The organism is Methylobacterium sp. CM6247 (assembly GCF_054817925.1).
This window is the reverse complement of record NZ_JBTXKX010000003.1, coordinates 5,072,635-5,129,410: the sequence shown is the minus strand read 5'-3', so window position 1 is coordinate 5,129,410 and position 56,776 is coordinate 5,072,635. Positions and strand designations below refer to the sequence as shown.

Genomic DNA, 56,776 nt, shown 5'->3' with positions numbered 1-56,776 from the left:
CAGGACCGATGCCTTCTCGATACCGGCCTCACCCAGGCGACGGGCGATGAAGCCCGGCAGATCGAACTGGGCATGCCCCTCGCGCGCGCCTTCCGAGAAGTGGACATCGGAACCCGGAACCTCCGCGGAAAAGCGGCTGCGGAAATCGTCCCCGACTTCATAGGCGGATTGAGAGATCGTCGGGCCGAGCACGGCGACGATGTCGCTCCGCTCCGATCCGAGGCGCACCATGGCATCGACGGTGGCGGCGATCACGCCGGTCAGCGCCCCTTTCCATCCCGCATGGGCGGCGCCGACGACACGACCGACCGGATCGGCGAAGAGGATCGGGCCGCAATCGGCCGTGGCGATGCCGAGGGCCAAGTTCGGCACCCGCGTCACCATGGCGTCGGCGCGGGGACGTTCGGCGAGGGCCATCGGGCCTTCGATCACGGCGACCTCGGCCGAATGGACCTGATACAGGCTGACGAGGTGGCTCGCCGGGACCCCGAGATGCTCGGCCATGCGGCGGCGGTTCTCGACGACGAGGGACGGCTCGTCATGGGAGCCGAGGCCGCCATTGAGGCTGGCATAGAATCCGTCCGAGACGCCGCCAAGACGGGTGAAGAAGGCGTGCCTGATCCCGGGCTGGCCCGCGAGGCTGGGGGCTTCGATATGCATGCGCCGTGTCCGTCCTTCGGAGAATGTCGGCCACCCTATAACACCGGCTCACGCCGGAGAGGGGAGTCGCTTGGCGGTACTGGCGGATTGCGCCCGGTCAGGGCCAGTCGCCGGGGGCCCGATGACGCAGGTTCCATCCCGGGCGATCCACGCCGTGCAAAGACGACCCGAGGACGTCCGCCTCAATGTGAAAGCCTCGGATTTTCCGCGTTTCGGGACAGCTAATTTTCCTTAACTTTTACGGTTCGTTAAGCATGGTTTGATCCAATGCTCCTCACACATGAGGACGCGAGCGATGTCGGAACCAGCCCGTCACAACCAGGCACAGGAAGTAAATGGGCGTCCGGCACCCGGACCCCTGCGGGATTGGCTGGCGGCCATGAAGGCCGCTACCACCGCACAGGAACAGGCGGCGGTCGCGTCGCAGCATGCCGAGCCGCACAGGCCGGCGGCTGACAAGGTCGCGCTGTTCGAGAGGCCGGCCGCGGTCGAGAAGCCTGAGCCGCAGGCTCAGTCCTGGTCGCCCCGGGTCGTCCCGCCGCCCGCTCAAGCCGAACCGGCAGAGGACGACCTCTCGGAACTCATGGCCGAGAATCTCATGCTCAAGGCCAAGCTCCAGGTCGAGGGCGACCGGTACGACCAGCTCCAAGGCGTTCTCGCCCAGGAACTACGCCGCCTGCGCTCCCATGTGGAGAAGGAGATGGCCGAACTTCATGAGTTGCGCGCCGAGCGCGACCGTCTCAGCGAATTGCAAGCCCTTTTGATCGAGGAACTCGACGAGGCGCGCATGCGCTCCGAGAGAGAGGCCGCTGAACTCGCCGAGGCCTGCTCCGACCGCGATCTCTGGATGGCCCGTGCGGAGGCGCTGGCGCAGCCTCTCTTCCAGAAGCGCTGAACGATCCAACCGCCAACACCCAAACGACGAAGGGCCGCCCCATGAGGGCGGCCCTTCCATTGCCGAACCACTTATCCGTTCGGCCGAACCCGATGAGGGGTCCTCTAACGCGCTAGGCGTGCGCGCCGGAGGCGACGTTCCAGGTCCGGTTAGCCGAGGTAAGCGGCTGATTTAGGCAATGAGACACTGGATCACCTCCTTTCGTTCGTTGCGAGAACCCCAAGCTAATCACGGATCCGCGGCTTGAAAAGCCCCGATGCGGTGGGCGCGGCGCCTCGCCGCTGGGGGGCACCGAAGACGCGCGAAAAAGGGCGCGGCGCGGAGCCGAGCATGCGGGTGTCCGAACGCGGCCGGTCCTTCCCGCTCATGGTCACCGCCGCTTATGGTCACCGCCGCCACCGAAGCGTAAGACGGGGCGCTCTTCGCCACGCATCGGCCGATATCCGAACGGATCGGGCGTCGCCGGAGGCGAGACCGATACAGGACAATCGCAGCCCGTCATGCTCTCATCCCTGCCGACCCAGGCAAAGGCCGATACGGCGACGCATTCGGCGACCGACGACGCGGCCCTCGACCCGGACGCCATGCGCCAGCCGCTGCCCGACGCCTTCTACTGCGTCGGTCGCTCCGACACGCTGAAAGTCGGCACCTTGCGGGCGGTCGAACTCAACGGCGAGCAGATCGTGCTCGGCCGCGACAAGGCTGGAACTGCCTTCGCCATGCGCGACCGCTGCCCGCACCGGGGCATGGCCCTGTCGAAGGGACGTTTCGACGGCGAAGCTGTGACCTGCCCGTTCCATGGCTGGCGCTTCGGCATGGATGGACGCTGCCGCGACGTACCGACCCTCTCCTCCGCCGATGCGGCGGATTTCACGCGGATCACGGTCCAGCGCTTCCCCATTCGCGAGAGCGCCGGCTTCGTCTGGGTGAATCCCTTCCTGGGTGCGCCGGGCGGTGACCTGCCGCCCCTACCGGAGCTCGGCTTCGAGGCGGCGGGCTCCCTCGTGGTCGAACTCGTGGTCGAGGCCTCGTTCGACCTCACCACATTGAGCCTCGTCGACCCCGGCCACGTGGCCTTCGTCCACGATTCCTGGTGGTTCCGGCCGTCGAAGGAATTACGGGAGAAGGTGAAGACGTTCACGCCGACGCCGCACGGCTTCACCATGTCGAGCCATTCCACGACGACGAGCTCGCCGGTCTACAAGTTGCTGGGCGGTGTACCGGAGGTCGAAATCGAGTTCCGCCTGCCGGGCGTGCGGCTGGAGCGGATCGAGGCCGGAGCCAAGCGGGTGGCCAACTACACCTTCGCGACACCGCTCACGCACAATCGCACCCTGCTGACGAACGCCCTCTATTGGAACATGCCGCTCCTCAACCTGCTGAAGCCGCTTGCGCGGCCGCTCATGCGGCAGTTCCTGACGCAGGACCAGCAGGTGCTCCAGCACGCCCAGGCCGGCCTCGACCGGAAGCCGACCATGGTGCTGTTCGGCCAGAGCGATCTCCCGTCGCAATGGTACTTCCGTCTCAAGCGGGAAGCCCTTCAGGCGGCGCGCGAGACGCGGCCCTTCCGCAACCCGCTGGTTCAGCAGGAATTGCGCTGGCGGTCCTGAAACTTTTCCGTCAGTCGCGCCGTAGCTGCTCCTTTCAGGCCGATGCCTTCTGGAAGGGACGGAACCGTTGCCGCATTACGTCGTTCGCCGCAGCCGCATGGGACGATTCAATTTCACGCTCATCGGCGCGCATGGGCGGATCACCGGCGTGGTCGCCATTCCCACCGAGAACAAGACCCGCGAGGAGGTCGAGGTCGAGGCTCATCGCAAGATCCGCGCGCTCGCTGGTGAACTGGTCGCCGTGATGCCGAAGGAGTGCGAAGCCTGACGCACGCGTCTTGATTGCCCGGCGGCCACCGCCATCTCGGAACGATGAAACGGCAAAGCCTTCTCGCGACCCTGTCCGCGGTCACCGTCATGACGCTAGGCGGCGTCGGCTACGCGGCGCACCGGCGCAGCAAGGGCCGAAACCCCTATTACAACGGCCCCGTCACCGATAATTTCGACGGGCTTCAATTCCACGGCGTCGATCAGCCGCCCGACAAGGTGCTGGGCGACATCCTGCGCTGGAAGCGGGAGCGGGCCGGGATCGCCTGGCCGACGTCGTTTCCGAGCCCCTTCAGCGATACGCCGCCCGAGCGCGTCGACGGGTTGCGCGTCTCGTTCATCGGCCATGCGAGCTACCTGTTCCAGGTCGCGCGCCGCAACATCCTCGTCGATCCGGTTTTCGCCCCCCGCGCCAGCCCGTTTTCCCTGGCAGGTCCGAAGCGAGTCAATCCTCCGGGCATCGCCTTCGACGCTCTTCCGCCCATCGACGTCGTGCTCATCACCCACAACCATTACGACCATCTCGACGGGCCGACCGTGGCGCGGCTCTGGCAAAGCTATCAGCCCCTGATCGTCGCGCCGCTGGGCAATGACAGCATCCTTCGGTCCTACGACGATACGATGCATGTGGAGACGCGTGACTGGGGTCAGTCCATCGATCTCGGCGGCGACCTGACCGTGCATATGACACCGGCCAACCACTGGTCGGCGCGAGGGCTGAACGACAAGCGCATGGCGCTGTGGTGCTCCTACGTCCTGACCAGCCCGTCCGGTGTCGTCTATCATTCCGGCGATACCGGTCTCGCCGATGGCGCGATCTTCCGCGATGCCCGCGAGCGCTTCGGTCCTCCTCGCCTCGCGACCCTGCCGATCGGGGCTTACGAGCCACGGTGGTTCATGAAAGCCCAGCACATGAACCCGGCCGACGCCGTCGTCGCGGCCGGATTGCTCGGGGCGGACCAGGTACTCGGGCACCATTGGGGCACGTTCCGCCTCACCGATGAGGGCATCGAACAGCCGGCGGAGGCTTTGGCGGTGGCATGCGCGGCGGGCGGAATTCCGCCGGAGCGGTTCGTTGCCCTGCGTCCGGGACAAGTCTGGGAAACCCGGTGAGACGGATAGCGGTTCGGCGCCCGGCAGTTCCATAGGGGCGACTATCAACAGCACAATTCATCTCCTTATCTGCCGCGGATCGAGTAGAAATCAGAAATATAATTGTAGATAAAAAATTAGACTGCTTTGTCAAATCAACGGGCACTATTAATAGGCCGATAAATATATCGTGCTTCACTACATGCCTCGACCATATTTCTGTGCTTGGATTGTGGCATGATGTTGTATCTTCGATCATTGACCGGGAGAGTCATCCTCCTCACGGCGGCAATGATTATTCTGGTATCCGTGACTCTTCTCATGGCAACGAACTGGGAGATCGATCACCAGCTCAAGGAGAAGCAGGCTGCCGATGGGAACCGTCATCTGCGAACGCTGAGTTTGGTCTATCGAGATGCGGTCCCCGGAGCAGAGATCGGATTCGACGGGGATCGGGTAACCTTGGCCAGATCGCCGGACCTCGGCGCATTAAGCGATCAATCCATCGTCGACCGCACCGTCGCCTATGTCGGGGGAACCGCTACGGTCTTCGCCTACGATTCGGCGGGCGACCGTTTCGTGCGGCGCGTCACGACGGTGAAGAAGGAGAATGGCGAGCGGGCAGTGGGCACCGACCTCGCCGTCGACCACCCCGCTCAGGCACTGATCCGCAGCGGAAAACCCTATCTCGGGCCCGCGACCCTGTTCGGCCGCCGGTACCACACCGTTTATCAACCGACGCAAGATGCGAAGGGTCGGGTCAACGGCATCCTGTTCGTAGGCGTGTCCCTCGAAGCCTACGACGTGGTCCAGGCCCAGACCATCTCGACGGTGCGCTGGACGATTTTGTCCGTGGCGCTCCTGGCCTGTCTCGTCCTGGGCTTTGCCGCGTTCCGCATGTTTCGACCCATTCGCGTGGTCGCGGAGCGGACCTCCCGTCTCGTTTCAGGGGATCTCGAGGGTGCGATCCCCTATCGCGACGCACGAGACGAAGTCGGTGCCGTGGCCCGTGCCCTCGAGGCTTTGCGGCAAACCAGCCTGAAGGCCCGCGAACTGGAAGCCGAGCGGATGGCGAGTGCCAAGGACATTCAGGACCGCCGTGCGTTCATCGAGGCCGAGATCGCCCGTTTCCGAGCGCAAGTCGCAGAATCCGTCCGGTTGGTCGGCGCGCAGACGGGCGAGCTTCGGACCCGCGCCGCCGCCATGTCGGACGCGTCTTCGGATGCCACCCGTGCGGTGGAAGGCGCCTCGGCAGGCTCGCGCGAGGCTTCCGCCAACGTGCAGACCGTCGCAAGCGCCGCGGAAGAACTCTCCGCTTCGATCGTGGAGATCGGCGCCCGCCTCGATGTCGCCAAGGCCGAGATCGACGCAGCCTTTAGCGAAGCGTCCGCCACCAACCAGCAGATGGGGCAGCTCGCCGATACCGCGCAACGCATCGGCACCGTCGTGGGTCTCATCCGGGCCATCGCGGAACAGACCAACCTCCTCGCCCTGAACGCCACGATCGAGGCCGCGCGGGCCGGCGAATCCGGCCGTGGTTTCGCGGTCGTGGCGGCGGAGGTGAAAGCCCTGGCGAGCCAGACCGCGAAGGCGACGGACGAGATCGCCAGTCAGGTCGCATCCGTCCAGACTTCGACGGATCAGGCCGCCCATGCCATCGGTCGCGTGACGGATCGGATGGGTGCGATCAGCGCGATGACCACCGAGCTCGCGACAGCCGTCGCCGCACAAGGTGCGGCGACGGGCGAGATCTCACGCAATGCCGGGAACACCGCCGCCACCTCAGTGGAGATCGCACGCGATCTCGGCACCGTCACGGGGGCAGCCCGCAGCACAGCCACGATGGCCGAAAGTGTCCAGGGCAGCGCCGCCCAGGTGGAAAACGTCGCGGCCGAACTCGAAGCCGAGATCGGACGCTTCCTCACGGCCGTCGCGGCCTGAATCCTCGCCGGGACGAGGACTACAGGATGAACCGGCTGAGATCGGCGTTCGCGGCGAGGCTTTCGACACGCTCGCGAACATAGGCGGCGTCGATCGCCACGGTCTCCCCCGACCGGTCGGTGGCAGTGAAGGAGATGTCGTCGATCACCCGCTCCAGCACGGTCTGGAGCCGGCGCGCGCCGATATTCTCCACCGAATTATTCACCTCCACGGCGACCCGTGCGAGGGCGTCCACGGCATCGTCCGTGAAATCCAGGGTCACGCCTTCCGTGGCCATCAGCGCCACGGTCTGCTTCAGCAGGCTCGCCTCCGTGGTGGTGAGGATCTGCTTGAAATCCTCCACCGTGAGAGGCTGCAGCTCGACGCGGATCGGCAGGCGCCCCTGTAGCTCGGGCAGAAGATCGGACGGCTTGGAGACGTGGAAAGCGCCGCTGGCGATGAACAGCACGTGGTCGGTCTTCACCGGACCGTGCTTCGTCGCCACCGTGGTTCCCTCGATCAGCGGCAGCAAGTCGCGCTGTACGCCTTCCCGCGAGACATCCGCCGACGAACGACCTTCCTTCGCGCAGATTTTGTCGATCTCGTCGAGGAACACGATGCCGTTGTTCTCGACCTCGCGGATCGCTTCCTGAGTCAGCGATTCCGAATCGACCAGTTTGTCGGATTCCTCGGCGAGCAGGGGCGCGTAAGCCTCGCGCACGGTCATGCGCCTCGGCTTGCCCTTCTGGCCACCGAGCGCCTTGCCGAGCATGTCGCCGATATTGACCGCCCCCATGGAGGCTCCGGGCATTCCGGGAATCTCGAACATCGGCAGACCGGTGGGCGATCCGCCCGACAATTCGATCTCGACCTCCTTGTCGTCGAGCTCGCTGTTCCGCAGCTTCTTACGGAAGCTCTCGCGGGTGGCCTGGCCCGATGTCGGTCCGACCAGGGCATCGAGGATGCGCGATTCCGCCGCCGCCTCGGCCTTCGCCTTGACAGAACGGCGCTTCTCCTCGCGCTTGAGGCCGATACCGACCTCCACGAGGTCGCGCACGATCTGCTCGACGTCGCGGCCGACATAGCCAACCTCGGTGAATTTCGTTGCCTCGATCTTGAGGAACGGCGCTCCGGCGAGCTTGGCCAGCCGACGGGCGATCTCGGTCTTGCCGCAGCCAGTGGGGCCGATCATCAGGATGTTCTTCGGCGCGACTTCCTCGCGCAATGGCCCCACGAGCTGCTGACGGCGCCAGCGGTTCCGCAAGGCAATGGCGACCGCACGCTTGGCGTCATGCTGGCCGACGATGAACCGGTCGAGTTCCGAGACGATTTCGCGGGGGGAGAAAGTTGTCATCACGCTCCGGTCGAATGCGGCAGTTGAGCTGCCCGAGATGAGGGGAGGGCGCCGAGCCGATCCGTCAGCGAATGATACCTGACGCGGCCTGCAGCGGGCGAGCACCGGGACAGGCCAGCGATGAGACGAGACGCCGACTTGTCGGAAGAGCCAGCCCATTCATGCAGGAACGCCGCCGGCCCGGCCAGATGCGGCGAGCCTGCGGCGGGATCGTTGCGGTGGGTCAGGAGAAGCACGCGGTCTTGCACGACCCCGATCTAAGCGTCGGCACCCGCCCTTTCCAGATGGTCGGGCAAGACGGTCAGGCTGCTCGGATGCCGCCGACGAAATCCTCGACCTCGTTACCCAGGCTGTTGGATTGCTGCGTCAATTGCTCGGCGGCGGCCAGAACCTGGGACGCGCCGGCCCCGGTCTGAACGGCGGCCAGCTGCACGTCCGCGATCGTATCGGTGACGGCCTGGGTTCCGCGCGCGGCATCGTTGACGCTCCGGGCGATCTCCTGCGTGGCCACCTGCTGCTGCTCTACCGCCGCCGCGACACCCATCGCGATCGTATGGACGGTGCCGATGGTGCAGCCGATCTCCTCGATGGCGCCCACCGTGTCGCGGGTCGCCTCCTGGATCGTGGCGATCTGAACCGTGATCTCGTCCGTCGCCTTCGCGGTCTGGGCGGCGAGCCCTTTCACCTCGGCTGCGACCACGGCGAAGCCGCGACCGGCTTCACCGGCGCGCGCCGCCTCGATGGTGGCGTTCAGGGCGAGCAGATTGGTCTGGCTGGCGATGTTGGAGATCAAGGCGACCACGTCGCCGATGCGGGACGCACTGTCGGCGAGAACACGGACACGCTCCGAAGTTCGGCGTGCACTTTCCACTGCGCCGGCAGCGGCGGCGGATGTCTGGGAGACCTGCGCGCCGATCTCGTTGGCCGTCGCCGCGAGTTCCTCGGTCGCCGCCGCGACGGCCTGAACGTTCATGGCGGTCTCGTTGGCCGCATTCATCACGGCGGTGGATTGCCGGTTAGTCTGGTCGGCGGTGGCGGCCATGGTCCGGGCGGTGAGTTCCATCTCGGCGGCCGAGCCAGCCAGGGTGCCCACCATCTGGCCGACGCTTCCCTGGAAGCGATCCGCCAGGGCGCCCATCTCGGCATGGCGACGTTGGCCCGCGATACCGGCGGCCTCGTTCTGTTGGATCCGCAGCTCCGCTGCCTCTTTCATCGTTGCCGAGAAGACCCGCATGCTGGTCCAGATCTCGCCGATCTCGTCGCGTCGGGCCTTCGTCTCGGGAAGGGTGAGATCACCCTCGGAGAGGCGGCGGATCGCGGCGGAGACGCCGGCCAGGGGCCGGGCGATCCCCCGCGCTCCGACGAAGCCACCGATGAGAAGACTGCCCAGGGTTCCGCCGATCGCCAAGGCCAGGAGCAGGTTCAGGCGCTCGGCGTAGAGCGTGTCCGTCCAGCGGTCGATAGCCTCGACCTCGGCCGAGCTATGAGCCACGAGCGTCTCGATACTGTCCTGGAAAGCCTGACGGTTGGCGCGGTTGGCCTCGTTGAAGCCCTGTTCGGCGGCGGCCTTCGGCGAAACCTGCGTGCCGAGACGTGCGGTTTCCGTACGCAGAGTAGTGAAGCCGGCGGCTTCGGCGGTGATCTTCTCGAAGAGCGCCCGCTCGCTCGCTGGCACTTTCGGAGCCCATGCGGTCAGGAGAACGTTCATCGCCTCGAGGTTCTTCTTCAGCCGGGCCGCGTATTTCTCGGCATCCTGCGTATCCTTGGCCGCGTAGATGCCGCGCGACTCGACCACGACGCTGGTGACGAGCCGGTTCATGTTCGCGGCGTCGAGGGCCCGCTGGGAGGCGAGTTTCGCATCCGTGAGCGCAGTGTTGAAGGTCTGGAGCGACATGATGCTAATCGTGGCGACGACGAGCGTCACCATCGAGCAGAGACCGACGAAACCTAGAATTTTAGCTTTGATGCGCATCGCCGTCGGCCAGCTTTCCAAGAAAGACAGCCGATAGCGCTAGGGGAACATCCGCAAGTTTACGTTAATCGGAGCTGCAATCCGGCACTAAGATGCAGAAAACTCCAGCTGCTCGATGACGAGATTGCCGTTCGTGTAGACGCAGATTTCCGCCGCGATGCCGAGTGCTCGCCGGACGATCGCCTCTGCATCGTGCTCGCCATCTTCCAGGGCGCGGGCAGCGGCGAGGGCGTAATTTCCCCCCGATCCGATCGCCATGACGCCGCCTTCCGGCTCGAGCACGTCGCCCGCGCCCGACAGAAGCAGGCTCACATCCTTGTCCGCCACCAACATCATCGCTTCGAGACGACGCAGGTAGCGGTCGGTGCGCCAATCCTTCGTGAGTTCGACGCAGGCGCGGGTCAGTTGACCGGGATACTGATCGAGCTTGGCTTCGAGCCGCTCGAACAGGGTGAAAGCGTCGGCTGTCGCCCCGGCGAACCCGCCAATGACGGAGCCCTTGGCGAGGCGGCGCACCTTTCGGGCATTGCCCTTCACGATGGTCTGGCCGAGGCTGACCTGCCCGTCGCCGCCGATGACCACCTTGCCGCCCTTGCGGACCATCAGGATCGTGGTTGCGTGCATTTGCGGCGGGCCGCCGGATGCGGAATGGGACAAGGCTGACTCCGGTCTGGTTCTGACCGGTGTCAGGTAGTCTTTCAGAACGCGGACTCCAACCTCCGCCGGAGCGTTACCGCGCTATTCCGGGTAGCGTTGGAAGGCCGGCAGGGTCTCGAACCGAGCGAACCACGAGGCGGCCTCGGCGATCTGAATCCTGACCTGGGGCGGCAGCGCCTCGGGATCGTCCAGGGTCGCGGTATGGATGTCGATTTGGCCAGGAAAGACCGCCTCGTTACGGTAGAACAGCCCCGTGCCGCAGGTGCCGCAGAACTGCCGGATAACGCCGGGCGAGGATTCGTAATCGGTCGGGTGACCCGAGATCGTCACCCGCTCGGCCGGGAACAGGGCAAAGGCCACCACCGGAGCACCGGACGAGCGCCGGCAATCGGCGCAATGACACAGGGCGCTATGGCTCGGCTCGCCCTCGGCGCTGTAATGGATCGCTCCGCAGCGGCACCGTCCCGTCAAGACCATGCAAGTTCCCCCTTCGTTCTCGCCGTTGTCTCAGAGGACGATGACGCGGGCAAGACGGCATCGCCCTCGCTCACACAACCACGGTGATGGCGCGGGCGGCACGGGTCAGCCCGGTATAGAGCCAGCGGGCCCGGTGCTCGCGAAAGGCGAAGGATTCGTCGAAGAGCACGACATTGTCCCATTGCGAGCCCTGCGCCTTATGGACGGTGAGGGCGTAGCCGTAGGTGAACTCGTCGGTTTCACGCTTGAGGAAGGCCGGGATCTCCTCCTCCGAGCCCGACATCACCGCCCGCAGCACCTTGATGTCGATGGGCCGCCGCCTCAGGGCCGGGTCGTCGTCGGGCACGACATCGAGGCGGATCGTGTCGGCGCGTGGCGCGGCCCGGAGGGCATGAACCGTCCAGGTCGAGCCGTTGAGCAGGCCCTTGGTGCGGTCGTTGCGCAAGCAGACCAGTTTCTCGCCCACCGCCGGCATCGGATCGGTATGGCCCGCGAGCTCCCGCAGGCGGTTGTTGTAGAGCCGCCGCGTCTTGTTCATGCCGACGAGGACCTGGTCGCATTCGAGCACGCTCGACGGGTCGAGGGAGCGGCGCGAGACGACGCGGCTCTCGCCATACTCGCCAATGCTGAGCCGGCCGCCCTCACGGATCGTCATGGCCATACGCACGATCGGGTCGTCGGCGGCCTGCCGGTGGACGTCGGTCAACATCACGTCGGGCTCGGCCTCGGTGAAGAAGCCGCCGCCGCGCACAGGCGGCAATTGGGCGGGGTCGCCGAGAACCAGGACCGGCCTGTCGAAGGAGAGCAGGTCGTTGCCGAGATCCGAATCGACCATGGAGCACTCGTCGATGACGACGAGCTCCGCCTTCGAGACCGGGCCGGTGCGGTTGAGGGTGAAGGCCGGCCCTCCCTCCTCGGTCTCCTTGCTGCGATAGATCAGGCTGTGGATCGTCGCGGCGTCGTGGCAGCCCTTCGACCGCATCACCGAAGCCGCTTTTCCGGTGAAGGCGCCGAAGACGACATTGCCCTCGACATCGTCGGCGATCCGGCGCGCCAGGGTGGTCTTGCCGGTGCCGGCATAGCCGAACAGGCGGAACACCTGCGGACCGCCGGCCTTGCGCCACTCGGCGATGGCTTTGAGCGCCGCGTCCTGCTGGGGCGCGAACCGGGTCGGAAGGTCGTCGCTCACGGCCAGCGCACGGTGGGCGGCAGCGAGGACAGGATCGAGGCGACGTTGCCGCCCGTTTTCAGGCCGAAGATGGTGCCCCGGTCGTAGAGCAGGTTGAATTCCACGTAGCGCCCGCGCCGCACCTGCTGCTCCAATCGGTCTTCCTCCGTCCATGGCGTCAAGAGATTCGCGCGCACGATGGCCGGATAGGCATCGAGGAAGGCGAGGCCGACATCCTTCGTGAAGGCGAGATCGGCCTTCGGATCGCCGGTCCAGTGGTAGTCGTAGAAGATTCCGCCGATCCCGCGCGGCTCGTTGCGATGCTTGAGGAAGAAGTATTCCTCACACCACGCCTTGTAGCGGTCGTAATCCGCCGCCGGCGCATGGGCGTCGCAGGCCGCCTTCATCGCCGCGTGGAACCGCAGCGTATCCGGATCGTCCTGCGTCCGGCGCCGGTCGAGGACGGGGGTCAGGTCGGCCCCGCCGCCGAACCACGTCTTCGTCGTGGAGACGAAGCGGGTGTTCATGTGAACCGTCGGAACATGCGGGTTCCAGGGATGGACGATGAGCGAGATGCCCGTGGCGTAGAAGCGCGGGTCTTCCGATGCGCCCGGCATCTGCGCGCGAAATTCCGGCGCGAACTCGCCGAAGACCTGCGAGACGTGGACACCGGCCTTCTCGAACACGCGCCCATGCAGCATCGACATGGTGCCGCCGCCGCCGGGCGTGCCGCTATGGTCCGTGCGCTTCCAGGGGGTCTTCACGAAGCGTCCGGCCTCGGCCGGGGCATCGGGATGGAACGGCCCTACGGCCTCCGCCTCGATCGCTTCCAGCTCCGCCAGGATCCGGTCGCGCAGGCTCGCGAACCACGTGGTCACCTCGTCCTTGAGGAGCGCGAGTTCGGCCTCGGGGGGCGGTGGCGGAGTCGTGTCGGACATCGTCATGGGGGAGGGATGTCCCATCCCTCCCGCCCATCGTCAATCGAGGTCCGGTCAATCTTTACCCACCGACATCAGCAGACGCTCGGTCTTGGCGTCCTCGATCCGGTTGACCATGCGGCGACCCTCATGGACGTCGCGAATCGTCTTCGTGGCGGTGATGCAGGACTGGACCAGCATGATCGTGCCCATGGCGAGGTAGCCCTTGATCCAGATGTCCATGGGCATGAACAGGATGCCGAGGCCGACCATGGCCGCCGAGCCGATGAAGGAGGCGTAGGTGAAGGTGACCCAGGCGCCGGAATGCTGAGTGGTCTCGTTGTTCATGGTCATGGTCGTGGTCCTTATAAGGAGAGGATGAAGCGAAGCTTGGATGAAAGGCAGCAAGGGGTTCAGACCGTCGTGCGCGCCTCGGCCTTGCGCCGCAGGCGGTCGAGGACGGCGCCGCCGCTCGGGCGGGTGCTGGCGCCGAAGCCTTCGCGCTCGAGCCGTTCCGCGATGGAGAGGCCGGGCTCGGTCTCGGCGAGCGCCGCTTCCGTGTCGGCGGCCTCGGTCTGGAGGGCACGCAGCCGGTTCAGGGTCGCCTCCGCCTCCTTCAGCGTCGCCCGATCATTGGGGTTGGCCTGAACGCCGAGGCGTCGTGCCGCCTCCGCCGCGGCGGCGATGCGGCGTCCACGCTCCAGCTCGCTCTGACGACGGGTCGCGTCGGCGACGACGGAGCGGATGCGGGCGACTTCGCGGGCAAATCTCAGGCGCGCCTCACCGATGGCGTCCCGTTCGGCTTCGAGCTCGGCGATGGCCTCAGCCGCCTCAGACGCCAGTTCATCGCGTCCCGCCGTCAGCGCCGCCAAAGCGCGCCCTTCGAGATCGGCCGCGCGGGCTTCGACCTCGGCGAAACGCCGTTCTTCGGCCTTGTCACCCGCCATTGCGGCGGCGAGGGCGAGCCGGCTGCGCTCCAACGAGACCCGCGTCTCGCGGATCTGCTGGTCGAGGATGAGCAAGGCGTGGCGATCGATCACCGCTTCCTCGGCCTGGGCGGCTGCGCCGCGGGCGAGGAGCCGAAACAACTTGAGCATGGTGTGCCTCCGGCGTTTGAACGCTGTTCACACTCATGGTCTCGACGATATTTGAACGGCGTTCAAGTGCTGAACTGCACACCGTTCAAAATCATGTCACGCGCTCGACCCGATCTGTCTCAGCCCTTCGCCGAGGATCATCGCCGCCGCCACGGCGATGTTAAGCGAGCGCATGCCCTCGCGGATGGGAATGACGATCCGGGCATCGGCCACCTCGTGGACGGATGCGGGGACACCCGCAGATTCCCGTCCGAGCAGGATGCAGTCACCGGGGAGGAAGCCAAAGGCGGTGTAGGGAAGGGCGCCGGCGGTCGTGGCGAGGACGAGCCGTGTTCCGGTCTCTTCCCGCCACTGCGAGAAGGCGGCCCAGGAGCGATGCCTCGTGATCGCCACATGGTCGAGATAATCGAGTCCTGAGCGGCGCAGGTGCCGGTCGGACACATCGAATCCTGCCGGCTCGATGATGTCGACGGCGACGTCGAGGCACGCCGCCATCCGCAGGATCGTCCCCGTATTCTGGGGAATGTCGGGCTGGTAGAGAGCGAGACGGAGCATCGGACCGGGCGGCTGCATTGCGTCTGCGGCATCGCCTCGCGGTTGGCACGTCGTCAAGGCCCACTACCTCAGGCAAGTCTCCAACACCGGACCAGATTATGTTTCTCGATTGGCTCGAGCGCCGCATCGACCCGTTCGCGTCTTTCGAAGACGGGCGGATGCCGCCCAAGACGGTGACGGGCTTCGCGGCTTTCTATCTCAGGCCGATGCGGACCGCCTTGGTGATGCTGTTCCTCGTGGCGGTGGCCGCCGGGACGGTTGAGGCATCGCTCTACCTGCTCATGGGCTGGTTCATCGACCTCTTGAACAATGCCGACCGGGCCACGATCCTGCAGGACCACGGATGGAAGCTCGGCCTCGCGGCAATGCTGCTCCTCGTGGTTCGACCCTTCACGATCTGGCTGCACGAGGTGATGTCCAACCAGCTGCTCGTGCCGCAGGCGACCAACCAGGTCCGCTGGCGTACGCATCTCTATACGCTCGGCCACTCGCTCTCGTATTTCCAGGCCGATTTCGCCGGACGGCTTGCCAACCGGGTCGTGCAGGTCGGACCGGCCGTGCGCGAACTGGCCGTGGTCTTCATCGATACGCTTCTCTACGTGGCCATCTACGCGGTGACGGCAGTGGGGCTGTTCGGCTCCATCTCGTTATGGATGGCCCTGCCGGTCATCGTCTGGGTGGCGGCCTATTCGGTGCTGACCTGGTGGTTCGTGCCCCGTGCCCGAGCGCGCTCCCTCGTGACGGCCGACACGCGGTCGATTCTCATCGGGCGGATCGTCGACAGCTACACCAACATCCTCACCGTGAAGCTCTTCGCCCGCGACCGGGAAGAGCGCGCGGCCGTGCGCGACGCCATCGACGTCCACACCACGGCGCATCTACACCAGTTCCGGCTCGTGACGACCACGACGACGCTGCTCGGCATCCTCAACAGCGCGCTCATCGTCGCCACCGCCACTGCCTGTCTCCTGCTCTGGCGCAGCGGTGGAATGACCACCGGCGAGGCGGCGGCGGGTCTCGCCCTCGTCCTGCGGCTGATGGCGATGTCCGGTTGGGTCATGCAGACAGTGCGCGGCATCTTCGAGAATGTCGGCGTGATCCAGGAGAGCATGCAGACGATCTCGCGCCCGCACGGGATCGTGGATGTGCCGAACGCGCGGACGCTCATGGTCGACGGTGGCGATATTCGCTTTGACAGGGTCGGCTTCCGCTACGGCGACGGCACGCCGTCGGTCATCCAGGATTTCAGCCTCCATATCCGTCCGGGCGAGAAGGTCGGTCTCGTTGGCGTCAGCGGCGCGGGCAAGACCACCCTGACCGCGCTCTTGCTTCGGCTGCACGACATCCAGAACGGCCGGATCCTCATCGACGGTCAGGACATCGCGGGCGTCACGCAGGATTCCTTGCGCGAGGCGATCGCCATGGTCACCCAGGACACCTCGCTCCTGCACCGCTCGATCCGTGACAACATCGCCTATGGCAGGCCGGACGCGACGCTGGAGGAGATCCAGCGGGCGGCGCATCTCGCAGAGGCCGACGGGTTCATCGCCGGTCTCGTCGATAACAGGGGCCGGACAGGCTACGACGCCCAGGTCGGCGAGCGGGGCGTGAAGCTCTCCGGCGGCCAACGCCAGCGCATCGCCATCGCGCGCGTCATCCTGAAGAACGCGCCGATCCTGATCCTCGACGAAGCGACATCCGCCCTCGACAGCCAGGTCGAGGCGGCGATCCAGGACAGTCTCGACACCCTCATGCAGGGCAAGACGGTGCTCGCCATCGCGCACCGGCTTTCCACCATCGCTGCTCTCGACCGGCTGATCGTGATCGATGCCGGCCGCATCGTGGAGGAGGGGACCCATGCGGAGCTGATCCGCACCGGCGGGCTCTATGCGCGCCTATGGGAGCGCCAGTCCGGCGGCTTTCTCGGTGACGTATCGCCGACCGTCTACGAGGACGCGGCGGAATGATCGCCCTCAATGCTTCGGCTGGGGCAGCTGAGCGGCAGCGGCCCTCGCGCGGTCCGTGGCTCACCGAACTGCGGGCGACGCTGGTGCTCGCCGCGCCTCTGATCCTGACCAATCTCGCGCAGCACGGCCTGGTCACGGCCGATGTGGTTCTACTCGGGCGTCTCGGGGCGGAGCCGCTCGCCGCCGGGGCCCTGGCGACGAGCCTCTACTTCATCCTGTTCATCTGCGGAATCGGCCTCGCTTCGGCGGTCTCTCCCCTGATCGCGGGGGCGGTCGGCCAGGGCGATTCGGCCGAGCACGACGTGCGCCGTATCGTCGGCGCCGGGCTCTGGGCCGTCACTATCGCGATCGTCCCGGTGATGCTGGCGCTCTGGCACACCGAGTCGCTGTTGCTCGCCATGGGGCAGCAACCGAAGCTCGCGGAGGATGCCGGGCTCTACATGCGCGCCCTGCAATGGTCGATGTGGCCGGCACTCGCCTTCATGGCGTTGCGCGCCAGTCTGTCCGCCCTGGAACGACCGGGCTGGCCCCTCGCCATCAGCATCGCGGCGCTGCCGGTGAATGTTGGCCTGGCGATCTGGCTCGCCTTCGAGGGGCCGGGGCTGCTCGGCCTCGGCATGGTCGGTGTCGGCCTCGCCACGACGCTCGCCGCGTTTCTGTCTCTGGCCGCGCTCGTCGTGGTGATGTTACTTGCGCCCGGCCTGCGCCAGCGTCGGCTCTTTCTCGGGGTCTGGTGCCCTCATGCCGCGCGCCTCGCCACCATGTTCCGCCTCGGCCTGCCCATGGCGGCGACGGGTCTGGCCGAGGCGAGCCTGTTCGAGGCCGCCGTCCTCGGCATGGGCTTGTTCGGCACGGCCCCGCTGGCGGCCCATGCCGTGACGATCCAGATCGCCGCGATCTGCTTCATGGTGCCCAACGGTATCGGCCAAGCCGCGACGGTGAGGGTCGGACGGGCCTTCGGGGCAGGGGACCGCATGGCCATGCGCCGGGCGGGCGCCATCGCGATCCTCCTCGGCTTCGGCTTCATGAGCGCATGCGCGCTCGTCCAGGTGACGCTGCCGCGACCGCTCATCGGCCTCTTTCTAGACCTCGACGCGCCGGGAAATGTCGACGTCATCCCCTACGCCGTCACCTTCATCGGCTTTGCTGCGCTCTTCGCCATGGCGGACGGCATCCAATCGGTCGCTCTCGGCGCCCTGCGCGGCATGCAGGATACACGCGTGCCCATGGCCATCGCCCTGTTCGGATACTGGATCGTCGGAATCCCGTCCGGCATCCTCGCCGCCTGGGGCCTGGGCTTCGGCGGATCGGGGATCTGGATGGGGTTCTGCGCCGGTCTGGCGGTGGTCGCCGTGATGCTGGTGCGGCGCTGGCTATGGCTTAGCGGCAGCGTCATTTCGCGCTCGTGACGAATACTGTTTCCCGTCACGGGCCTACTCTGGACAGGTTCGCATCTGGCGTGCCAGAGAAACCTGCCTCAGAAGGCTCGTCTCGGGTGACGCCCGGTCGCATTGCACAGATTTGTGCAATCGTGTCTGCGTCTGCCCTACGCGCTTCTTTCGAGCGCCTCTAAATCTCGGCGAACGGAAGCGGCGCGCCCTCACTCTGCGGGTCGCCGAACCGGAGCCATCCTGTACCGGAGTGTCGATCTTGGCGAACACCCCTCCCTCATCAGGTCACGACGGGTCCCGCCGCGACTTCCTGTTCCTGGCGACTGGAGCCGGTCTCGCCGTGGGCGCCGGTGCCCTGGCCTGGCCCTTCGTGGCGTCCATGGCCCCGGATGCGGAGGTGATCGCCGCTGGTGCGCCCCTCGAGGTCGACCTGTCGCCGATCCAGGAAGGCCAGATCGTCAACGTGTTCTGGCGCGGCAAGCTGATCTTCGTGCGCAACCGTTCCGAGAAGGAGATCAAGGAATCGGAGGACACGAAGCTCAGCGAGCTCATGGATCCGCAGCCCGATTCCGCCCGCGTGAAGGAAGGCCACGCCAAGTGGCTCGTGGTCTACGGCAACTGCACCCATCTCGGCTGCGTGCCGATCGGTCACCAGGGCCAGTATGAAGGCTGGTCGTGCCCTTGCCACGGCTCGCTCTACGACACGTCCGGGCGCGTGCGCCGTGGACCGGCACCGACCAACCTGCCGATTCCGCCCTACGCATTCCTGAACGACACCAAGATCCGGATCGGCGAAGACGGCGGCAAGGCCGTCGCCTGACTTCGGCAGCATCGCTTACGAGCGATGAGGGGAGGGGTCCGGCAGCGACGGACCTGAGCGAAACAGACTTCGAAGCGGGTAACCTCATGAGCGGTCACGCCACCTACGTCCCCAAGAGTCGGATCGCCAAGTGGTTCGAATCGCGGCTGCCCATCGTCGGGCTGGTCCATTCGTCGTTCGTCTCGTTCCCCGTCCCGCGCAACCTGAACTATTTCTGGACCTTCGGCGCGATCCTGATCGCCATGCTGATGGCGCAGATCGTCACCGGCATCTGGCTGGCGATGCATTACGACCCCTCGGCCGGCAACGCCTTCAACTCCGTCGAGCACATCATGCGCGACGTGAATTACGGCTGGCTGCTGCGCTACATGCACGCCAACGGCGCCTCGATGTTTTTCGTGGCGGTCTACATCCACATTTTCCGCGCGCTCTATTACGGGTCGTACAAGGCCCCGCGCGAGGTGCTCTACATCCTGGGCGTGATCATCTACCTCCTGATGATGGCCACCGCCTTCCTCGGCTACACCCTGCCGTGGGGCCAGATGAGCTTCTGGGGCGCCACTGTCATCACCAACATCCTGGCCGCGATCCCGGTCGTGGGCGACACCATTCAGAGCCTGCTCTGGGGCGGCTATTCCGTCGGTAACCCGACGATCAATCGGTTCTTCTCGCTGCACTACCTGATGCCCTTCATGATCCTCGGCGTCGTGGTTCTTCACGTCTGGGCGCTTCATGTGACCGGCCAGAACAACCCGACCGGTATTCCGATCAAGACCGGCAAGGACGCGGTGCCGTTCACGCCCTACGCGACGATCAAGGACGTGTTCGCCACCGTCGTGTTCTTCGTCTTCTTCGCCTACTGGATCTTCTACCAGCCGAACTACCTTGGCCACGCGGACAACTACATTCCCGCCAACGCCTCGGTGACGCCGGCCCACATCGTGCCGGAATGGTACTTCCTGCCCTTCTACGCGATCCTTCGCGCGGTTCCGGACAAGCTCGGCGGCGTCATCCTGATGTTCAGCGCCGTGATCATCCTCGCCTTCGCGCCCTGGCTCGACACGTCCCGTGTCCGCTCGTCCAACTACCGTCCGATCTACCGCCAGTTCTTCTGGCTGTTCGTGGCGGTGTGCGTGGTGCTCGGCTGGCTCGGCGCCAAGCCGCCCGAGGGTGGCTACGTCCTCGCGTCGCGGATCTGCACCGCCTACTACTTCGCGCATTTCCTCATCGTGATGCCGCTGGTGGGGCTGTTCGAAACGCCGAAGGCGATGCCGGGATCGATCCTGGAAAGCGTGACCGGACCTCATCCGCAATATGGCGGTTCGGGCATGCCAGCCGGTGCGGCCGCCGCACCATCGTCGAAGGGTTGAGGTGCGGATCGTGAAAAGCATGAACACATCGCGCATCCTCGCCGTCACGCTCGTCGCGACCCTTCTCGGCTCTGCCTCGGTCAGCGCCGAGGACGGTCACTCCACGCCCAACCCGCCGCGGGAGAAGTGGAGCTTCGCCGGAATCTTCGGCAAGTTCGACGAGGCCCAGCTGCAGCGCGGCTTCCAGGTCTATCGTGAGGTCTGCTCGAACTGCCACAGCATGAGCCTCGTGAAGTTCCGCAACCTCGCCGAGAAGGGCGGGCCGGGTTTCACGGCCGGTCAGGTCAAGGCTCTGGCAGCCGAGTACAAGATCAAGGACGGCCCCAACGACGCGGGTGACATGTTCGAGCGGCCCGGCCGCCCGGCCGACGCCTTCCCGTCGCCCTTCCCGAACGATAAGGCGGCGGCGGCCGCCAATGGCGGCAAGGCCCCGCCCGATTTCTCGGTGCTGGCCAAGGCCCGCACCTACGAGCGCGGTTTCCCCTACTTCATCTTCGATGCGATGCCCTTCATCGGCTATTCGGAACAGGGCGTGGACTACATCCACGCGCTCCTGAACGGCTACGAGGACGCGCCGAAGGGAATGGATGTCCCGGCGGGCACGAACTACAACAAGTACTATCCCGGCCACCTCATCGCGATGGCGAAGCCCCTGAGCGACGGCCAGGTGACCTACGCCAAGGGTGCAGAGGGCAATCCCGTCGTTCCCGAAACGGTCGAGCAATATTCGCACGACGTGGCGGCGTTCATGTCCTGGGCGGCCGAGCCGCATATGGAAGCCCGCAAGGCCCTCGGCTTCCGTGTGATCCTGTTCCTGCTCATCCTGTCGGGCCTTCTCTACTACGTGAAGAAGAAGGTCTGGGCCGATGTGGGCGGCGAGGTCCACGGCCTGCAGCCGGAGCTTCACAAGACGAGCTGAGCCCCTTAAAGGCGGTTCACGACCGACGGGCTCGCTGTGGCGGGCCCGTTTTCGTTTCCACCCTGCGGGCACGCCCGGCGCGCCCTCGATGACGAACACAGGAGATTCGGCATGACCGCAGCAGTGCTCGGCGTGATAGGCGGATCCGGTGTCTACGATCTGCCCGGTCTCGAAGACATCCGTGAGGAAGCCATCGTCTCGCCCTGGGGCGAACCCTCCGATTCGCTGCGGATCGGTCGGATCGGCGCGACCAAGGTGGTCTTTCTCGCCCGTCACGGACGGGGCCATCGCCTCTCTCCCTCCGGCATCAATTACCGCGCCAATATCGATGTGATGAAACGCGCCGGCGTCACCGACATCGTCTCGGTCTCGGCCTGTGGCTCGTTCAAGAGCGAGCTTCATCCCGGCCTGTTCGTCCTCGTCGACCAGTTCGTCGACCGGACTCACGGCCGGGAATCGTCGTTCTTCGGCAATGGCTGCGTGGCGCATGTGCCCTTCGCCCATCCGGTAGGGCCGGCCCTTCAGGCGCGCATCGCGGCCGCCGCCGCGGCCGAGGAGCTGCCTGTCCATCGCGGCGGGACTTATGTCTGCATGGAAGGCCCACAATTCTCGTCCTTCGCCGAATCCCGGACCTACAAGGGCCTGGGCTACGACGTGATCGGCATGACCAACATGCCGGAGGCCAAGCTCGCCCGCGAGGCGGAGATCACCTTCGCCACCATCGCCATGGTGACGGATTTCGATTGCTGGCATCCGGGCCATGCCGATGTCGACGTCGCCTCGGTCGTCGCGGTCGCGCGCGCGAATGCCGACAAGGCGGCCCGGCTGATCTCGCGGATCGCCCGCGACTTCCCGGCCGAGCGCGAGGAATGCCCCGCGGGCTCCCACCGTGCCCTGGACGGCGCGATCATGACCGCACCGTCCCACCGCGATCCGGAGCTGCTGGCCAAGCTCGATGCCGTGGCGGGGCGCGTACTCGACGCCTGACCCGGCAGCATTCGACAGTAAGGCCTTTCCAGAGGAAGGCATTTGCCTCTAGAGCGTCGGTCCCGATAGCGATCCGGATCGACGGTCCGGAGTTCTCGTTCGGCATAGGCTCGTGGGCGATGTCCCCCATGTGCCGATGCTCTTGAAGGCGGCCCTGTCCGTGACGGTCAAACCATGAGCGAACCCTCAGCGATGCGCTCCGCAAGCATCAGCCGCCGGACGGCGGAGACCGACGTCAGCGTGTCCATCGGACTCGATGGAACCGGCAGATCGACGATCTCGACGGGAGTCGGCTTCTTCGACCACATGCTCGAACTCTTCGCCCGGCACGGGCTGTTCGACGTGGAGGCCAAGGTCACCGGCGATCTCCATGTGGACCACCACCACACCGTCGAGGATACCGGCATCGCCCTGGGGCAGGCCTTTGCGCGAGCTTTGGGCGACAAGCGTGGAATTGCGCGCTACGCCGATATCCACATGCCCATGGACGAGGCACTGACGCGGGTCGCCATCGACATTTCCGGACGGCCCTTCCTCGTGTTCCGCACCACGTTCAAGGTGGAGAAGATCGGGCAGTTCGACACCGAGCTGGTGCGTGAGTGGTTCCAGGCTTTCGCCATGAATGCAGGGATCACCCTGCATGTGGAGACTTTGTACGGCGACAACGCGCACCATATCGCGGAGAGCTGCTTCAAGGGCTTGGCCCGTGCCTTGCGGAAAGCGGTTGCGGTCGATCCGCGCGAAGACGGTCGGATTCCCTCGACGAAGGGTTCTCTGTAGGGCCTTCAGGGGCGGGAAGAGGCGGACAGACGCATGCGCACCTACACCATTCATCTGCCGTCGGATGCCGTCGCGGGCGAATCTCACGGTCTCGACCGGGCGGTCCTGGTCCCCGACGGGTTCTCGCTCCAGGCCTTCGTCTTCGGTCCGCTCTGGTTTTTCTTTCATCGACTCTGGCTGGCCGGTCTCGGTGTGCTGTCCCTCCTCGTGGCAGCCGGTTTCGCCGGCCGTTTCTTGGGGCTCGGCACCTTCGCGGGCTTCCTCATCACGATTCTCCTGCTCCTTCTAGTGGGGATGGAGGCATCCAGCCTGCGCCGGTGGACCTATGCCAGGCGCGGTCGTCCCGCCCGTGACGCCGTGGTCGCCCATTCCGCCGAAGAGGCCGAGATGAAGGCCGTGAACCGCTGGCTGACGGCTCCCCCCGTGGTCCGGCCGGGTCCGAGCGCCTATCCTGCCGCATCGGCGCGACCGGTCGATACGGCCATCGGCATGTTCCCCTTCGCCGAGCCGCGTCGTTCGTGATGTCCGAGACCGTCGCCATCATCGATTACGGATCGGGCAACCTGCATTCGGCCGCCAAGGCGTTCGAGCGCGCCGCCCGGGAAGTGGGACTGAGCACGACCCGCATCGTCGTCACCAGCGATCCCGACGTGGTGTCGTCCGCAGACCGCGTCGTGCTGCCCGGCGTCGGCGCCTATGCCGATTGCCGCAAGGGCCTCGATTCCGTCTCGGGCATGGTCGAGGCGATGACGCATGCCGCCCACGAACGCGGCCGCCCATTTCTCGGGATCTGCGTCGGCATGCAGCTCCTCGCCAGCCGGGGCCTCGAATACGAGGTCACGCCGGGGCTCGGCTGGATCGCCGGCGATGTCAGCCCGATCCGCCCGTCCGACCCCGACCTGAAGGTTCCCCATATGGGTTGGAACACCCTTCGGCTCGAGCGTCCGCATGCGCTTCTCGATGGCATCGCCACGGGCGAGAACGGGTTGCACGCCTATTTCGTCCATAGCTACGCCCTCGATCCGGTCGACCGGCGCGATGTCGTGGCCGACAGCGAGTATGGCGGTCCGGTCACCGCCCTCGTGGCGCGCGACAACGTCGCCGGAACCCAGTTCCACCCCGAGAAGAGCCAGCATCTCGGTCTGGCGCTGATCGCGAACTTCCTGCGTTGGCGTCCGTAGACGCCCTACCGCTCATCGACATTCAGAAAGCGACATCCACCGTGATCCTGTTTCCGGCGATCGATCTGAAGGAAGGGCGTTGCGTTCGCCTCGTCCAGGGTGACATGGCGCAGGCCATCGTCTTCAGCGACGATCCGGCCGCGCAGGCGAGCGTGTTCGAGGAGCAGGGCTTCTCCTGGCTTCACGTCGTCGACCTCGACGGGGCCTTCGCGGGCGCGCCGATGAATGCGTCGGCGGTGGACGCCATCCTCGCCCGCACCAACCTTCCGGTTCAGCTCGGCGGCGGCATCCGCGAGATGCGTACGGTGGAAGCCTGGATCGAGAAGGGCGTCAGCCGGGTCATCATCGGCACGGCCGCCGTACGCGACCCGGCCTTCGTACGCGAAGCGGCCCGCCTGTATCCGGGCAAGATCGCCGTCGGCGTCGATGCCAAGGACGGTCGCGTGGCGGTGGAAGGCTGGGCGAAGACCTCAAGCACCACGGCCGAGGAATTGGGGCGCCGGTTCGAGGATGCGGGCGTTGCCGCCATCATCTACACCGACATCGCCCGCGACGGCATTCTCAAGGGCCTGAACATCGAGATGACCCTCGCCCTCGCGCAGGCCGTGACGATCCCCGTTATCGCGTCTGGCGGCCTGGCCTCGATCGACGACGTCCATCGCCTGCTCGAACCCGATTGCGCCATGCTCGCCGGGGCGATCACCGGACGTGCGCTCTATGACGGCCGCATCGATCCGCGCGAAGCGCTCGCCGCCATCGCCCGGAAGGCGGCGTAACACCCGGCCTTGGTGAGCGCCCCCATGGGGCGGGCTCGCCGGGACTTCGTATAGGACGTCACCGCTCCACGGTGACAATCGACGCGAAAAAGCCGCGCGCCCCATGGGCGCGCGGCTTTTTCGTTACCCTAGGGAGTGGAGTTACAGGCCGTTCTTGGCCCCGGGCACGATGCTGGCGCCCGAGCCGCTACCGAAGGGCTCGTAGCGGGTGAGGCCGCGGAACAGCTGGCCGAGGAAGGCACGATCGGCGCCGCTCGTGGGCGTGGTGCGCTCGATGAAGTCGAACACCTTGCCGTCCTGGAGGCCGTAGAGGGCGATGCGCTCCACTTTGAAGCCGGCGTTGAAATAGACGGTGGTGACCTTCTGGTCCTCCACCTGTTCTCCGAGGAACAGCACCGTGCGGCGCGAGTTCTGGGTGATGTAGTACCAAGTCTTGTTGCCGACGGTGGATACCGTGGAGGGCGTACCGAGGATCTGGAGCACCTGCTCCGCGCTCATGCCAGGCTTCACCGTGGCGAGAGCGGCTTGATCGATCTGGTATCCGTGCCGGAGATCCTCACCGATGCAGCCGGAGATTCCCACACCGATAAGGCCAATGACGGCGAGACGGCTGATCGACGAGACGAAACGGCGCGACATCAGCCACCCTTGATCCGTTGAGACAACACGACGTTTGAACGTCATAGCTCGGTGCAGATCTCCACCTGGACGTTCCGGTGGAGCTTGCGCCCTGGCTGTCGGTTGCCGTACCGCGAGGTTATGGTTTTGACAAGGCAAGCTCGGCCACACCCCTCGCGCCTCCGGTGGACGGCATGATTTCGCGATTCTTCAAGCGAAGCTCGGCGCGCGCCAGCGTCGTCGAGGCGTTGCATCTGCGGATCAACGAAGCCTCGCGGGCGCCGGGGCTCTATACCCATCTCGGAGTCCCCGACACCGTGGAGGGCCGTTTCGAATGCCTGACGCTCCACGTCATCATGGTTCTGCGACGAATGAACCAATTGCCGGCTCCCGCGGCGGACATCGCCCAGGATCTGGTCAACGCGGTCTTCCTCCAGCTCGATTCCTCGCTGCGCGAACTCGGTGTCGGCGATTTCGGCGTGCCCAAGCGCATGAAGAAACTGGGTGCGGCCTTCTACGGTCGCGCGGCGGGTTACGACGGCGCCCTGGATGCGAGGGACGAGGACGGCCTCAAGGCTGCCCTGGCCCGCAACGTCATCGGCACCGAGACACCGGAGGCGGGTGCCGGCCTCGCGCGCTACGTGCTGATAAGCGTCGATCTTCTCGATGCGCGCGACCTCGACCGGATCGTCTCGCACGGGCCGGGCTTTCCCTCCCCGCTCACCCTCAGCCAATCAGGAGACATCTGACATGACGGCAAAGTCGACGGCCGGGCCATTGTCGCGGCCATTCCGGGTCGACCGCCTGCCCAGGGACAGGGCAGGGATCGTCATCGATGCGACCCCCGAGGAAGAAGCGGCGCTGGCGGCGGATTTCCGGATTCCGGCCATCCGCGATCTCGTGGGCCGGCTACACTGGAGCGGAACGTCCTCCCGCCTCGTCATCACCGGCACGGTCTCGGCCTTCGTCACGCAGGTCTGCACAATCAGCCTCGAACCGTTCGAGGCGGAAATCTCCGAACCGGTCGAGATCGTGTTCAGTGACCACGAGCCGGAAAAGGACGCCGGAGACGAGGAGGCCGATATCCCGGACCCGATCGTCAACGGTACGATCGACCTCGGACAGGTCACCGCCGAATTCCTGGCGCTCGGCCTCGATCCGTATCCGCGTAAGCCCGGCATCGACTTCGAGCCCGTCACCGACGCGACGGAATCGCCGCTAGCTATCCTCAAGACGTTGAAGCGCGACGAGGCCTGACGCTCGGCCCGAGCGACGGATTTTCAGGGTTCCGGCGCCGAAGTCGCGATACGGATTCCGGAAAAGCTGAGATTTCGTTTGCCCGCCGGGCTCGAACCGCTATTTTCCGCCGCGCCGAGGAGGGGCCCGCCCATGCGGGTCCATGCCTCTCGACCATCCCTTCTCGCCGAAGGGCGTCTCATCGACCCTTTTGCAAGAGGGGTCTGTCCGTCCTGAAAGAGGCCTCCGGCCGAACCACATGTCTCAAAGAGTGTGCATCTCGCTCGACGCCATGGGCGGCGATCACGGTCCTACGACCGTGGTCCCCGGCGCCGCCATCGCGCGCGAGCGCCATCCCGAGATGACGTTCCTGATGTTTGGGGACGAGGCCATCCTCGCCCCGATGGTGGCGGCCGAACCGCGCCTGAAGGGCGCCGTAGAGATCCGCCATACCACCGTGGCGATCTCCATGGACGAGAAGCCGAGCCAAGCCGTGCGTTCGGGCCGAGGCAAGTCCTCGATGTGGCGCGCGATTCAGGCCGTGAAGGACGGGGAGGCCGATGCGGCCGTCTCCGCCGGCAACACCGGTGCGCTCATGGCGATGTCGAAAATCTGCCTGAAGACCTTGGCCGGTATCGAGCGCCCTGCCATCGCGTGCCTCTGGCCGACCGTGCGCGGCGAGAGCGTCGTCCTCGATGTGGGGGCGACGATTGGCACAGACGCGGAGCATCTCGTGGAGATGGCCCTGATGGGTGCCGCCATGGCCAGGATCGTGTTCGATCTCGATAAGCCGACCGTGGGCCTGCTCAATGTCGGGACCGAGGAGATGAAGGGCAACGAGGCGGTGAAGGAAGCCGCCCGGCGCCTGCGCGAAAGCGATCTGCCGAACCTGAACTATCACGGCTTCGTGGAGGGCAACGACCTCGGCAAGGGCACCGTGGACGTGGTGGTCACCGAAGGCTTCACCGGCAATATCGCGCTGAAGACCGCGGAGGGCACAGCCAAGCAGATCGGCAGCTACCTGCGCGCGGCCATGAGCCGGACCCTCTCGGCCAAGATCGGATACTTTTTCGCCCGGCAGGCTTTCAAGGCACTCCGCGACAAGATGAACCCGAGCCGGGCAAACGGTGGCGTCTTCCTCGGTCTGGAGGGTATCGTCATCAAGAGCCACGGCTCGGAAGATGCCCATGGTTTCGCAGCCGCCGTCGATCTTGCGCACGATATGGCGCGTCACGACCTGATGCGGACCATTCGCGACATGCTCGAACTCACGCCCATGGCCGCCTCCGCATGAGGTGGTCGATGCCGGATCGGATCTGACATGGCGGTTATACGCTCCGTAGTGGCGGGAACGGGCTCGGCCCTTCCCGCACGCCTGGTGACGAACGACGAGTTGACGAAGACCGTCGACACTTCCGACGAATGGATCGTCCAGCGCACGGGCATCCGTCAGCGCTACTTGGCCGATGCCGGTGAGACCACATCGACCCTGGGCATCAAGGCCGCCGCCGCTGCCCTGGAAGATGCCGGGCTCGGTCCGGAGGATATCGACCTCGTCATTTGCGCCACGTCCACGCCGGACCATACCTTTCCGTCCGTGGCGACCCAGATCCAGGCGGGGCTGGGGATACGGTCGGGTTTCGCCTTCGACCTCCAGGCAGTCTGCGCCGGGTTCGTCTACGGCGTCGCCACCGCCGACAAGTTCATTGCCTCCGGGAGCGTGAAACGCGCGCTCGTGGTCGGCGCCGAGACTTTTTCGCGAATCCTCGATTGGGAAGACCGCACGACCTGCGTGCTGTTCGGCGATGGAGCAGGGGCGATCGTGCTCGAAGCCCAGGACGGCGAAGGGACGAGTGACGATCGTGGCGTACTCACCAGCCACCTGCGGTCCGATGGACGGCACCGGGAGAAGCTCTACGTCGATGGCGGCCCCGGCTCCACCGGCACGACCGGCCACCTGCGGATGGAAGGCAAGGAGGTCTTCCGCTTCGCGGTAGGCTCGGTGACGGATGTCATCGCCGACGCGTTCGCCGCAACGGGGACGAGCGCGGACGACCTGACATGGTTCGTGCCGCATCAAGCCAACCGGCGCATCATCGAAGCCTCCGCCGACAAGCTCGGCATCGACCGGAGCAAGGTCGTCCTCACTGTCGACCAGCACGGCAACACCTCGGCGGCCTCCATCCCGCTCGCCCTCGATGCGGCCCGTAAGGACGGTCGGATCAAGCGCCGCGATCTCGTGATGATCGAAGCCATCGGCGGTGGTTTCACCTGGGGCGCCTCACTCATCCGCTGGTAGGGCGCGCCACGCTTCCATGGCATGGCCAAGCTTTGGATCGGACGCGCGGTTGACCGCGGGGCAAACGAAGATTAGCGTGTCCGATCATAGAGATACGTTAGAAAATACGATTCGTTTGGGGAATGACGCATGGCAGGGAAGACGGTCACACGCGCCGATCTGAGCGAGGCCGTCTATCAGCAGGTCGGCCTGTCGCGGACGGAATCCGCGGCTCTCGTCGAGACCGTGTTGTCGGAGATCTGCAGCTGCCTCGCATCCGGTGAAACGGTGAAGCTGTCCTCGTTCGGTTCCTTCGTCGTTCGCGGCAAGGGCCGGCGCGTCGGCCGCAACCCCAAGACCGGCGTCGAGGTCGCCATCGAGCCGCGCCAGGTGATGGTGTTCAAACCTTCCAACGTGCTCAAGGCCCGGATCAACGGCGTGAACGGCGTCGCGGAACAGGACGACGATTGAGGTCCATCATGCCGCTGGCAGCCAAGGTTCCGACCGATCCGACTTCCGGCAGGGACGGCTCCTTCGAGGTGAGCATCCCCGGCCTGATGGATCACCGCGACACCGTGGAGAAGCGCCCCGGCGCCTTCCGCACCATCAGCGAAGTCGCCGACGATATCGACGTCCCGCAGCACGTCCTTCGGTTCTGGGAAACCAAGTTCACCCAGGTCAGGCCGGTCAAGCGTGCCGGCGGTCGGCGCTACTATCGGCCCGAAGACGTCGACCTGATCAAGGGCATCCGCCGCCTGCTTCACGACCAGGGCTACACGATCCGTGGTGCCCAGCGTGTCCTGAAGGAGAATGGCATCCGCTTCGTGCAATCGGTCGGCCGAGGCGAAGCGGAGGTGGCGGCGCCGAGCCAGCGCGATCTGGACGCCGGAGATTCTGAGGCAGAGGACGAGGCGGTCAGCCATCTCGCCGGCGACGAGCGCCAGAGCCTCGATCGACAGGCTCTGAGGGCAGTGCTGGACGACCTTTACGCGTGCCGGGATGCTCTACGGCATCTCCGCGACCCGTCGGATCCTTCGGCTCACTCCTGAGACGTCCATCGGGGTCGGCGCGAGGGACGTTTTGCACCTGATGGATCGTTTGTGTCCGAGAGCGTGCGGACCCCTGCTCGCGAAGGAAACGTTCCGGTGCCCTCGACGGCGGGCAGGCGCCTTCCCACATGCATCCGGCCACGGCGGTCGCACTTTTTTCGTCCCATAAGGTCGCCAGGCATCACCGGAGACCGCCCGATGTACGCCGTCAAATCGAAGACCTCTCTCGCAGCAGGCCTGTTTCTCGCCCTGGCCAGCGTCCCGGCCATGGCCCAGGACACCGCGACCCGCTCTGAGACCGCGGCACCCGGCAAGAGCGTCCGCATTCTCATCGCCTCGAACCTGAAGGACGATTGCAAGCCGGGCTCGATGCCCGAGATCCGCATCAGCACGTCGCCCAAGAATGGATCACTCATCACCAAGACCGGCAGCGTCACGACCCCGTCGAGCCACAAATGCCCGAACAAGAAGACCGCCGCGACGGGCGTCTTCTACCAGAGCAAGGACGGGTTCACCGGAACCGACGAAGTCGTGGTCGAGGTGAAAAAGGCGGATGGGAAGACCACGACCCAGACGATCAACATCACCGTCGGCGGTTCGGCCACAAAGGGCGGTGACGAGAGCAAGAAGGGCGCCACCGACCTGTGAGCCTAGCCTGAGACCATTCAGGCATGACGCGTCCGGCGGCCTGTATCCACGCCGCCGGACTCCGCACTGTGGCAAGCTTCCCACGCTCAATTGCCGTCGCGACCGCACTGCGACAAAACTGGGCCTGTCAGTTGCATCCTAGCCGAGACAGGATGAAGCTACGTCAGTCGTGAAGGGATCGGGATGCCAATGCCATCGACGAACGACCTGTTCCAGAGCTTTACCCGGGGTTACGAAGCACGCCGCGACACGGAGATGAGCCTCTCCGAATTTCTCGAGGCCTGCCGCGACGAACCCCTGATGTATGCGACAGCGGCCGAACGCATCCTCGATGCGATCGGCAAACCGGAATTCGTCGATACGTCCAAGGATGCCCGCCTCGGCCGGGTATTCATGAACCGGACGATCCGGATCTACCCAGCCTTCTCGGAATTCTACGGCATGGAGGAGACGATCGAGCGGATCGTCTCGTTCTTCCGGCACGCTGCGCAAGGTTTGGAGGAGCGCAAGCAGATCCTCTATCTGCTCGGCCCGGTGGGTGGCGGCAAGTCCTCCTTGGCCGAGCGGCTGAAGGCGCTGATGGAGGTCCACCCCATCTATGTGCTCAAGGCCGGCAACGAGGTCTCGCCCGTCTTCGAAAGCCCCCTCGGCCTCTTCGACCCCGAAGTGATGGGGGCCGAAATCCAGGAGCGCTACGGCATTCCCCGCCGCCGCCTCACCGGACTGATGAGCCCCTGGGCCCTGAAGCGCCTCGATGAGTTCAACGGCGATATTTCGCAATTCAAGGTCATCAAGGTCCGGCCGTCGCGCCTGCGCCAGATCGGCATCGCCAAGACCGAGCCTGGTGACGAGAACAATCAGGACATCTCGAGCCTCGTTGGTAAGGTGGATATCCGCCGCCTGGAGACGCTGTCCCAGGCCGACCCCGATGCCTATTCCTATTCCGGCGGCCTCAACCGGGCGAACCAGGGCGTTCTCGAATTCGTCGAGATGTTCAAGGCGCCCATCAAGATGCTGCACCCGCTGCTCACGGCGACGCAGGAGGGCAATTACGTCGGGACCGAGAACATCGGCGCGATCCCCTTCACCGGGATCATCCTGGCGCACTCGAACGAGTCCGAGTGGCAGACCTTCAAGACCAACAAGAACAACGAAGCCTTCATCGACCGCATCTACGTCATCAAGGTGCCGTACTGCCTGCGGGTGACGGAAGAGCAGCGGATCTACGAGAAGCTGGTCTCGGGCTCCGAACTGGCGGACGCGGCCTGCGCTCCCGGCACGCTGGAGATGCTGGCACGCTTCTCCGTGCTCTCGCGCCTGCGCGAACACGCGAATTCCAACGCCTTCTCGAAGATGCGCGTCTATGACGGCGAATCCCTGCGCGAGGTCGATCCCCGCGCCCGTTCCATGCAGGAATACAAGGATTCGGCAGGCGTCGACGAGGGCATGGACGGCATCTCCACGCGCTTCGCCTTCAAGGTGATGGCGGCGACGTTCAACCACGACACCACCGAGGTTTCCGCCGATCCCGTGCACCTCATGTACGTGCTCGAACAGGCCTTGCGCCGCGAGCAATTGCCGCCGGAGACGGAGAAGCGCTACCTCGAATTCATCAAGACCGAGCTAGCGCCGCGTTATGCCGAGTTCATCGGCCACGAGATCCAGAAAGCCTATCTCGAATCCTACCACGATTACGGCCAGAACCTGTTCGACCGTTACATCGACTACGCCGATGCGTGGATCGAGGACCAGGACTTCAAGGATTCCGAGACGGGGCAGCTCCTCAATCGTGAACTCCTGAACCAGGAGCTCACCAAGATCGAGAAGCCGGCCGGCATCGCGAATCCCAAGGATTTCCGCAACGAGGTGGTGAAGTTCGCCCTTCGCTCGCGGGCACAGCATGGCGGCCGCAACCCGTCATGGACCTCCTACGAGAAGCTGCGGGAGGTGATCGAGCGCCGGATGTTCAGCCAGGTGGAGGAACTGCTTCCGGTGATCTCCTTTGGTTCGAAGAAGGACGGCGACACCGAGAAGAAGCATGGCGAGTTCGTCGACCGCATGGTGGCGCGCGGCTACACCGAAAGGCAGGTCCGACGGCTGGTCGAATGGTACATGAGGGTGAAACAGGCGGGCTAGCTTTCCGAGCACGTCCCGTCGCGACGGACAGACGGGCGGGCATCATCGATGTCCGCCCGCCACGACCAGCGAACTGCCAGAGTCTTGAAGGCGAGGGCGAAAACACCGGATGCACATCGTCGACCGTCGATTGAATCCAGGAGGCAAGAGCCTCGCGAACCGTCAGCGCTTCCTGCGCCGGGTCAAAGACATGGCCCAACGTGCCGTGCGAGAATCGGCCCGCGAGAAGGACATCAAAGATCTCGGCAAGGATGGCCGCGTCACGGTTCCGGGCGACGGTGTTCGCGAACCGAGATTCAGCCGGCAATCCGGCACCGGATTTCAGGACTACATTCTTCCCGGCAACAAAACCTACGTGGAGGGAGACCGGATCGAGCGTCCACCCGGCGGCGGCGGCGGAAAGGGTTCGGGGGAGGGCGGTGAAGGCTCCGAGAACAGCGAGGACGCCTTCAACTTCGTGCTGACGCGGGATGAGTTCCTCGAACTCTTCCTCGAAGACTTGGAACTCCCCGACCTCGCCAAGCGCCGCCTCTCCGTGGTGGAAACCGAGGGACTGCGTCGGGCGGGCTATACGGTGTCCGGCTCGCCCGCCAACCTCGCCCTGACGCGCACCCTGCGCAATTCCATGTCGCGCCGCATCGCTCTGAAGCGGCCGAAGCCGAACGAGATCGCGGAACTCGAGGCGCGGATCGCCGACGCCCAGGGCACCGATCCGCTTCTCCCGGACATGAAGCTCGCCCTCGAAGCCCTGCGCGAGCGCACCCGGCGCATTCCCTATGTCGACCCGATCGATCTTCGTTACCGCCGCTTCGAGCCTTATCCGCGCCCCATCGCTCAGGCGGTCATGTTCTGCCTGATGGATGTGTCCGGTTCGATGACCGAGCACATGAAGGATCTGGCCAAGCGCTTCTACATCCTGCTGCACATCTTCCTCACGCGGCGCTACCGCCACGTCGAGATCGTCTTCATCCGCCATACCGACAAGGCGACGGAGGTGGACGAAGAAACGTTCTTCGGCTCGCGCGAGACCGGCGGGACGCTGGTCTCGTCGGCCCTGGTGGAGATGAAGCGCGTCATCACCGAACGCTACAGCCCGGATGATTGGAACATTTACGCCGCGCAGGCCTCTGACGGCGACAACGTCTCCAGCGACGGCCCGACTGCCACCGAATTGCTGCGGGCGCATATCCTGCCCGCCTGTCAGCACTTCGCCTATCTCGAAGTCGGCGACGAGAACGGTCCACGGGCCGGCTTCGTGGAGCACCGCACCACCCTTTGGCGCACCTATGAGGGGCTCGCCAAATCAGGCGGCGCCATCGCCATGCGCAAGGTCAACCACCGCCGCGACATCTACCCCGTCTTCCGCGACCTGTTCGGGCGAAAGGACGCCCGGGCGGAGGCGGAGGGGTGAGCGGCGCTCTCGCGCGCGACCCTCGTCCCGCTACGGAGGAGGGAAGACCTGTTCCGGCCTCTCGGTCTTCAGCGATGAGGCGGACGGACTATACCGACGCATAGATCGGGACCACGCATGACACTCACGCTTCCCCAAACGATCTCGGGCCGCCAGACACCCCTGTTCAGCGGGAACGACTGGGATTTCGACACCATCCGCCGCATTCATGACGCGTGCGAGGCCGAGGCGCGGGAACTCGGCCTGTCCTGGTACCCGAACCAGATCGAGATCATCACCGCCGAGCAGATGCTCGACGCTTATGCCTCCATCGGCATGCCGCTGTTCTACAAGCACTGGTCCTTCGGCAAGCATTTCGCCCAGCACGAGGCCGGTTACCGGCGGGGGATGATGGGGCTCGCCTATGAGATCGTCATCAATTCCGATCCGTGCATCTCCTACATCATGGAGGAGAACACGGCGACGATGCAGACGCTGGTGATTGCGCATGCCGCCTTCGGCCATAACCACTTCTTCAAGAACAATTACCTGTTCAAGCAATGGACCGATGCCGAGGGTATCCTCGATTACCTCGACTTCGCGAAGGGCTTCATCTCCCGATGCGAGGAGCGCTACGGCCACCATGCCGTGGAGCAGGTGCTGGACGCCGCGCATGCGCTGATGAGCCAGGGCATCCATCGCTATCCCCGCAAGAAACGGCCCGACCTCGCCTCCGAGCAGCGTCGCGAGCGGGAGCGGGCCGAGCATGGCGAACAGATCTACAACGATCTCTGGCGAACCCTCCCGCAAAAGACCGCCGGCGCCAGGCCGGATGCGGCCCTGGAGCGCCGCAAGGCGCTGCTGGAGCTACCGCAGGAGAACCTGCTCTATTTTCTCGAGAAGGCCGCCCCCAGGCTCCGGCCCTGGCAGCGCGAGATCCTGCGCATCGTCCGTCTCGTGGCGCAGTATTTCTATCCCCAGCGCCAGACCAAGGTGATGAACGAGGGCTGCGCCACCTACTGCCACTATCGGATCATGACCTCGCTGTCGGAGAAGGGGCTCATCAACGAAGCCGCCTATCTCGAATTCCTGCAGTCGCACACCAACGTCATTCGCCAGCCGAACTACAACGAGCGCGGCTATGGCGGGCACAATCCCTACGCCATCGGCTTCGCGATGATGCAGGACATCGCCCGCATTGTGGAGCAGCCGACGGAGGAAGACCGGCATTGGTTCCCCGAGATCGCCGGCACGGGTGACGCGATGGCGACCCTGCGCGACATCTGGGCGAATTATCGGGATGAGAGCTTCATCGCGCAGTTCCTCAGCCCCAAGCTCATGCGCGACATGCGCCTGTTCCACGTCGTCGACGATCCCGACGAGGCCGAACTGCGCGTCGAGGCGATCCATGACGAGCGCGGTTACCGCAAGCTACGCCGATCTTTCGCACGACAATACGACGTCGCCTGGCTCGATCCCGATATCGAGGTGGTGGATGTCGACCTGGAGGGCGACCGCCGCCTCATCGTCCATCACAAGGCGCTGAACCGCATCACGCTCCAGGCCGACGATGCCAGACGCGTTCTGCAGCATCTGGCGGATCTCTGGGGCTACGACGCGGTGCTGAAAGAAATCGACCCGGCGACGGGCGCGATCCTCGCCGAACATCACGCGGCGGCGCGGCCGATCTTCTTCTGACGGGCCGGAAAACACGGGATTGAGCCGCGATGCATCGTATTTGATCCATCGTGCTCGCCTTTCCTTCGCAGGCGCTCACCCATCCTCGAAGGCGTAAATGGCGAGGTTTGTATGAGTGAGCGTCGGATCGATGAGCGGCTCCGCAAGGACGAGGCTGGCCTGATCGCCATAGACGAACACACGACGATCCCCTGCATCGTCTACGACATATCCGCCTCCGGTGTGCGCCTCACCCTTCCGGAAGCCATCCAGGTCCCTGACACGTTCATCCTGTACTCCTCCTGTGTCGCGGGGATGGAAGTCTGCCGCGTGGTATGGCGTGGCGAGGAGACCATCGGTGCGACCTTCAGCAGGGTGACGGCCTGAGGCTCGGTACACCGGACCTCGCCGTCGGCGCAGCCGTCTCCGCAGCCCGATCGGCGTCTGATATCGATTCGGCCGTATCGCAATGCATCCGGAGTCAGTGCCGAAATCCGGAATTCTCGGGGAAACGAAAAAGGCCGGGGCTGCGCACCCCGGCCTTTACGTCAGGACGGACGACATAAGCTCGAAGGCCAATGTCACCGCGTTTTAATGGTCGGAGTAGCAGGACTTGAACCTGCGACCCCCTGTCCCCCAGACAGGTGCGCTACCGGGCTGCGCTATACTCCGTCAAGAACCGTCCTGACTACCGATCGACTGCGAAAGACACCGATCCAGTCCTTGGTCCGAGGACCAACGCGCTGACTGGGCTGCGCTCCGCTTCGACGCCCTGTAACGGGCTGAGGGGTCTTAGCTTCACGGTCCTTCCCGTGCAACCCCTTTTCCGCGAGTCCGGCGCAGAGCTTCATGCGCCGGACCTTGTCGTCTTCACGCGTGCGACGGCGTCGCGTGGGGATCGTGCTTGTCGGGGGTGGTGTCGTGCGGATCCTTGCCACGCTTCTTGGCGAACCAGATCAGTATGTTGCGGATCGCCACATAGAAGACCGGGGTCAGGAACAGCCCGAAGAACGTCGCGCCGATCATACCGAAACAGACGGCGGTTCCGAGAGCCTGACGCATCTCCGCGCCGGGACCGGTGGCGATGACGAGGGGGACCGTACCGAGGATGAAGGCGAAGGCCGTCATTAGGATCGGGCGCAGGCGCAGGCGGCAGGCTTCCACCGCGGCGGCAACCGGCCCCTTCTTCTCCGTCTCCTCGAGCTGGTGAGCGAATTCCACGATCAGGATCGCGTTCTTCGCCGCCAGACCGATGAGCACGATCAGCCCGATCTGGGTCAGGATGTTGTTGTCCTGCCCCCTGAACTGGACCGCGCCCAAGGCCGAGAGCACACCTGTCGGCACGACGAGGATGATCGCCAGCGGCAGCGCCCAGGATTCATACTGCGCCGCGAGCACCAGGAAGACGAGGAGCACGCCGAGACCGAAGACGTAGATCGCGGTGTTGCCCGTTGCCTTCTGCTGGAAGGCGATCTCGGTCCAGTCGTAGGCGTAGCCCTCCGGCAGGGACTGAGCGATCTTCTCCATCGCCGCGAGCGCCTGGCCGGTCGACACGCCGGGCTTGGCATCGCCCTGGATCGGCACCGAGTAGAACAGGTTGAACCGCTGGACGATCTGCGGCCCGCTGATCTCGCGGATCGACGCGAGGGTTCCCATCGGCACCAAGGCGCCGGTGGAGGAACGCACCTTCAGCCGCTCGATATCGCCCTTCTCCAGGCGGAAGGCCGCGTCGGCCTGGGCACGCACCTGATAGATGCGGCCGAACGTGTTGAAGTCGTTGACGTAGGCACCGCCGAGATTGGTCTGCAGCGTCGCGAAGACCGAGGCGAGCGGCACGTTCAGCATCCGCGCCATCGTGCGATCGATGTCGATGAAGAGCTGAGGCGTGTCGTTGCCGAAGGTGGTGAACACGCGCTGGACGTCGTTGCTCTGGTTCGCCTGACCGAGAATCTCGTTCGTGGCGGCCAGCAGCGGAGCGATGGCCGAGTTCTGGCGGCTCTCGATCTGCATCTTGAAGCCACCGCCGGTACCGAGGCCTCGGACGGGCGGCGGCGGAATGAACAGGACGCGGGCCTCTTGGATCGAGGCCGTGGCCTTGAACACGTCGCCGGTGATGGCCGCCGCCGTCCTACCCGTCGTGGCACGCTCCTTTGCCCCCTTCAGGACCAGGAACATCACGGCGCCGTTGGTGGTGTTGGTGAAGGTCGCCCCGTCGAAGCCCGAGATGATGACGGCATCGGCGACGCCGTCGACCTTCAGGGCCATGTCGGCGGCCCGCCGCACCACGGCGGTGGTGCGCTCCAGAGCCGAGCCCGCCGGCAGCTGGACGACGCCGATGAGGTAGCCCTGGTCCTGCTGCGGGATGAAGCCGGTGGGCGTCGTGGTGGCCACATGCAGCGTTCCGGCGATGATCGCGGCATACACCACCATCATACCGAGCAAGCCGATCATGCGTCCGGTCAGGAAGCCGATCGTCGCCGCATACCAATGCGAGAGCTTGTCGAAGCCCCGATTGAACAAGTCGGCGAGCCAGCCGAAGAACCGCGTCAGGAAGAATTTCGGCTTGGCATGTTCGTGGTGGGGCTTCAGCAGCAGCTTGCAGAGCGCCGGTGACAGCGTCAGCGAGTTGAACATCGAGATGATGGTCGAGGCCGCGATGGTCAGCGCGAACTGCTTGTAGAACTGGCCGGAAATGCCCGGGATGAACGCCGTCGGGATGAACACCGCCGACAGGACGAGGGCGATGGCGAGCACCGCGCCGCCCACTTCGTCCATGGTCTTGTGCGCGGCGTCTCCGGGCGAGAGTCCCTCGGCCATGTTGCGCTCGACATTCTCCACCACGACGATCGCGTCGTCGACGACGATGCCGATGGCGAGAACGAGCCCGAACAGGGTCAGGTTGTTGATGGAGAAGCCGAAGGCCTGCATGGCGGCGAAGGTGCCGATGAGCGAGACCGGGATCGCGATCACGGGGATCAGCGCCGTGCGCCAGCTCTGCAGGAAGACGATGACCACGACGACCACGAGGGCCACGGCTTCGAATAGGGTCTTGTAGACCTCGTGGACCGATTCTTCGATGAACTCCGTGGGGTTGTAGGCGATGCGGTACTCGACCCCCGGCGGGAAGCTCTTCTTGATCGTCTCCATCGTCGCCCGCACCTGCGAGGCGGCTTCGAGGGCGTTCGTCCCCGGACGCTGGAACACGCCGACGCCGACGGCGGGGGTCCCGTTCAGGAAGGACTGCGTGGTGTAGTCCTTCTGGCCCATCTCGGTGCGGGCAATGTCCTTTACGCGCACGAGGCGGCCGTCGCTGGCCTTGACGATGACCTCGGTGAACTCCTCCGGGGTCTGGAAGCGGCCCTGGGACTGGACGACGAGCTGGAAGGCGTTGTCCTTCGGTGCGGGCGGGGCGCCGAGGGCGCCGGAAGCGACCTGGACGTTCTGCTCCTGCAGGGCCGAGATGACGTCGGTGGTCGAGAGCCCGTAGGCGGAGAGCTTGTTCGGATCGAGCCAGATGCGGAGCGCGTATTCGCTGCCGCCGAACACGGTGATGTCGCCGACGCCATCGAGGCGCAGGAGCTCGTCGCGGATCCGCAGGTAGATGTAGTTCGAGAGGTAGTTCTGGTCGTAGGTGTTGTCTGGTGAAAGCAGATGCACGACCATCATCAGATCGGGCGACGACTTGCGGACGGTGACGCCGAGGTTGCGCACGTCCGGCGGCAGGCGTGGTTGCGCCACCGAGAGGCGGTTCTGAACCAGCACGTTGGCGATATCGAGGTTGGTGCCGACCTTGAAGGTGACGGTCAGCTGCATGTTGCCGTCATTGGTCGACAACGACGTCATGTAGAGCATGTTGTCGACGCCGTTCACCTCCTGCTCGATCGGCGTCGCGATCGTCGCCGCCACCGTCTCGGCATTGGCGCCCGGATAGGAGGCGCGCACGACGACGGTCGGCGGAACGATCTCGGGATATTGCGCGACGGGCAGCGACTCGTAGGAGACGTAGCCGAGGATCAGGAAGATGATCGACGTCACCGACGCGAAGATCGGCCGATCGACGAAGAAGTGGGCAAAGCGCATCGGTCAAACCTCTCGCCGCATAGGAGCCCTGGGCCACCTCTGCGGGAATGTTTCTTCGTTCGCCGTCACGAGCCCGCCTGATGTCACGCCCCTGAAACGGAAGGCGGAAACGAGCGGGCCCGGTCTAGAATGGGGTCGCGTCAGCTGCGGCTCGGCGGCAGCGTGCTCGCCTCTGCCGTCACCTTGGCGCCGGGGCGGACGCGGGACAGGCCGTTGACGACGATGTTCTCGTCGCCCTTCAGGCCTTCGCGGATCACGCGGTATCCATCGACCTTCGGCCCGAGCTTCACGTCGCGGGTGCTCACCGAGCCATCATCGGCCACGATGTAGACGATGCGCTTGTCTTGGTTCGCCGAGATGGCCTCGTCGGGGAGCAGGATACCCTGGAACGGCTTCGTCGCCGGCAGCGAAACGATGCCGAACAGGCCCGGCTTGATGAAGCCGTCCGGGTTCTCGACCGTGGCGCGCAGCAGCACCGTACCGGTGGCGTTGTCGACGCGGTTGTCCACGAAGTCGAGGGTGCCCTTGCGGGTGGGCTTTGTCTCGTTGGTCAAGGCGATCAGGATCGGAACGCCCTTGCCCTTCTGGGTCTGGCCCATGCCGATACCGAGGCTGCCCTGGTATTTCAGGAACGAACGCTCATCGACGGTGAAGCCAAAATAAATCGGGTCCAAGGAGACGATGGTCGTCAGCTGGGTCTGATCGGTGATGACGATGTTGCCCTCGGTGACGAGGCGCTGGCTGATCCGACCAGAGATCGGGGCGCGGACTTCGGTGAAGTCGTAATTGAGCTGAGCCTGTCGAAGCTGGGCGTCGGCGCTGTCGACATTGGCTTGCGCCGTCTGCGACGCCTGGCGCCGCTGATCCGTCACCTGCTCTGAGATGTTGCCCGAGCGGCTCAAGGTCTGAGCGCGTTCGAGGTCGGTCTGCGAGAAGGTCAGCCCGGCCTGCGCGGAGGTGAGGGCGGCCTTGGCCTGGTCGAGGGCAGCCTTGTAAGGGCGGCGGTCGATGACGAAGAGCAGGTCGCCCTTCTTCACCGTCGCGCCATCCACGAAGTTGACCTTTTCGAGATAACCGGTGACCCGCGCCCGGACGTCGACGATCTCTACCGGATCGAACCGCCCGGTATACATGTCGGTTTCGACGATCTCACGCACCACCGGCTTGGCCGTGGTGACTTTGGGAGGCGGCCCACCGGGCGCCTGCGCGGAGACCGGAGATGCGAAGGCTAGAAATGCTGCGGACAGGAGGATCGCGGACGACCATCCGGAGAGCGGACGCTTGATCATGTTGCTTTTCCCTGCGCCCAGCGAGCTAAAGGCACCGTTCCCGCGATGTCGTGCGCTGCCGCACATAGCCCGTGGAGCGATGGGATTGAGGCGTGGAATAATCGCCGAACCGCCGAGCGGCCGGACTTCGGACACCGGATATTCAGGACTCGACCGTTTCGCCGGCACGATACCAGTCCTTGAACCCGCCGACATAATGCTCCTCCACCGGGATCCCGGCGGATTGCGCGGCGGCCAAGGCATGAACCGAACGGACACCGGCCGCGCACGAAAAGACCGGGCGGCGCCCGTCCTCGGAGATGAGGGTCGACAACGCTTGCGTGTCGAAGGTCGATAGCGGGTGGGTGACCGAACCCGGAATATGCCCGGCCGAATATTCGTGCGGCTCCCGCACATCGATGAGCAGGATCGATCCGTCGTCGAGCCCGCGTTTGACCGTTTCCCGATCGAGATCGACAACCTTCATGCGCTTGGCCCTCGCTTCATCGCCCGGTGTGGCGAATGTTCTTATGCGTCAGGCGTCATCTCGGCAAATCCTCAGCCGGACAAGGCCCAACGCCAATGCTCGGCAACCCGAGCCGGAGGAGGTTCGGCTCGATAGAGCGAAGCTGTTCGAGTGGCACGGATAGGCGCGATGACCACCTCCACCTCCCGCCGCATCTGTTCGAAGTCTTCGAGAGATCCTGGGTAGGTGCAGGACCTGGGCGACCGCATCACCCGTGCCCCGAGCGTCGTCGCAGACAGCCGAAGATCGTAGTTAGGCCGGGTTGAAACCGCTGAGAACGGGCAGTCTTGGATCGGCGATTCCAATGGCCTGGAACAGGCTGCCCATGCCTCGTTTTCCCGATGCGGTGAGCCGATGGAACGCGGTATCGACCGCGTCCGCCTGTGCGCGGCTCGCCCCGACTTTCAGGCGATCAGCGCGCTGGCGCAAACCGAGGTTCAGGAGGAACGCTCCCTGGTCCAGCGGACCGTCGATACGGGCGCCTTCACCCCTGGCCGCTCGGCCGAGGGCGGCGAAATCGACATGGGTCGTCAGATCCGCCTCACCGGGAGACAGCAGGGGATCGGCGAAGCGGTGAGCCGATACCGCTTGGAACGTATCGCCAAATCCGGGTCGCACATGCCCGTAATCGATGGCCAGCAGCGCGCCGCCCTGGGCAACGATCCGGCGGCTCAGATTTCGCGCGATGTCGAGGGCCGGTGCTGGAACGGTCATCAGCACGCCGACCGGCGCCGGTTCGCTGATCTCGCGATCGGGCTCGGCGGCAAGACCGAACGTGAGACGACCGCCATCCGGCGAAAGGCCGACGAGACGCTCACACCAGCCGCGTTCCGTACGCTGGAACTGGCGAACGGGAAGCGCATCGAAGAATTCGTTGGCAACCACGATCATCGGCCCTTCGGGCAGGGTCTCGATCCCATCGTGCCAGGTCGGAGACACGGCTCCGAGGCGGGAGGCCTGTGCCGCCCGAAGCAGGGGGTTCGTCTCCACGAGATGGACGGCGGGCTGGAAATCCGGCGCCGCCCGGCCCAGCGCCCGCAGGGCATCGGCCATCAACGTACCGCGCCCGGGGCCGAGTTCAGTCAGGACGAGATCGCTCGGCCCTCCCATGGAGGCCCAGGTGACGGCGATCCAGATCCCGATCAGCTCGCCGAACATCTGACTGATCTCGGGAGCCGTCACGAAATCGCCGCGCGCGCCGAGGGGATCGCGGGTGCGGTAATAGCCATGGATCGGGTGGCCGAGGCAGAGGGCCATGTAGCGGGCGAGGCTCATCGGCCCCGCCTCGACGATCTCGTCGCGAATCTCGACGAAGAGCGGCGTGGTCATGCCGTATCAGCCCGCACCGTCTCCTCGACGGGCCGGCGCGGCCGCGTCACGCCGCGGAGCGCGAGGGCGATGTAGGTGAGGCCGATCAGCGCCATGGGCACGCAGAGCAGCATCCCCATGGTGATGCCGCCATAGCGCCAGTCCCCCGTCCCGAACAGGTATCCGAGTTGCCGGTCGGGTTCGCGAAAGAATTCGCAGAACGTGCGGGCGAGGGCGTAGCCGAGGACGAAGATCCCGCCGAGGAGACCTGGCTTACGGAAACCGAAGCGACGGACGGCCAGCGCCATCACCACGAAGAGGAGGGCGCCTTCCGTGGCCGCCTCATAGAGCTGGCTGGGATGCCGCGCCAGCGGTCCGCCGGAGGGAAACACGACCGCGTAGGCAAAATCCGGCGCGATCCGCCCCCACAATTCGCCATTCACGAAATTGGCGATGCGGCCGAAGAACAGGCCGATGGGAACGACGACGGCGGCGAGATCGAGAAGGGTATAGGGCGACAGTTTTCGCGATCGGGCGAACAGCACCATCGCCAGCACCGCGCCGAGAAAGCCGCCGTGGAACGACATGCCGCCGTTGCGGATCGCCAGAATCTCGAGGGGATCGTCGAGATAAAGCGGCAAATTGTAGAACAGGACGTAGCCGATGCGGCCGCCGAGGACGACGCCGAGGGCGACCCAGACAATGAGGTCGTCGATGTCGTTGAGGCTCGGCCGCCGCACGACACCCCAGAGCCGGTCCGCCGCCACCAGCCGCCGGGCATAGAACCAGCCGCCGACGAGGCCTGCGATATAGGACAGGGCGTACCACTTGATCGTGATCGGGCCGATCGCCACCGCCACCGGATCGATGGCGGGAAAGGGCAGGGCGAGCAACGGCGGCATCGGCTGGCCTCCAGGAATGGGGCCGGCTGTGGACGTTCCGGGCCTCCCGCGTCAACCCTCGGTCGACGCGGGAGGCCCATGACGGGTCAGGCGGCCCGCACCGTCGCGAGGAATTGACCGACTTCCGAACGCAGGCTGTCGGACTGTGTCGACAGGTCTTCCGAGGCCACCAGGACCCGGCCGGCGGAGGTGCCGGCCTCGGCCGCCGAGCGGGCGACCTCCTCGATATCCGTGGTCATCGCGCCGGTCCCGGCCGAAGCCTGCCCCATGTTGCGGACGATCTCCTGGGTGGTGAGGCTCTGCTCCTCGACCGCCGCAGCGATGCTGCTGGTCACCATGCTCATGCTTTCGATCCGCGAGACGATGCCCTGGATCGCGCCCGATGCGCCGTTGGTCGCGCCCTGGATCGCCTCCACCTGCTGGTGGATCTCGGCCGTGGCACGTGAGGTCTGCTCGGCGAGGCTCTTCACCTCGGCCGCCACGACGGCGAACCCGCGTCCGGCTTCGCCCGCACGCGCGGCTTCGATGGTCGCGTTGAGGGCCAAAAGGTTGGTCTGCGATGCGATCTGCTGGACCATGCCGACCACGTCACCGATACGCGTCGCGGCAATAGACAGCGTGCGCATGGTCTCCGCGGTACGGCTCGCCTCCTCGACGGCGGAGCGCGACATGTCGGCGGCCTGCTCGACCTGACGGCCGATCTCCTGCACCGTGGCACCGAGTTCCTCGGCGGCCGCGGCCACCGCGTTGACGTTGCCGGCAGTCTGGTGGGCGGTAGCAGCGACAGAGGTCGAACGGCTCACCGTGCCGTCCACGGTCATGGTCATGCTGTTCGACGCATCATGCAGGCTCGCCGAGGCGGACGACACGCCGTCGACGATGCGGCCGACGGAGCGCTCGAAATTGTCGGCGAGTTCGTTGAGCAGGGCGCGGCGCTCGATCTCGGCGCGCATGCGGGAGGCCTCGGTGGTTTGAAGCTGCTGGGCAGCGTCTTCCAGAGAAATGTCGCGGATGGTGACGACGGCGCGGGCGATCTCGCCGATCTCGTCGGCACGACGGCTGCCGGGGACCTCGTCGAGGGTCTCACGACGGGCCAAGGCCTGAAGGGCACGGGCGAGGGCACCGAGGGGCCGGACGATGCTGCGGGCGAAGAGCAGGCCGAGAAGGGCCGTGGCGGCGAGAACCGCGAGAGCCGACATGAGCAGCGATTTCGTCAGGCTGTTCACGGAATGCAGCGCCTCGCTCTGGGCCTGCTCGGCGACGATCGTCCAGGGCGAACCCAGCATCGAGATCGAGGCGGTGGCGGCCAGGCGAGCTTTGTCGCCGCTGCCGTAGACGAAGGGCTTGCCGGATTTCAGGCTCTCGGCGTCAAGTCCGGCCATCGTGACGGGCATGCCCGCCTTCACGGCAGAGTTCAGGGGTGGGTTACCACGCAGCAGCCCATCGGAACCGACGGCCATGACCTGTCCCGTATCACCCAGGCCGTTCCGTTCGGACAGCGAGGCGTCGAAGAGGGCGGGCGTCACGCGCAGCACGAGGAAGCCGATCCGCGAGGCGGCCTGGCCGGTTCCCATGGCGACGTTGGCGCGACGGTAGATGCCTCGGCCCAGGAAGGCGGAGGGACCGGAATCGGTGGGATAGGCAGCGAAGTCCTGCGATAGAACACTGTCGGGCTCGACGGTCTTCAGGCGCTCGATCAGCTTGGCAAGACCGGATTTCTGCAGGTCCGGCTCCGAGAGACTATGGGTGAAATCCGCGCCCTTCGTCGTGGTGTAGACAATGCGCCCCTCCTCATCGACGAAGAGAAGGTCGGCATAGCCGGGACGCTCCAGGAGTTTGCGGGCGACTTCCTGAACCTTGGCGTGGCGACGGCCATACATCGTGCCCGTACCCTCGACAGCCATGCGTTCCTGGACGGTCGTCGGGCTGGTGAAGGCCTGAACGAGGCTGGCATAATCGGCCTTATTGGGATCGAGGGCTTCGACCAGATCGCCGACGTTGCTGGAGACCTGATTATTGCCGGCGGTAGCGATCAGATCGCCGCGGGCGCGGTCGGCGATCAGTTCCAGCCCGGTCTTACGAGCCGTAGCGGCGAATTCCAGTCGCTCTTGCACGGCGGATGTCAATCCGGACCTAGCCGAATACCAGCTCAGGCTGCCCATGAGGGCAGTACTGACCATTGCCAGACCGACGATCATCACGGGAAGGCGGACGTTGAGACTGCTGGCTATGGACATAAGGAAGTAGGTCCCTGGAGAAACTAGGGCGCAAATTATCCTATGACAAATTTAGAAAGTGTTCCTTAGAGTGGGGACTGCGTAATTTTCACGGCCGAGGAATGCTGTTTCGGCATGCCCTTGGCTTACGTGGAAGGAAGCCAAGGCAAACATCAAAAAAATGTTTCATCCGAGGCCTCGACGCCTTTCCCTCATTGAAGCGTGCCCGCGCGACCGCGCTTCAACCGAAACTTGCAGCGCCTTCATTAGCCAGAAGTACGATCAGAAACCTCGAGCTCCGACCGGGCAATCTCTCCCGTTGCCAGGAACAGGCGGTAGGCGAGATTGTCCGTTTCATCCACATACGGGTATCCGAGATCGTCCAGGGCGGTATTGAAGCGCTGGCGCTCTTCTCGGGGAACGCTGATTCCAGCGAGCACCCGGCCGTAATCGGCGCCGTGGTTACGATAGTGGAACAGGGTGATGTTGAACCCGTCCGCCAAACCGTCGAGGAACCGCAGGAGGGCACCCGGACGCTCCGGGAACTGGAAGCGGTAGATGCGCTCGTCGGTGAGTTCGGTCGAGCGACCGCCGACCATGTAGCGGATATGCACTTTGGCCATCTCGTTGTCGCTGAGATCGACCACGCTGTAGCCGTCGGCCCTGAGGCCGGCGATGAGGTCGCGCTTCTCGGGGATTCCGCCGGGCAAGTTGATGCCCACGAAGATCTGCGCCTCGGCGGACGGCGCGTAGCGGTAGTTGAACTCGGTGATCGCACGCGGGCCGAGATGGCGGATGAAAGCGCGATAGGAGCCTGCTTGCTCAGGGATCGTCACGCCGAGGAGCGCCTCACGCTGTTCGCCGATCTCGGCACGCTCGGCGATGTGGCGCAGGCGATCGAAGTTGAGGTTGGCCCCGGAGGAGATCGCCACCAGCGTCCCCGCCGAGCCGCCCTCGCGCGCCGCATAGACCTTGGCACCGGCCAGAGCCAGGGCTCCGGACGGCTCGGAGACGGCGCGGGTATCGTCGAAGATGTCCTTGACTGCCGCGCACATGGCGTCGGTATCGACGGTGATGACCCCGTCGAGATGCTCGCGGCAGAGACGGAAGGTTTCCTCGCCGGCCTGGCGCACGGCGACACCGTCGGCGAACAATCCCACGGTCGGCAGAACGACACGTTCATCGGCGGCCAGGGCCGCCGCCATGCAGGCGGCATCGTCCGGCTCGACACCGATGACCTTCGTCTCCGGCCGCAGGTACTTTACGAAAGTCGCGATGCCGGCGGCGAGACCTCCGCCGCCGACCGGCACGAAGATCGCCTCGATCGGCCCGGAATGCTGGGTCAGGATCTCCATGCCGATGGTGCCCTGTCCGGCGATCACATCGGGATCGTCGAACGGGTGAAGGAACGTGAGACCCTGCTCGCCTTCCAATTGGCGGGCATGGCCGAGCGCCTCGTCGAACGTATCGCCGAACAGCACGACCTCGGCTCCGCGCGCGCGGCAGGCATCGACCTTGATGGCGGGGGTCGTGCGCGGCATCACGATGACGGCGCGCACGGTGAGACGCGCTGCCGCCAGGGCGACGCCCTGCGCGTGGTTTCCGGCCGAAGCGCAGACGACCCCGCGCGCCAGGACTTCGGAGGAGAGGCCGGACATCTTGTTGTAAGCACCGCGCAGCTTGAACGAGAAGACCGGCTGCAGATCCTCGCGCTTGAGCAGAATCGAGCGCCCCAGGCGCGCGGACATGCGCGGCATCGGATCGAGCGGGCTCTCGATGGCGACGTCGTAGACGCGGGCGGTGAGGATCTTGCGGATATAGTCGGTCAAGGAGACGCGTGCTCCGTCGGGGGTTCAGAATCGATGTCGGGTGTGCCTCGGGATACGCCCGAGGCGACAAAGAAGCGAGGGGCGATCCACCGGCCCGGTGGGACAAGGCGCCGCCCGTAGCGGAGATGGCGAACGAGGGCCGACTTTAAAAGAACCTGTCGACCAGGGCTGCCAGCCACACCAGGGCCGCCACGGCCTGCGCCATGAAGGCCCCGGCGGAGGCGAGATCCTTCACCACGCCGATCCGCGCATGGTGGTCCGGGTGGAGGTGGTCGCAGAGTTTCTCGATCGCCGTATTCAGAAATTCGGCCGCCAGCATGAGGAGCAGGCTGGCCAGGAGTGCCACGCGGATCCAGAGCGTTCCGCCGAGCAGCAGGGCCGCCGGAACGCCGACCACCAACAGGACGAGCTCCAGGCGCAAGGCCCGTTCGGTCCGGGCGCCGAAGACGAGCCCGCGCCAGGAATTGAGGAAGGCGAAGTAGAGCGCGCGCATGCTTTCAGCGATCCGCCGGAGCGCCGCGCGCGATCCACTTGGCCAGAAGCGGTCCGGTGATCAGGACGACGAACAGGCGCAGGGTCTGCACCGCCAGGACGAAGGAGACATCGGCCTTCGAGCCGACGGCGATGATCGCCACGGAATCGAGCCCGCCGGGGCTCGTCGCGAGAAACGCCGTGAGGAAGTCCACCGGAAGCAGGAAGGTCAAGCCGAAGGCCCAGCCGCCGCAAAGGGCGATGACCGCAAGGGTGGCGGTGAGGATGCCCGGCAGGGCGGCGACGGTCTCGCGCAACGTCTGCGCGGTGAAACGCAGGCCGACATACCAGCCGATACAAGCATAGGCGAGATCGAGGAGCGGCTCCGGCAGGGCCATCGAGACGAGGCCCATGGCGTGGAGCACGGCGCCCAGGATCATAGGCCCGACGAGAGCACTCGCCGGCAGGCGCAGAAAGCGGGCCAGCACGGCGCCGATCCCGGCGACTGAGAGCGTCACCAGCACAGGGAGGATACCGGCCTCCTCCAGCGATGCGGCCTTTGCCGGGATCGATGTATCGGTGAGGATGCGGGCGACCACCGAGGCCGACAGGACCACGGCAGCGACGCGGACATATTGCATGAAGGCGACGAGGCGCGGATCCGCGCCGTATTCTTCCGCCATGGCCGTCATGGCGGCGGCTCCGCCAGGGGACGAGCCCCAGGCGGCGGTACTACCCGGGAGGATTCGCAGGCGGGTCAGCGCCCAGCCGACAAGGGCGCCGGCCATGACGGTGACCAACACCACGGCGAGGATCAGCAGCCCGTCATCGAGAAGTGTACCGACGATGTCGGCGGTCACGGATCTGGCGACGAGGCAGCCGATGATGGCCTGCGCCGCCTGGAAACCCGGTTTCGCCAACGACAGGCTCGCACCGCCGACCCCGAAAGCGATGGCGACGAGCATCGGCCCGAGGAGGAGCGCTGCCGGAAACTGCGCCAGGGTGAGGCTGTAGGCAATGACCGCCGATGCGGCGACGAGCGCCGTCCAGAGGCCGAGAGAGCGCGGGCTGAGCACGGGGGACCATTCTATGAAAGGCAGCCGGCGCTACACCGGTTCGGCGACGCTGTCACGACCCGCCGGGGCATCGTCGCGAAACGCCGTTGTCCCGGCGGGCGCGTGCGCCCTGAAGAAGCTCGCCAGATGCGCAAGGCCGCTGGCGCGCGGGTCGCTGGAGCGCCAGGCGAGAGCGATGGTCCGGCCCGGCACGTCGAGATCGAAGCCACGCGTCACGGTGAGGCCGCTGGCATCGGCTCCAGCCGGCACGGCGAGCGCGGGGAGCAGGGTGTAGCCGGCGCCGGCCGCCACCATCGAGCGCAGGGTTTCGAGCGAGGTGGCATGGCGACCCGCCGCGGAGCCGGCCCCGCACGCGGCGACGGCCTGATCGCGAAGGCAATTGCCCTCGTCGAGGAGAAGGAGGTCCGGCCCGGCAATGTCCGTCGCCCGCAACGCCCCACCCTGGGCGAGGGCATGGTCGGCGGGACAAGCGAGCAGGAACGGCTCGATGAACAGCGGCGAGACGGTGAGACCGGACGTTGGGATCGGCAGGGAGATCAAGGCGGCATCGACCCTGCCGTCCCGCAGCCCCTCCAGGATTTCGGCTGTCTTCGCCTCACTCAATGCCAGGGACAGGATGGGAAACTCCTGCCGCAATGTTCGCAGCACAAGGGGAAACAGATACGGCCCCAGGGTTTGGATGGCGGCCAGGACCAGGCGTCCGGTAAGGGGCGCGCCGCGCCCTTCGCTCGCCAGAGCCAGCAGCCGCTGCGCCTCGGCCAGCACCGTGCGGGCCTGGCGGACGATGCTCTGACCCGCCGGAGTCAGCATCACCCGTCGGTTGCCGCGTTCGAAAAGAACGAGGCCCAAGGCCTCTTCGAGCTTACGGACCTGCACGCTAAGTGTGGGCTGGCTCACATTGCAGCGTTCGGCCGCCCGTCCGAAGTGATTCTCCTCGGCGACGGCGACGGCATATTCCAGATCCCGGAGGGACAAACCCGATACGTTCATAGGCTCTGTCTATCGCAGCCTTTGCGACGATGCATTAGCCAAACGATCGGGCACGGTTCATAAGGGTGTCTCAGAACGATTCCAGGATGGCGACGCGACACCGCACGCCCGATCCGGATCGTCCCGACATTCTAGGAGAGAGTTCCGCATGAGCGATCAACGCCCGATACTGACCACCCGCCAGGGCCATCCGGTCCGTGACAACCAGAGCACGCGCACGGTCGGGGAGCGGGGACCGGCGACCCTCGAGAACTACCAGTTCATCGAGAAGATCACTCATTTCGACCGCGAGCGCATTCCCGAGCGCGTCGTCCATGCCCGCGGCGCCGGCGCCCATGGCTATTTCGAAGCCTATGGCAAGATCGGCAACGAGCCTGCCTCCAAGTACACCCGCGCCCGCGTGCTGAACGAGACCGGAGTGAAGACTCCGATGTTCGTGCGCTTCTCCACCGTGGCCGGTGCCAAGGAGAGCCCGGAGACCGAGCGCGACCCGCGCGGCTTCGCGGTGAAGTTCAAGACCGTCGACGGCAACTGGGACCTCGTGGGCAACAACCTCAAGGTCTTCTTCATCCGCGACGCGATCAAGTTCCCCGACATGATCCACGCGTTCAAGCCGGACCCGGTGACGAACCGTCAGGAGGCGTGGCGCTTCTTCGACTTCGTGTCCCAGCACCCTGAAGCCATCCACATGGTGACTCACCTGAAGTCGCCCTGGGGCATTCCCGCCAACTATCGCGAGATGGAGGGCTCGGGCGTCAACACCTACAAGCTGGTCAACGACCAGGGCGAAGCCGTGCTCTGCAAGTTCCACTGGGAGCCAAAGCAGGGCGTCCGCAATCTGACCTCGGCGCAGGCCTCCGAGATCCAGGCCAAGGATGTCGGCCACGCCACGCGTGACCTCTACGACAACATCTCGAAGGGCAACTTCCCCGAGTGGGAATTCTGCGTGCAGATCATGCCGGACGGCCCGAACGACCACCTGTCGTTCGATCCCCTCGACGACACCAAGCTGTGGCCGGTCGAGGACTTCCCGCTTCTGCCCGTGGGCCGCATGGTGCTGGACCGCGTGCCGGACAACTTCTTCGCGGAAGTCGAGCAGTCGGCCTTCGGCACCGGCGTGCTCGTGGACGGCATCGACTTCTCGGACGACAAGATGCTCCAGGGCCGGACGCTGTCCTACTCGGACACGCAGCGTTACCGCGTCGGCGCCAATTACCTGCAGCTGCCGATCAATGCGCCGCAGCCCGGGGTGAAGGTCTATTCGAACCAGCGTGATGGCCAGATGACCTACTCGGTCGACGGCACCGGTCCGAACCGGCACATCAACTACGAGCCTTCGACGCTGGCCGAGGGCCTGCGCGAGGCTCCGAAGCCCGCCAAGGACTATCACCAGCCGGTCCAGGGCCAGCTCGGCCGCTACCAGACCTCGCGCACCGAGGACGACTACACCCAGGCCGGCGTCCGCTACCGTTCGTTCCAGGATTGGGAGCGTGACGACCTGATCGCCAATCTCGTCGGCGACATGAAGCAGTGCCCGGAAGCCATCCAGCTGCGGATGGTCTGGCACTTCTGGCATGCCGACGAGGATTACGGCCGTCGCGTCGCCGAAGGTGCCGGCATCGATCTGGAGAAGGCCAAGGCCCTGCCGCCGCTGCCGGGCCGCGCGGCTCCGGGCAAGCGCCTCCAAGCCGAGACCTACACGGATGGCAGCCAGGCGCATCGCGTCGCCGCCGAATAAGCTCCGGTAGTTCGGACTGAACCATGACCTCCCCGCGATCCTCGTGATCGCGGGGATTTTTTATGCGGTCATTCCGCGGCGGAAGCCGCGCCGACCTTCCGGTCACGGCCCGCGCCGAGGGCGAAGATTCCGGACGCCAGGGCGATGGCACAGAACAGACCGGCCGAGACGCGCCAGCCCCCGAACAGGTCGTGCGCCAGGCCGAATCCCAGCGGGCCGAGGGCGGCGATGGAATAGCCCACCGCCTGGGACATCGCCGAGAGATCGGCCGCGCCGACCGCATCGCGGGCGCGCAGCACCACGATGGTGAGGGCGAGTCCGAACAAACCGCCGATTCCGAGACCGAGCCCGATGCCGAACGGGAGAATGAGTGCGACCGGTCCATCGACGAGGGCGAGGAAACTCGCCGCCGACAGGATGAGAAGGGCGATCGCGATACCGCGCTGGTCCCGCAGCCGCGCGGCGAAAGCCGGCACGAGGAGGGCACTCGGCGCCTGTCCGATGCTCATGATGGAGGTGACGAATCCGGCCTCCACCGCCGATAGGCCACGGCTCTGCAGCACGACCGGGAGCCAGCCGAAAGTGATGTAGGCGAGGGACGATTGCAGGCCCATGAACCCGGTGACCTGCCAGGCGAGGGAATCGCGCCAGAGCGGGCGGCGGCGGGCGGGCGGCGGCCCCTTCTCGCGATGGGGGACGAAGACGATCCAGGCTATGGCCGCCGCCACGGCCGGTACGGCCCAGGCCGCCATCGCACGCGTCCAGCCTCCGAAGGCATCGGCCAGGGGCACCGCCGATCCGGCGCCCGTCGCCGCGCCGAGGCAGAGAACCATCGTGTAGAGTCCGGTCATCAAACCGGCCTGCCCGGAGAAGTCTCGCTTCACCAATCCGGGCAACAGGACGCCCGCAAGGCCGATCCCGACGGCCGCGATACAGGCCCCGGCGAAAAGGGGAGGGAGCCCTCCGAGCCCGCGCAGGGCCGAGCCGAGGGCGATGACCAGGATCGCGACCAGCACACCACGCTCCGCCCCCGTCCGCCGGACCATGACGGGGCCGAGCACGCAGGCGAGGCCGAGGCACAGGACCGGCAGGGTCGTCAGGAACGCCGCCCCCGCGGCGGTCAGGCCAGTCTCGGCGCGGATGGCGTCCAGTAGGGGACCGAGGGAAGTGAGGGCGGGGCGCATGTTGAACGCGACCAGCATCATCCCGAGCCCGACGAGGACCGGGCGGGCGTTCCGCAAGGTGGGATCGGTCACGCGATGCGGCGCCTTACCAAGAGGGCGATGAGGCCGAGGCCGGCAAGCATCCCGGCGAAGGGCAGGTCACGCAGGACGGCGTAGACTGTGCGGCCGGGCAACCGAACGGGGAGATCCGCATCGAGGATGCCTTCTACCCCCACGGGCAAGCTGGCAGTAATGCGTCCATACGGGTCGACCACCGCCGAGATGCCGGTATTGGCGTCGCGCACCATGGGCAATCCTTCTTCCACGGCCCGCAATCGGGCCTGGGCGAAGTGCTGGCGCGGCCCGGGCGTATCGCCGAACCAGGCATCGTTGGTGACGTTCAGAATCAGCCCCGGAACGGGAGACGACCCGTCGGGCGCGTGTCCGGGCAGGATTTCGCCGGGAAAGATCGCCTCGTAGCAGATCGTCGCGACAACGGGGGGAAGTCCCGCGATGTCGAGCAGACGCTGGCCGGACCGGGCGCCGGGCGTGAATCCGCCGGGAATCGACACGAACTGGCGTAGACCCACCGCCCTCAACGCTGCGTCGAGTGGCCCCGGCAGATACTCGCCGAACGGCACGAGGTGGACCTTGTCGTAGATGTCGCCGAGCTTCGGACCAGACGAGATCGTCAGGATCGAATTGAAGAAACGCGGGCGCTCATTCGGCAACGGCTCCTCGGCGCGGGCCGCGCCGGTGATGAGCTGCCGCCCCGGAGGGAAAGCGGCGGCGATGCGTGCGAGCGAGTCCGGATCGCGCTGGATGAGAAAGGGGAACGCCGATTCGGGCCAGATCACGTGGGTGACGTCAGCAATGCCGGTACGGTCCGGCGCGGCGGCACGATCACTGAGACCGATGTACCAGTCGATGATGTCGGCCCGATTTTCCGGGCGGAACTTCGCGTCCTGGTTGAGGTTCGGCTGCACCAGCCGCAGACGTACCCCTTCTACCGTCGCCGTGGCGGTCGGCGGCAGACGAACGATCCCGAACAGCGCCATCGCGGCGAGTCCGGCAGAGGCCGCCAGGGCCGGTGCGTAACGCCCTCGTGCCGTTGTACCCGTGGCGAGGGTGGCGGGCGCGGCTGCGATCAGGACAGCGAGAAGCGTGAGGCCGTAGAGCCCGATCACCGAGGCGGATTGCATCAGCCAAAGGTTCTGGCCGAGCGCCATGCCGAGCGTGTTCCAGGGAAACCCGGTAAAGAGGTGACCGCGTAGCCACTCAGAAGCAGAGATGCCGACAGCGAGAGCGGCGATACGTGCGGGACCCTGTGACCAGAGCACGCGCGCCAGCGCGAAACCCGCGGCGTAGAACAGCGCGAGCACCGCGGGCAGGCCGATCACACCGAGGGGCAACGCCCATAAGAACTCGTCCGCCTCTACCAGGAACGCGGAGCCGAGCCACCACAGACCGGCGGTGAGGTAGCCGAAGCCCCAGGCCCAGCCGATGACCGCGCAGGCGAGGACCGCACCGCGGTTTCCCCGCCGCCCCGTTGCCGCCCCGTCGATCAACCAGACGGCGATGCTCAGCGAAACGACGAGGGCGGGCAGGGCACCGAAAGGCGGCATCGCCAATGCGCCGACGGCGCCGGCGGCGATCGACACGAGCAGGCGACGCCAGCCGGAGGTCAGCATGATCCATTGCGCGAGGTGTGGGAGCGGCCCCGTCGCGCTTCCGGGCACGGGCGCAGGGCGCGACCCGGCACCGTCGAAGGCGTAGCTCATCTTCGGGTCATCCCGGCTGAGGCATCAGCCCGAGGCGTGTCCGCCACGTCCTGGGAAAAGCTGATGTGAGACGAAAGCCTGGCGCAAGGTCCGCAGCGCGCAGTCAGGCGCTAGGAAGCTTCGGCGATCGGACTGCTGCTCGGCGGCGGAAGGGCCAGAGGTATGAGCGGGGCGATCTTCATCGGGCCGCGATGCAACCGCAACCGCTTCACCCGGCGCGGGTCGGCATCGAGCACCTCGAATTCGAGGTCGCCCGGCCCGGTGATGAGTTCGCCGCGCGAGGGAACGCGTCCGGCGAGCGTGACGATGAGGCCGCCGATCGTGTCGATCTCCTCGGCCATCTCGCCCACCGCGGCGACGAGATCGACGCCGCTCACCTCGGATACCTCGGCGAGTCCGGCGCGGGCATCGGCGATGAACATGTCGGCATCGCCCTCGACGCGCTGAACCAGGTGGCCTTCGGCCACATCGTGCTCGTCCTCGATATCGCCGACCACCATCTCGATGAGATCTTCGATGGAGATGAGCCCGTCGGTCCCGCCATATTCGTCGATGACGAGGGCCATGTGCGTGCGCGTCGCCTGCATCCGTACCAACAGATCGATGGCCGGCATGGATGGCGGCACGAACAGGACCGGGCGCTGGATCCGGGTCGAGGCCAGGGTCGCCGAAAGATCGACATTGCCGAGGTTGAGTGCCTTCAACGCGCGGGTGGTCCGGCGCGGGCGCGGGGGCACGACGGCGGAGACATCGCCCGACGTGTCGGGGAGGGCGCTGGCGACGGCGGCGCTCGGACGACGGGGGGTCGCTTCGGCCTTGGCGGCAATGTGATCGACGAAGTCGCGGATGTGGACCATGCCGCGCGGATCGTCGAGCGTCTCGCCGTAAACCGGCAGGCGCGAATGGCCGGCGGTGCGGAACAGCTTCAACAGATCGCCGAGACTCGTCTCCATGGAGACGGCGACGATGTCGGCGCGCGGGATCATCACGTCGTCCACGCGCACCTTGTGCAGCCCGAGAACGTTCTTGAGCATGGCCCGTTCGAGGGGGGAGAACAGGTTCTCACCCGAATCGGGTTCGGCCAGCGCATCCTCGATATCGTCGCGCAACGAATCGCGCGGCCGGAGATGGAAGGCGTGCAGCAGACGGTCGTACCAGGGCTCGCGCGCCTGAGCCTCACCGTCACCGCTACTGGGCGCAGCCTGAGCCGCGCCGCGACTTCGATCGTTCGTCATGTCTCTCTGATCTGGAATTGCGGGCGGAATCGCCCCTCACTCGGCATAGGGGTCGGCGATACCGATGCCGTGCAAGGCTTCGGTCTCCAAGGCCTCCATGGCGGTCGCGTCCGCGTCGCCGGTCTCGTGGTCCTGGCCGAGAAGATGAAGCGTGCCATGGATCAGAAGATGCGCGAGGTGGTCTTGAAGCGGTTTTCCCTGCTCGGCACTCTCGCGCAGCATCGTGTCATACGCAAGAACGACATCGCCGAGCGGCACCGCGACACCCGCATGGGCGGGTTGCGGCGAAGCGGGAAAAGACAGGACATTGGTGGGCTTGTCTTTGCCAC

52 protein-coding genes and 1 tRNA gene (2 of these 53 running past the window's edge) are annotated in these 56,776 nt (G+C 65.7%); 27 read left to right on the top strand and 26 right to left on the bottom strand.

The features are described from left to right. On the bottom strand, positions 1 to 660 hold the 5' portion of the coding sequence (pgeF, locus tag ACYQOP_RS25355) for a peptidoglycan editing factor PgeF (protein WP_419951549.1). 111 nt of this gene lie to the left of the window's left edge; the window shows 660 of its 771 coding nt (coding positions 1–660); the start codon lies at positions 658 to 660; its stop codon lies beyond the left edge, outside the window. Positions 661 to 955: 295 nt separating this feature from the next. Here pgeF and ACYQOP_RS25350 point away from each other — a divergent pair, with 295 nt between their 5' ends. The 5 genes from ACYQOP_RS25350 to ACYQOP_RS25330 all read left to right on the top strand — a co-directional run bounded on the left by ACYQOP_RS25350 (position 956) and on the right by ACYQOP_RS25330 (position 6,465). Beyond that, positions 956 to 1,555: a hypothetical protein gene (locus ACYQOP_RS25350; protein WP_244478089.1), complete on the top strand. Its 600-nt coding sequence runs from the start codon at positions 956 to 958 to the stop codon at positions 1,553 to 1,555. Positions 1,556 to 2,055: 500 nt separating this feature from the next. After that, positions 2,056 to 3,165 (top strand): Rieske 2Fe-2S domain-containing protein, encoded by a 1,110-nt coding sequence (locus ACYQOP_RS25345; protein ID WP_461224858.1) that lies wholly within the window; start codon positions 2,056 to 2,058, stop codon positions 3,163 to 3,165. A gap of 67 nt (positions 3,166 to 3,232) precedes the next feature. After that, positions 3,233 to 3,433 (top strand): hypothetical protein, encoded by a 201-nt coding sequence (locus tag ACYQOP_RS25340; protein ID WP_428406025.1) that lies wholly within the window; start codon positions 3,233 to 3,235, stop codon positions 3,431 to 3,433. Positions 3,434 to 3,477: 44 nt separating this feature from the next. After that, positions 3,478 to 4,545, top strand: coding sequence for an MBL fold metallo-hydrolase (locus tag ACYQOP_RS25335; RefSeq protein ID WP_461224856.1), 1,068 nt, complete (start codon positions 3,478 to 3,480; stop codon positions 4,543 to 4,545). A 441-nt stretch (positions 4,546 to 4,986) separates the two neighbouring features. Then, positions 4,987 to 6,465 (top strand): methyl-accepting chemotaxis protein, encoded by a 1,479-nt coding sequence (locus ACYQOP_RS25330; protein WP_461224854.1) that lies wholly within the window; start codon positions 4,987 to 4,989, stop codon positions 6,463 to 6,465. 19 nt (positions 6,466 to 6,484) lie between these two features. On the opposite strand, the gene hslU is transcribed toward ACYQOP_RS25330, so the two are convergent. The 9 genes from hslU to ACYQOP_RS25285 form a co-directional block, all read right to left on the bottom strand. After that, entirely contained in the window at positions 6,485 to 7,798 is a 1,314-nt protein-coding gene (gene hslU / locus ACYQOP_RS25325) for an ATP-dependent protease ATPase subunit HslU (RefSeq protein ID WP_207413585.1), read from the bottom strand. Between the two features lie 301 nt (positions 7,799 to 8,099). Further along, complete coding sequence (locus ACYQOP_RS25320; protein WP_461224852.1) at positions 8,100 to 9,770, bottom strand: methyl-accepting chemotaxis protein; 1,671 nt, start codon at positions 9,768 to 9,770, stop codon at positions 8,100 to 8,102. A gap of 87 nt (positions 9,771 to 9,857) precedes the next feature. Beyond that, positions 9,858 to 10,394, bottom strand: a complete 537-nt coding sequence (gene hslV / locus ACYQOP_RS25315) for an ATP-dependent protease subunit HslV (protein WP_056429836.1) — start codon at positions 10,392 to 10,394, stop codon at positions 9,858 to 9,860. A 114-nt stretch (positions 10,395 to 10,508) separates the two neighbouring features. Beyond that, on the bottom strand, positions 10,509 to 10,904 hold the full coding sequence (locus ACYQOP_RS25310) for a GFA family protein (protein ID WP_207413589.1): 396 nt from the start codon (positions 10,902 to 10,904) through the stop codon (positions 10,509 to 10,511). Between the two features lie 70 nt (positions 10,905 to 10,974). After that, positions 10,975 to 12,093, bottom strand: coding sequence for an ATP-dependent DNA helicase (locus ACYQOP_RS25305; RefSeq protein ID WP_056429842.1), 1,119 nt, complete (start codon positions 12,091 to 12,093; stop codon positions 10,975 to 10,977). Then, positions 12,090 to 13,010, bottom strand: a complete 921-nt coding sequence (hemF, locus tag ACYQOP_RS25300) for an oxygen-dependent coproporphyrinogen oxidase (protein ID WP_461225474.1) — start codon at positions 13,008 to 13,010, stop codon at positions 12,090 to 12,092. The genes ACYQOP_RS25305 and hemF overlap by 4 nt, the downstream gene beginning before the upstream one ends. A 54-nt stretch (positions 13,011 to 13,064) precedes the next feature. Then, positions 13,065 to 13,337: a YiaA/YiaB family inner membrane protein gene (locus tag ACYQOP_RS25295; RefSeq protein WP_018042308.1), complete on the bottom strand. Its 273-nt coding sequence runs from the start codon at positions 13,335 to 13,337 to the stop codon at positions 13,065 to 13,067. 65 nt (positions 13,338 to 13,402) lie between these two features. Continuing rightward, a complete protein-coding gene (locus ACYQOP_RS25290) occupies positions 13,403 to 14,086 on the bottom strand; it encodes a PspA/IM30 family protein (protein WP_461224850.1) in 684 nt (227 codons plus the stop codon). Positions 14,087 to 14,182: 96 nt separating this feature from the next. Next, positions 14,183 to 14,641, bottom strand: coding sequence for a tRNA (cytidine(34)-2'-O)-methyltransferase (locus tag ACYQOP_RS25285; RefSeq protein WP_056430478.1), 459 nt, complete (start codon positions 14,639 to 14,641; stop codon positions 14,183 to 14,185). Positions 14,642 to 14,739: 98 nt separating this feature from the next. Between ACYQOP_RS25285 and ACYQOP_RS25280 the strand changes: the two genes are divergently transcribed. From ACYQOP_RS25280 to hisA, 10 genes are all read left to right on the top strand, one after another. Then, positions 14,740 to 16,608, top strand: coding sequence for an ABC transporter ATP-binding protein (locus ACYQOP_RS25280; protein WP_461224848.1), 1,869 nt, complete (start codon positions 14,740 to 14,742; stop codon positions 16,606 to 16,608). Next, entirely contained in the window at positions 16,605 to 18,017 is a 1,413-nt protein-coding gene (locus ACYQOP_RS25275) for an MATE family efflux transporter (protein ID WP_461224846.1), read from the top strand. The genes ACYQOP_RS25280 and ACYQOP_RS25275 overlap by 4 nt, the downstream gene beginning before the upstream one ends. Before the next feature lie 241 nt (positions 18,018 to 18,258). Further along, positions 18,259 to 18,819, top strand: coding sequence for a ubiquinol-cytochrome c reductase iron-sulfur subunit (gene petA, locus ACYQOP_RS25270; protein WP_056430481.1), 561 nt, complete (start codon positions 18,259 to 18,261; stop codon positions 18,817 to 18,819). Positions 18,820 to 18,905: 86 nt separating this feature from the next. After that, the gene (locus ACYQOP_RS25265; RefSeq protein ID WP_056429863.1) at positions 18,906 to 20,189 is read left to right on the top strand and encodes a cytochrome b; all 1,284 of its coding nucleotides are present in this window, start codon (positions 18,906 to 18,908) and stop codon (positions 20,187 to 20,189) included. 19 nt (positions 20,190 to 20,208) lie between these two features. Continuing rightward, positions 20,209 to 21,108 (top strand): cytochrome c1, encoded by a 900-nt coding sequence (locus ACYQOP_RS25260; protein ID WP_056430485.1) that lies wholly within the window; start codon positions 20,209 to 20,211, stop codon positions 21,106 to 21,108. A 111-nt stretch (positions 21,109 to 21,219) separates the two neighbouring features. Then, the gene (locus tag ACYQOP_RS25255) at positions 21,220 to 22,095 is read left to right on the top strand and encodes an S-methyl-5'-thioadenosine phosphorylase (protein WP_461224843.1); all 876 of its coding nucleotides are present in this window, start codon (positions 21,220 to 21,222) and stop codon (positions 22,093 to 22,095) included. A 192-nt stretch (positions 22,096 to 22,287) separates the two neighbouring features. Further along, the gene (gene hisB / locus ACYQOP_RS25250) at positions 22,288 to 22,875 is read left to right on the top strand and encodes an imidazoleglycerol-phosphate dehydratase HisB (RefSeq protein ID WP_056429869.1); all 588 of its coding nucleotides are present in this window, start codon (positions 22,288 to 22,290) and stop codon (positions 22,873 to 22,875) included. Positions 22,876 to 22,908: 33 nt separating this feature from the next. Next, positions 22,909 to 23,397, top strand: coding sequence for a DUF2628 domain-containing protein (locus tag ACYQOP_RS25245; RefSeq protein ID WP_461224841.1), 489 nt, complete (start codon positions 22,909 to 22,911; stop codon positions 23,395 to 23,397). Then, positions 23,397 to 24,056: an imidazole glycerol phosphate synthase subunit HisH gene (hisH, locus tag ACYQOP_RS25240; RefSeq protein ID WP_461224839.1), complete on the top strand. Its 660-nt coding sequence runs from the start codon at positions 23,397 to 23,399 to the stop codon at positions 24,054 to 24,056. The genes ACYQOP_RS25245 and hisH overlap by 1 nt, the downstream gene beginning before the upstream one ends. Positions 24,057 to 24,097: 41 nt before the next feature. Beyond that, positions 24,098 to 24,832: a 1-(5-phosphoribosyl)-5-[(5-phosphoribosylamino)methylideneamino]imidazole-4-carboxamide isomerase gene (gene hisA, locus ACYQOP_RS25235; RefSeq protein ID WP_056430488.1), complete on the top strand. Its 735-nt coding sequence runs from the start codon at positions 24,098 to 24,100 to the stop codon at positions 24,830 to 24,832. Positions 24,833 to 24,973: 141 nt separating this feature from the next. Here hisA and ACYQOP_RS25230 read toward each other — a convergent pair whose 3' ends face one another. Beyond that, entirely contained in the window at positions 24,974 to 25,471 is a 498-nt protein-coding gene (locus ACYQOP_RS25230; RefSeq protein WP_207413602.1) for an outer membrane protein assembly factor BamE, read from the bottom strand. A gap of 173 nt (positions 25,472 to 25,644) precedes the next feature. On the opposite strand from ACYQOP_RS25230, the gene ACYQOP_RS25225 reads away from it, so the two are divergent. The 11 genes from ACYQOP_RS25225 (at position 25,645) to ACYQOP_RS25175 (ending at position 36,251) form a co-directional block, all read left to right on the top strand. After that, positions 25,645 to 26,199, top strand: a complete 555-nt coding sequence (locus ACYQOP_RS25225; RefSeq protein WP_461224837.1) for a ubiquinol-cytochrome C chaperone family protein — start codon at positions 25,645 to 25,647, stop codon at positions 26,197 to 26,199. Between the two features lies 1 nt (position 26,200). Continuing rightward, positions 26,201 to 26,707, top strand: coding sequence for a YceD family protein (locus tag ACYQOP_RS25220; RefSeq protein ID WP_461224835.1), 507 nt, complete (start codon positions 26,201 to 26,203; stop codon positions 26,705 to 26,707). A gap of 238 nt (positions 26,708 to 26,945) precedes the next feature. Further along, positions 26,946 to 27,980, top strand: a complete 1,035-nt coding sequence (gene plsX, locus ACYQOP_RS25215; protein WP_461224833.1) for a phosphate acyltransferase PlsX — start codon at positions 26,946 to 26,948, stop codon at positions 27,978 to 27,980. Between the two features lie 27 nt (positions 27,981 to 28,007). Continuing rightward, on the top strand, positions 28,008 to 28,985 hold the full coding sequence (locus ACYQOP_RS25210; protein WP_056429888.1) for a beta-ketoacyl-ACP synthase III: 978 nt from the start codon (positions 28,008 to 28,010) through the stop codon (positions 28,983 to 28,985). A gap of 129 nt (positions 28,986 to 29,114) precedes the next feature. Next, a complete protein-coding gene (locus ACYQOP_RS25205) occupies positions 29,115 to 29,435 on the top strand; it encodes an integration host factor subunit alpha (RefSeq protein ID WP_056429891.1) in 321 nt (106 codons plus the stop codon). Between the two features lie 86 nt (positions 29,436 to 29,521). Next, the gene (locus tag ACYQOP_RS25200; RefSeq protein ID WP_056430493.1) at positions 29,522 to 30,013 is read left to right on the top strand and encodes a MerR family transcriptional regulator; all 492 of its coding nucleotides are present in this window, start codon (positions 29,522 to 29,524) and stop codon (positions 30,011 to 30,013) included. 198 nt (positions 30,014 to 30,211) lie between these two features. Further along, a complete protein-coding gene (locus tag ACYQOP_RS25195; protein WP_419951537.1) occupies positions 30,212 to 30,661 on the top strand; it encodes a 4-aminobutyrate aminotransferase in 450 nt (149 codons plus the stop codon). A 183-nt stretch (positions 30,662 to 30,844) separates the two neighbouring features. Beyond that, entirely contained in the window at positions 30,845 to 32,797 is a 1,953-nt protein-coding gene (locus ACYQOP_RS25190) for a PrkA family serine protein kinase (protein WP_207413608.1), read from the top strand. A gap of 109 nt (positions 32,798 to 32,906) precedes the next feature. Continuing rightward, positions 32,907 to 34,208: a YeaH/YhbH family protein gene (locus tag ACYQOP_RS25185; protein ID WP_461224830.1), complete on the top strand. Its 1,302-nt coding sequence runs from the start codon at positions 32,907 to 32,909 to the stop codon at positions 34,206 to 34,208. Between the two features lie 117 nt (positions 34,209 to 34,325). Beyond that, positions 34,326 to 35,885, top strand: a complete 1,560-nt coding sequence (locus ACYQOP_RS25180) for a SpoVR family protein (RefSeq protein ID WP_419951535.1) — start codon at positions 34,326 to 34,328, stop codon at positions 35,883 to 35,885. 111 nt (positions 35,886 to 35,996) lie between these two features. Further along, positions 35,997 to 36,251, top strand: a complete 255-nt coding sequence (locus ACYQOP_RS25175) for a PilZ domain-containing protein (RefSeq protein WP_207410752.1) — start codon at positions 35,997 to 35,999, stop codon at positions 36,249 to 36,251. Positions 36,252 to 36,459: 208 nt separating this feature from the next. On the opposite strand, the gene ACYQOP_RS25170 is transcribed toward ACYQOP_RS25175, so the two are convergent. The 11 genes from ACYQOP_RS25170 to ACYQOP_RS25120 all read right to left on the bottom strand — a co-directional run bounded on the left by ACYQOP_RS25170 (position 36,460) and on the right by ACYQOP_RS25120 (position 50,530). Further along, positions 36,460 to 36,536 (bottom strand) — tRNA-Pro (locus ACYQOP_RS25170). A gap of 198 nt (positions 36,537 to 36,734) precedes the next feature. Continuing rightward, the gene (locus ACYQOP_RS25165; RefSeq protein WP_056429910.1) at positions 36,735 to 39,944 is read right to left on the bottom strand and encodes an efflux RND transporter permease subunit; all 3,210 of its coding nucleotides are present in this window, start codon (positions 39,942 to 39,944) and stop codon (positions 36,735 to 36,737) included. A 140-nt stretch (positions 39,945 to 40,084) separates the two neighbouring features. Continuing rightward, positions 40,085 to 41,233, bottom strand: a complete 1,149-nt coding sequence (locus tag ACYQOP_RS25160; protein WP_056429913.1) for an efflux RND transporter periplasmic adaptor subunit — start codon at positions 41,231 to 41,233, stop codon at positions 40,085 to 40,087. A 142-nt stretch (positions 41,234 to 41,375) separates the two neighbouring features. Continuing rightward, positions 41,376 to 41,699, bottom strand: coding sequence for a rhodanese-like domain-containing protein (locus ACYQOP_RS25155; RefSeq protein ID WP_461224828.1), 324 nt, complete (start codon positions 41,697 to 41,699; stop codon positions 41,376 to 41,378). 291 nt (positions 41,700 to 41,990) lie between these two features. After that, a complete protein-coding gene (locus ACYQOP_RS25150) occupies positions 41,991 to 43,067 on the bottom strand; it encodes a class I SAM-dependent methyltransferase (protein ID WP_461224826.1) in 1,077 nt (358 codons plus the stop codon). Further along, positions 43,064 to 43,948, bottom strand: coding sequence for a prolipoprotein diacylglyceryl transferase (gene lgt / locus ACYQOP_RS25145; RefSeq protein WP_461224824.1), 885 nt, complete (start codon positions 43,946 to 43,948; stop codon positions 43,064 to 43,066). Before lgt ends, ACYQOP_RS25150 begins: the two co-directional genes overlap by 4 nt. Before the next feature lie 86 nt (positions 43,949 to 44,034). Then, positions 44,035 to 46,185, bottom strand: coding sequence for a methyl-accepting chemotaxis protein (locus tag ACYQOP_RS25140; RefSeq protein ID WP_461224822.1), 2,151 nt, complete (start codon positions 46,183 to 46,185; stop codon positions 44,035 to 44,037). Between the two features lie 245 nt (positions 46,186 to 46,430). Beyond that, entirely contained in the window at positions 46,431 to 47,993 is a 1,563-nt protein-coding gene (gene ilvA, locus ACYQOP_RS25135) for a threonine ammonia-lyase, biosynthetic (protein ID WP_461224820.1), read from the bottom strand. A 145-nt stretch (positions 47,994 to 48,138) separates the two neighbouring features. Continuing rightward, positions 48,139 to 48,486, bottom strand: coding sequence for a diacylglycerol kinase (locus ACYQOP_RS25130; protein ID WP_419951528.1), 348 nt, complete (start codon positions 48,484 to 48,486; stop codon positions 48,139 to 48,141). Positions 48,487 to 48,490: 4 nt separating this feature from the next. Then, on the bottom strand, positions 48,491 to 49,540 hold the full coding sequence (locus ACYQOP_RS25125; protein WP_461224818.1) for an AbrB family transcriptional regulator: 1,050 nt from the start codon (positions 49,538 to 49,540) through the stop codon (positions 48,491 to 48,493). Positions 49,541 to 49,570: 30 nt separating this feature from the next. Beyond that, on the bottom strand, positions 49,571 to 50,530 hold the full coding sequence (locus ACYQOP_RS25120) for a LysR substrate-binding domain-containing protein (RefSeq protein WP_461224816.1): 960 nt from the start codon (positions 50,528 to 50,530) through the stop codon (positions 49,571 to 49,573). 148 nt (positions 50,531 to 50,678) lie between these two features. Here ACYQOP_RS25120 and ACYQOP_RS25115 point away from each other — a divergent pair, with 148 nt between their 5' ends. After that, complete coding sequence (locus ACYQOP_RS25115) at positions 50,679 to 52,268, top strand: catalase (protein WP_056429937.1); 1,590 nt, start codon at positions 50,679 to 50,681, stop codon at positions 52,266 to 52,268. Positions 52,269 to 52,336: 68 nt separating this feature from the next. Here the strand turns inward: ACYQOP_RS25115 and ACYQOP_RS25110 are convergent, their stop codons facing one another. The 4 genes from ACYQOP_RS25110 to ybeY all read right to left on the bottom strand — a co-directional run. Beyond that, positions 52,337 to 53,524, bottom strand: coding sequence for an MFS transporter (locus ACYQOP_RS25110; protein WP_461224814.1), 1,188 nt, complete (start codon positions 53,522 to 53,524; stop codon positions 52,337 to 52,339). Next, complete coding sequence (lnt, locus tag ACYQOP_RS25105; protein ID WP_461224812.1) at positions 53,521 to 55,212, bottom strand: apolipoprotein N-acyltransferase; 1,692 nt, start codon at positions 55,210 to 55,212, stop codon at positions 53,521 to 53,523. The genes ACYQOP_RS25110 and lnt overlap by 4 nt, the downstream gene beginning before the upstream one ends. A 110-nt stretch (positions 55,213 to 55,322) precedes the next feature. Then, entirely contained in the window at positions 55,323 to 56,447 is a 1,125-nt protein-coding gene (locus ACYQOP_RS25100; protein WP_461224810.1) for a hemolysin family protein, read from the bottom strand. A 36-nt stretch (positions 56,448 to 56,483) separates the two neighbouring features. Next, positions 56,484 to 56,776: the 3' portion of an rRNA maturation RNase YbeY gene (gene ybeY, locus ACYQOP_RS25095; protein WP_461224808.1), read on the bottom strand. 205 nt of this gene lie beyond the right edge of the window; the window shows 293 of its 498 coding nt (coding positions 206–498); the start codon falls outside the window, past its right edge — the gene reads right to left on this strand; its stop codon occupies positions 56,484 to 56,486.

What these genes read in the sequence shown, in the direction of transcription:
- ACYQOP_RS25335 (WP_461224856.1), top strand. Translation starts at nt 3,478, where the DNA reads ATGAAACGGCAAAGCCTTCTCGCGACCCTGTCCGCGGTCACCGTCATG.
- ACYQOP_RS25230 (WP_207413602.1), bottom strand. Translation starts at nt 25,471, where the DNA reads ATGTCGCGCCGTTTCGTCTCGTCGATCAGCCGTCTCGCCGTCATTGGC.
- ACYQOP_RS25220 (WP_461224835.1), top strand. Translation starts at nt 26,201, where the DNA reads ATGACGGCAAAGTCGACGGCCGGGCCATTGTCGCGGCCATTCCGGGTC.
- ACYQOP_RS25160 (WP_056429913.1), bottom strand. Translation starts at nt 41,233, where the DNA reads ATGATCAAGCGTCCGCTCTCCGGATGGTCGTCCGCGATCCTCCTGTCC.
- ACYQOP_RS25285 (WP_056430478.1), bottom strand. Translation starts at nt 14,641, where the DNA reads ATGCTCCGTCTCGCTCTCTACCAGCCCGACATTCCCCAGAATACGGGG.
- ACYQOP_RS25180 (WP_419951535.1), top strand. Translation starts at nt 34,326, where the DNA reads ATGACACTCACGCTTCCCCAAACGATCTCGGGCCGCCAGACACCCCTG.
- ACYQOP_RS25345 (WP_461224858.1), top strand. Translation starts at nt 2,056, where the DNA reads ATGCTCTCATCCCTGCCGACCCAGGCAAAGGCCGATACGGCGACGCAT.
- ACYQOP_RS25275 (WP_461224846.1), top strand. Translation starts at nt 16,605, where the DNA reads ATGATCGCCCTCAATGCTTCGGCTGGGGCAGCTGAGCGGCAGCGGCCC.
- ACYQOP_RS25280 (WP_461224848.1), top strand. Translation starts at nt 14,740, where the DNA reads ATGTTTCTCGATTGGCTCGAGCGCCGCATCGACCCGTTCGCGTCTTTC.
- ACYQOP_RS25295 (WP_018042308.1), bottom strand. Translation starts at nt 13,337, where the DNA reads ATGAACAACGAGACCACTCAGCATTCCGGCGCCTGGGTCACCTTCACC.
- ACYQOP_RS25320 (WP_461224852.1), bottom strand. Translation starts at nt 9,770, where the DNA reads ATGCGCATCAAAGCTAAAATTCTAGGTTTCGTCGGTCTCTGCTCGATG.
- ACYQOP_RS25100 (WP_461224810.1), bottom strand. Translation starts at nt 56,447, where the DNA reads ATGACGAACGATCGAAGTCGCGGCGCGGCTCAGGCTGCGCCCAGTAGC.
- hisB (WP_056429869.1), top strand. Translation starts at nt 22,288, where the DNA reads ATGCGCTCCGCAAGCATCAGCCGCCGGACGGCGGAGACCGACGTCAGC.
- ACYQOP_RS25205 (WP_056429891.1), top strand. Translation starts at nt 29,115, where the DNA reads ATGGCAGGGAAGACGGTCACACGCGCCGATCTGAGCGAGGCCGTCTAT.
- lnt (WP_461224812.1), bottom strand. Translation starts at nt 55,212, where the DNA reads ATGAGCTACGCCTTCGACGGTGCCGGGTCGCGCCCTGCGCCCGTGCCC.
- ACYQOP_RS25225 (WP_461224837.1), top strand. Translation starts at nt 25,645, where the DNA reads ATGATTTCGCGATTCTTCAAGCGAAGCTCGGCGCGCGCCAGCGTCGTC.
- ACYQOP_RS25200 (WP_056430493.1), top strand. Translation starts at nt 29,522, where the DNA reads ATGGATCACCGCGACACCGTGGAGAAGCGCCCCGGCGCCTTCCGCACC.
- ACYQOP_RS25290 (WP_461224850.1), bottom strand. Translation starts at nt 14,086, where the DNA reads ATGCTCAAGTTGTTTCGGCTCCTCGCCCGCGGCGCAGCCGCCCAGGCC.
- hslV (WP_056429836.1), bottom strand. Translation starts at nt 10,394, where the DNA reads ATGCACGCAACCACGATCCTGATGGTCCGCAAGGGCGGCAAGGTGGTC.
- ACYQOP_RS25190 (WP_207413608.1), top strand. Translation starts at nt 30,845, where the DNA reads ATGCCAATGCCATCGACGAACGACCTGTTCCAGAGCTTTACCCGGGGT.
- ACYQOP_RS25130 (WP_419951528.1), bottom strand. Translation starts at nt 48,486, where the DNA reads ATGCGCGCGCTCTACTTCGCCTTCCTCAATTCCTGGCGCGGGCTCGTC.
- ACYQOP_RS25265 (WP_056429863.1), top strand. Translation starts at nt 18,906, where the DNA reads ATGAGCGGTCACGCCACCTACGTCCCCAAGAGTCGGATCGCCAAGTGG.
- ACYQOP_RS25185 (WP_461224830.1), top strand. Translation starts at nt 32,907, where the DNA reads ATGCACATCGTCGACCGTCGATTGAATCCAGGAGGCAAGAGCCTCGCG.
- ACYQOP_RS25245 (WP_461224841.1), top strand. Translation starts at nt 22,909, where the DNA reads ATGCGCACCTACACCATTCATCTGCCGTCGGATGCCGTCGCGGGCGAA.
- ACYQOP_RS25310 (WP_207413589.1), bottom strand. Translation starts at nt 10,904, where the DNA reads ATGGTCTTGACGGGACGGTGCCGCTGCGGAGCGATCCATTACAGCGCC.
- ACYQOP_RS25140 (WP_461224822.1), bottom strand. Translation starts at nt 46,185, where the DNA reads ATGTCCATAGCCAGCAGTCTCAACGTCCGCCTTCCCGTGATGATCGTC.
- plsX (WP_461224833.1), top strand. Translation starts at nt 26,946, where the DNA reads ATGTCTCAAAGAGTGTGCATCTCGCTCGACGCCATGGGCGGCGATCAC.
- ACYQOP_RS25165 (WP_056429910.1), bottom strand. Translation starts at nt 39,944, where the DNA reads ATGCGCTTTGCCCACTTCTTCGTCGATCGGCCGATCTTCGCGTCGGTG.
- ACYQOP_RS25260 (WP_056430485.1), top strand. Translation starts at nt 20,209, where the DNA reads ATGAACACATCGCGCATCCTCGCCGTCACGCTCGTCGCGACCCTTCTC.
- lgt (WP_461224824.1), bottom strand. Translation starts at nt 43,948, where the DNA reads ATGCCGCCGTTGCTCGCCCTGCCCTTTCCCGCCATCGATCCGGTGGCG.
- hemF (WP_461225474.1), bottom strand. Translation starts at nt 13,010, where the DNA reads ATGTCCGACACGACTCCGCCACCGCCCCCCGAGGCCGAACTCGCGCTC.
- hisH (WP_461224839.1), top strand. Translation starts at nt 23,397, where the DNA reads ATGTCCGAGACCGTCGCCATCATCGATTACGGATCGGGCAACCTGCAT.
- ACYQOP_RS25175 (WP_207410752.1), top strand. Translation starts at nt 35,997, where the DNA reads ATGAGTGAGCGTCGGATCGATGAGCGGCTCCGCAAGGACGAGGCTGGC.
- ACYQOP_RS25115 (WP_056429937.1), top strand. Translation starts at nt 50,679, where the DNA reads ATGAGCGATCAACGCCCGATACTGACCACCCGCCAGGGCCATCCGGTC.
- ACYQOP_RS25350 (WP_244478089.1), top strand. Translation starts at nt 956, where the DNA reads ATGTCGGAACCAGCCCGTCACAACCAGGCACAGGAAGTAAATGGGCGT.
- ACYQOP_RS25210 (WP_056429888.1), top strand. Translation starts at nt 28,008, where the DNA reads ATGGCGGTTATACGCTCCGTAGTGGCGGGAACGGGCTCGGCCCTTCCC.
- hslU (WP_207413585.1), bottom strand. Translation starts at nt 7,798, where the DNA reads ATGACAACTTTCTCCCCCCGCGAAATCGTCTCGGAACTCGACCGGTTC.
- ACYQOP_RS25150 (WP_461224826.1), bottom strand. Translation starts at nt 43,067, where the DNA reads ATGACCACGCCGCTCTTCGTCGAGATTCGCGACGAGATCGTCGAGGCG.
- ACYQOP_RS25195 (WP_419951537.1), top strand. Translation starts at nt 30,212, where the DNA reads ATGTACGCCGTCAAATCGAAGACCTCTCTCGCAGCAGGCCTGTTTCTC.
- ACYQOP_RS25155 (WP_461224828.1), bottom strand. Translation starts at nt 41,699, where the DNA reads ATGAAGGTTGTCGATCTCGATCGGGAAACGGTCAAACGCGGGCTCGAC.
- ACYQOP_RS25255 (WP_461224843.1), top strand. Translation starts at nt 21,220, where the DNA reads ATGACCGCAGCAGTGCTCGGCGTGATAGGCGGATCCGGTGTCTACGAT.
- ACYQOP_RS25120 (WP_461224816.1), bottom strand. Translation starts at nt 50,530, where the DNA reads ATGAACGTATCGGGTTTGTCCCTCCGGGATCTGGAATATGCCGTCGCC.